The organism is Geobacillus sp. E263, from assembly GCF_007197795.1.
Lineage (GTDB): Bacteria > Bacillota > Bacilli > Bacillales > Anoxybacillaceae > Parageobacillus_B > Parageobacillus_B toebii.
Window position 1 is genome coordinate 2,421,676 of sequence record NZ_CP041632.1, and the last position, 57,055, is coordinate 2,478,730.

The 57,055-nt window shown below is 41.1% G+C and carries 60 protein-coding genes and 8 pseudogenes (2 of these 68 running past the window's edge); 16 read left to right on the top strand and 52 right to left on the bottom strand.

Features of this window, described 5'->3' with window-relative positions; translation table 11 throughout:
* The 3 genes from pyc to FNL97_RS12390 all read right to left on the bottom strand — a co-directional run.
* A protein-coding gene (pyc, locus tag FNL97_RS12380; protein ID WP_015863318.1) for a pyruvate carboxylase crosses the window boundary here: on the bottom strand, positions 1-1,317 show its 5' portion. The gene continues 2,127 nt to the left of window position 1, outside the view; only the first 1,317 of its 3,444 coding nucleotides appear in the window; the start codon lies at positions 1,315-1,317; the stop codon falls past the left edge of the window.
* A gap of 63 nt (positions 1,318-1,380) precedes the next feature.
* Entirely contained in the window at positions 1,381-2,592 is a 1,212-nt protein-coding gene (locus FNL97_RS12385) for an FtsW/RodA/SpoVE family cell cycle protein (RefSeq protein ID WP_143416331.1), read from the bottom strand.
* 151 nt (positions 2,593-2,743) lie between these two features.
* Entirely contained in the window at positions 2,744-3,037 is a 294-nt protein-coding gene (locus tag FNL97_RS12390; RefSeq protein WP_015863316.1) for an Fpa/YlaN family protein, read from the bottom strand.
* A 240-nt stretch (positions 3,038-3,277) separates the two neighbouring features.
* On the opposite strand from FNL97_RS12390, the gene FNL97_RS12395 reads away from it, so the two are divergent.
* On the top strand, positions 3,278-3,790 hold the full coding sequence (locus FNL97_RS12395) for a hypothetical protein (RefSeq protein WP_062678294.1): 513 nt from the start codon (positions 3,278-3,280) through the stop codon (positions 3,788-3,790).
* A 38-nt stretch (positions 3,791-3,828) separates the two neighbouring features.
* Here FNL97_RS12395 and FNL97_RS12400 read toward each other — a convergent pair whose 3' ends face one another.
* A complete protein-coding gene (locus FNL97_RS12400) occupies positions 3,829-5,160 on the bottom strand; it encodes a PhoH family protein (RefSeq protein ID WP_062678295.1) in 1,332 nt (443 codons plus the stop codon).
* A gap of 134 nt (positions 5,161-5,294) precedes the next feature.
* On the opposite strand from FNL97_RS12400, the gene FNL97_RS12405 reads away from it, so the two are divergent.
* Positions 5,295-5,894: a YhcN/YlaJ family sporulation lipoprotein gene (locus tag FNL97_RS12405; RefSeq protein ID WP_015863314.1), complete on the top strand. Its 600-nt coding sequence runs from the start codon at positions 5,295-5,297 to the stop codon at positions 5,892-5,894.
* Positions 5,895-5,930: 36 nt separating this feature from the next.
* Here FNL97_RS12405 and FNL97_RS12410 read toward each other — a convergent pair whose 3' ends face one another.
* The gene (locus FNL97_RS12410; protein ID WP_015863313.1) at positions 5,931-6,386 is read right to left on the bottom strand and encodes a pyridoxamine 5'-phosphate oxidase family protein; all 456 of its coding nucleotides are present in this window, start codon (positions 6,384-6,386) and stop codon (positions 5,931-5,933) included.
* Positions 6,387-6,502: 116 nt separating this feature from the next.
* On the opposite strand from FNL97_RS12410, the gene FNL97_RS12415 reads away from it, so the two are divergent.
* A complete protein-coding gene (locus FNL97_RS12415; RefSeq protein WP_015863312.1) occupies positions 6,503-6,703 on the top strand; it encodes a YlaI family protein in 201 nt (66 codons plus the stop codon).
* Between the two features lie 51 nt (positions 6,704-6,754).
* On the opposite strand, the gene FNL97_RS12420 is transcribed toward FNL97_RS12415, so the two are convergent.
* From FNL97_RS12420 to typA, 3 genes are read right to left on the bottom strand one after another with little or no spacing between them, the layout of a single operon-like run.
* Positions 6,755-7,039 (bottom strand): hypothetical protein, encoded by a 285-nt coding sequence (locus tag FNL97_RS12420; protein WP_143415880.1) that lies wholly within the window; start codon positions 7,037-7,039, stop codon positions 6,755-6,757.
* A 12-nt stretch (positions 7,040-7,051) separates the two neighbouring features.
* Positions 7,052-7,369 (bottom strand): YlaH-like family protein, encoded by a 318-nt coding sequence (locus FNL97_RS12425; RefSeq protein ID WP_041269843.1) that lies wholly within the window; start codon positions 7,367-7,369, stop codon positions 7,052-7,054.
* Positions 7,370-7,380: 11 nt separating this feature from the next.
* Positions 7,381-9,222, bottom strand: coding sequence for a translational GTPase TypA (typA, locus tag FNL97_RS12430; protein WP_015863309.1), 1,842 nt, complete (start codon positions 9,220-9,222; stop codon positions 7,381-7,383).
* A 119-nt stretch (positions 9,223-9,341) separates the two neighbouring features.
* Between typA and FNL97_RS12435 the strand changes: the two genes are divergently transcribed.
* The gene (locus tag FNL97_RS12435; RefSeq protein WP_015863308.1) at positions 9,342-9,527 is read left to right on the top strand and encodes a DUF5325 family protein; all 186 of its coding nucleotides are present in this window, start codon (positions 9,342-9,344) and stop codon (positions 9,525-9,527) included.
* Positions 9,528-9,558: 31 nt separating this feature from the next.
* Here the strand turns inward: FNL97_RS12435 and FNL97_RS12440 are convergent, their stop codons facing one another.
* The 4 genes from FNL97_RS12440 to FNL97_RS12455 all read right to left on the bottom strand — a co-directional run bounded on the left by FNL97_RS12440 (position 9,559) and on the right by FNL97_RS12455 (position 12,071).
* Positions 9,559-10,353, bottom strand: a complete 795-nt coding sequence (locus FNL97_RS12440) for an inositol monophosphatase family protein (protein ID WP_015863307.1) — start codon at positions 10,351-10,353, stop codon at positions 9,559-9,561.
* 132 nt (positions 10,354-10,485) lie between these two features.
* On the bottom strand, positions 10,486-10,674 hold the full coding sequence (locus FNL97_RS12445; RefSeq protein ID WP_062678296.1) for a YkzI domain-containing protein: 189 nt from the start codon (positions 10,672-10,674) through the stop codon (positions 10,486-10,488).
* A gap of 147 nt (positions 10,675-10,821) precedes the next feature.
* Positions 10,822-11,094, bottom strand: a complete 273-nt coding sequence (locus FNL97_RS12450) for a UPF0223 family protein (RefSeq protein ID WP_015863305.1) — start codon at positions 11,092-11,094, stop codon at positions 10,822-10,824.
* A gap of 17 nt (positions 11,095-11,111) precedes the next feature.
* Positions 11,112-12,071: an NAD(P)H-dependent flavin oxidoreductase gene (locus FNL97_RS12455; RefSeq protein ID WP_143415881.1), complete on the bottom strand. Its 960-nt coding sequence runs from the start codon at positions 12,069-12,071 to the stop codon at positions 11,112-11,114.
* Between the two features lie 189 nt (positions 12,072-12,260).
* Between FNL97_RS12455 and FNL97_RS12460 the strand changes: the two genes are divergently transcribed.
* A complete protein-coding gene (locus FNL97_RS12460) occupies positions 12,261-13,733 on the top strand; it encodes an aminotransferase class I/II-fold pyridoxal phosphate-dependent enzyme (protein ID WP_062678297.1) in 1,473 nt (490 codons plus the stop codon).
* 146 nt (positions 13,734-13,879) lie between these two features.
* Here FNL97_RS12460 and FNL97_RS12465 read toward each other — a convergent pair whose 3' ends face one another.
* Both FNL97_RS12465 and FNL97_RS12470 read right to left on the bottom strand, forming a co-directional pair.
* Positions 13,880-14,005: a GapA-binding peptide SR1P gene (locus tag FNL97_RS12465; protein ID WP_062753540.1), complete on the bottom strand. Its 126-nt coding sequence runs from the start codon at positions 14,003-14,005 to the stop codon at positions 13,880-13,882.
* 135 nt (positions 14,006-14,140) lie between these two features.
* Entirely contained in the window at positions 14,141-14,443 is a 303-nt protein-coding gene (locus tag FNL97_RS12470; RefSeq protein ID WP_015863301.1) for a DUF3055 domain-containing protein, read from the bottom strand.
* Between the two features lie 126 nt (positions 14,444-14,569).
* On the opposite strand from FNL97_RS12470, the gene FNL97_RS12475 reads away from it, so the two are divergent.
* Positions 14,570-14,995 (top strand): DUF1885 family protein, encoded by a 426-nt coding sequence (locus tag FNL97_RS12475; RefSeq protein ID WP_062678299.1) that lies wholly within the window; start codon positions 14,570-14,572, stop codon positions 14,993-14,995.
* 145 nt (positions 14,996-15,140) lie between these two features.
* Here the strand turns inward: FNL97_RS12475 and FNL97_RS12480 are convergent, their stop codons facing one another.
* The 3 genes and pseudogenes from FNL97_RS12480 to FNL97_RS18025 all read right to left on the bottom strand — a co-directional run bounded on the left by FNL97_RS12480 (position 15,141) and on the right by FNL97_RS18025 (position 15,929).
* A complete protein-coding gene (locus tag FNL97_RS12480) occupies positions 15,141-15,383 on the bottom strand; it encodes a hypothetical protein (protein WP_015863299.1) in 243 nt (80 codons plus the stop codon).
* A 97-nt stretch (positions 15,384-15,480) separates the two neighbouring features.
* A pseudogene (locus FNL97_RS12485) lies at positions 15,481-15,705 on the bottom strand (transposase); the annotation flags it as partial.
* A gap of 50 nt (positions 15,706-15,755) precedes the next feature.
* Complete coding sequence (locus FNL97_RS18025; protein WP_015863298.1) at positions 15,756-15,929, bottom strand: hypothetical protein; 174 nt, start codon at positions 15,927-15,929, stop codon at positions 15,756-15,758.
* A gap of 143 nt (positions 15,930-16,072) precedes the next feature.
* Between FNL97_RS18025 and FNL97_RS12490 the strand changes: the two genes are divergently transcribed.
* On the top strand, positions 16,073-16,672 hold the full coding sequence (locus FNL97_RS12490; RefSeq protein ID WP_143415882.1) for a hypothetical protein: 600 nt from the start codon (positions 16,073-16,075) through the stop codon (positions 16,670-16,672).
* Between the two features lie 47 nt (positions 16,673-16,719).
* On the opposite strand, the gene lpdA is transcribed toward FNL97_RS12490, so the two are convergent.
* The 5 genes from lpdA to FNL97_RS12515 form a co-directional block, all read right to left on the bottom strand.
* Positions 16,720-18,132, bottom strand: coding sequence for a dihydrolipoyl dehydrogenase (gene lpdA, locus FNL97_RS12495; RefSeq protein ID WP_143415883.1), 1,413 nt, complete (start codon positions 18,130-18,132; stop codon positions 16,720-16,722).
* 5 nt (positions 18,133-18,137) lie between these two features.
* The gene (locus FNL97_RS12500) at positions 18,138-19,451 is read right to left on the bottom strand and encodes a dihydrolipoamide acetyltransferase family protein (RefSeq protein WP_062678301.1); all 1,314 of its coding nucleotides are present in this window, start codon (positions 19,449-19,451) and stop codon (positions 18,138-18,140) included.
* An 82-nt stretch (positions 19,452-19,533) separates the two neighbouring features.
* Positions 19,534-20,511: a pyruvate dehydrogenase complex E1 component subunit beta gene (pdhB, locus tag FNL97_RS12505; protein WP_015863295.1), complete on the bottom strand. Its 978-nt coding sequence runs from the start codon at positions 20,509-20,511 to the stop codon at positions 19,534-19,536.
* A 3-nt stretch (positions 20,512-20,514) separates the two neighbouring features.
* Positions 20,515-21,630, bottom strand: a complete 1,116-nt coding sequence (gene pdhA / locus FNL97_RS12510) for a pyruvate dehydrogenase (acetyl-transferring) E1 component subunit alpha (protein ID WP_015863294.1) — start codon at positions 21,628-21,630, stop codon at positions 20,515-20,517.
* 401 nt (positions 21,631-22,031) lie between these two features.
* Positions 22,032-22,667: a YkyA family protein gene (locus FNL97_RS12515; protein WP_015863293.1), complete on the bottom strand. Its 636-nt coding sequence runs from the start codon at positions 22,665-22,667 to the stop codon at positions 22,032-22,034.
* A 110-nt stretch (positions 22,668-22,777) separates the two neighbouring features.
* On the opposite strand from FNL97_RS12515, the gene def reads away from it, so the two are divergent.
* The gene (def, locus tag FNL97_RS12520; RefSeq protein WP_015863292.1) at positions 22,778-23,332 is read left to right on the top strand and encodes a peptide deformylase; all 555 of its coding nucleotides are present in this window, start codon (positions 22,778-22,780) and stop codon (positions 23,330-23,332) included.
* Positions 23,333-23,371: 39 nt separating this feature from the next.
* On the opposite strand, the gene FNL97_RS12525 is transcribed toward def, so the two are convergent.
* Entirely contained in the window at positions 23,372-24,148 is a 777-nt protein-coding gene (locus FNL97_RS12525) for a Cof-type HAD-IIB family hydrolase (protein WP_062678303.1), read from the bottom strand.
* Between the two features lie 492 nt (positions 24,149-24,640).
* Between FNL97_RS12525 and FNL97_RS12530 the strand changes: the two genes are divergently transcribed.
* Together FNL97_RS12530 and rnjA are read left to right on the top strand one after the other, a co-directional pair.
* Positions 24,641-24,850 carry a DNA-dependent RNA polymerase subunit epsilon gene (locus FNL97_RS12530; RefSeq protein ID WP_015863290.1) on the top strand — a complete coding sequence of 70 codons (210 nt, stop codon included), beginning with the start codon at positions 24,641-24,643 and terminating at the stop codon, positions 24,848-24,850.
* Positions 24,851-24,852: 2 nt separating this feature from the next.
* Positions 24,853-26,520, top strand: coding sequence for a ribonuclease J1 (gene rnjA, locus FNL97_RS12535; protein WP_062678304.1), 1,668 nt, complete (start codon positions 24,853-24,855; stop codon positions 26,518-26,520).
* A 90-nt stretch (positions 26,521-26,610) separates the two neighbouring features.
* Here the strand turns inward: rnjA and FNL97_RS18905 are convergent.
* From FNL97_RS18905 to fadH, 10 genes and pseudogenes are all read right to left on the bottom strand, one after another.
* A pseudogene (locus FNL97_RS18905) lies at positions 26,611-26,760 on the bottom strand (TlpA family protein disulfide reductase); the annotation flags it as partial.
* A gap of 73 nt (positions 26,761-26,833) precedes the next feature.
* Positions 26,834-26,932 (bottom strand): annotated as a pseudogene (locus FNL97_RS18910) (TlpA family protein disulfide reductase); the annotation flags it as partial.
* A 73-nt stretch (positions 26,933-27,005) separates the two neighbouring features.
* A complete protein-coding gene (locus FNL97_RS12545; protein WP_062753549.1) occupies positions 27,006-27,248 on the bottom strand; it encodes a YkuS family protein in 243 nt (80 codons plus the stop codon).
* A gap of 59 nt (positions 27,249-27,307) precedes the next feature.
* Entirely contained in the window at positions 27,308-28,438 is a 1,131-nt protein-coding gene (locus FNL97_RS12550; RefSeq protein ID WP_015863287.1) for an N-acetyldiaminopimelate deacetylase, read from the bottom strand.
* 65 nt (positions 28,439-28,503) lie between these two features.
* Entirely contained in the window at positions 28,504-29,214 is a 711-nt protein-coding gene (gene dapD, locus FNL97_RS12555; protein WP_143415884.1) for a 2,3,4,5-tetrahydropyridine-2,6-dicarboxylate N-acetyltransferase, read from the bottom strand.
* Positions 29,215-29,592: 378 nt separating this feature from the next.
* Entirely contained in the window at positions 29,593-30,057 is a 465-nt protein-coding gene (gene cbpB, locus FNL97_RS12560) for a cyclic-di-AMP-binding protein CbpB (RefSeq protein WP_015863285.1), read from the bottom strand.
* 109 nt (positions 30,058-30,166) lie between these two features.
* A complete protein-coding gene (gene abbA, locus FNL97_RS12565; RefSeq protein WP_143415885.1) occupies positions 30,167-30,373 on the bottom strand; it encodes an antirepressor AbbA in 207 nt (68 codons plus the stop codon).
* Positions 30,374-30,637: 264 nt separating this feature from the next.
* Entirely contained in the window at positions 30,638-30,871 is a 234-nt protein-coding gene (locus tag FNL97_RS12570; RefSeq protein ID WP_143415886.1) for a hypothetical protein, read from the bottom strand.
* Between the two features lie 53 nt (positions 30,872-30,924).
* Entirely contained in the window at positions 30,925-32,142 is a 1,218-nt protein-coding gene (locus FNL97_RS12575; RefSeq protein WP_015863282.1) for an EAL domain-containing protein, read from the bottom strand.
* A 314-nt stretch (positions 32,143-32,456) separates the two neighbouring features.
* Positions 32,457-33,221, bottom strand: a complete 765-nt coding sequence (fadH, locus tag FNL97_RS12580; protein ID WP_015863281.1) for a 2,4-dienoyl-CoA reductase — start codon at positions 33,219-33,221, stop codon at positions 32,457-32,459.
* A 147-nt stretch (positions 33,222-33,368) separates the two neighbouring features.
* Here fadH and FNL97_RS12585 point away from each other — a divergent pair, with 147 nt between their 5' ends.
* Together FNL97_RS12585 and FNL97_RS12590 are read left to right on the top strand one after the other, a co-directional pair.
* Complete coding sequence (locus FNL97_RS12585; RefSeq protein WP_143415887.1) at positions 33,369-34,253, top strand: metallophosphoesterase; 885 nt, start codon at positions 33,369-33,371, stop codon at positions 34,251-34,253.
* Positions 34,254-34,398: 145 nt separating this feature from the next.
* A complete protein-coding gene (locus FNL97_RS12590) occupies positions 34,399-34,833 on the top strand; it encodes a YkyB family protein (RefSeq protein WP_015863279.1) in 435 nt (144 codons plus the stop codon).
* 164 nt (positions 34,834-34,997) lie between these two features.
* On the opposite strand, the gene FNL97_RS12595 is transcribed toward FNL97_RS12590, so the two are convergent.
* The 4 genes from FNL97_RS12595 to corA all read right to left on the bottom strand — a co-directional run bounded on the left by FNL97_RS12595 (position 34,998) and on the right by corA (position 38,375).
* A complete protein-coding gene (locus FNL97_RS12595; RefSeq protein ID WP_143415888.1) occupies positions 34,998-35,903 on the bottom strand; it encodes a chemotaxis protein in 906 nt (301 codons plus the stop codon).
* 137 nt (positions 35,904-36,040) lie between these two features.
* Positions 36,041-36,691, bottom strand: coding sequence for a glycoside hydrolase domain-containing protein (locus FNL97_RS12600; RefSeq protein ID WP_143415889.1), 651 nt, complete (start codon positions 36,689-36,691; stop codon positions 36,041-36,043).
* 79 nt (positions 36,692-36,770) lie between these two features.
* Positions 36,771-37,325, bottom strand: coding sequence for a TIGR00725 family protein (locus FNL97_RS12605; protein ID WP_015863276.1), 555 nt, complete (start codon positions 37,323-37,325; stop codon positions 36,771-36,773).
* A 72-nt stretch (positions 37,326-37,397) separates the two neighbouring features.
* Positions 37,398-38,375, bottom strand: coding sequence for a magnesium/cobalt transporter CorA (gene corA / locus FNL97_RS12610; RefSeq protein WP_062678312.1), 978 nt, complete (start codon positions 38,373-38,375; stop codon positions 37,398-37,400).
* Between the two features lie 201 nt (positions 38,376-38,576).
* Here corA and FNL97_RS12615 point away from each other — a divergent pair, with 201 nt between their 5' ends.
* Both FNL97_RS12615 and FNL97_RS12620 read left to right on the top strand, forming a co-directional pair.
* A complete protein-coding gene (locus FNL97_RS12615) occupies positions 38,577-38,804 on the top strand; it encodes an IDEAL domain-containing protein (RefSeq protein ID WP_015863274.1) in 228 nt (75 codons plus the stop codon).
* A gap of 186 nt (positions 38,805-38,990) precedes the next feature.
* The gene (locus FNL97_RS12620; RefSeq protein ID WP_143415890.1) at positions 38,991-40,139 is read left to right on the top strand and encodes an aminotransferase A; all 1,149 of its coding nucleotides are present in this window, start codon (positions 38,991-38,993) and stop codon (positions 40,137-40,139) included.
* 36 nt (positions 40,140-40,175) lie between these two features.
* Here the strand turns inward: FNL97_RS12620 and FNL97_RS12625 are convergent, their stop codons facing one another.
* The 10 genes and pseudogenes from FNL97_RS12625 to FNL97_RS12670 all read right to left on the bottom strand — a co-directional run.
* The gene (locus tag FNL97_RS12625) at positions 40,176-41,150 is read right to left on the bottom strand and encodes a quinone oxidoreductase family protein (protein ID WP_015863272.1); all 975 of its coding nucleotides are present in this window, start codon (positions 41,148-41,150) and stop codon (positions 40,176-40,178) included.
* A gap of 42 nt (positions 41,151-41,192) precedes the next feature.
* Complete coding sequence (locus FNL97_RS12630; protein WP_286173370.1) at positions 41,193-41,381, bottom strand: 3-hydroxyacyl-CoA dehydrogenase NAD-binding domain-containing protein; 189 nt, start codon at positions 41,379-41,381, stop codon at positions 41,193-41,195.
* 118 nt (positions 41,382-41,499) lie between these two features.
* Positions 41,500-42,066 (bottom strand): TetR/AcrR family transcriptional regulator, encoded by a 567-nt coding sequence (locus tag FNL97_RS12635; protein WP_062678318.1) that lies wholly within the window; start codon positions 42,064-42,066, stop codon positions 41,500-41,502.
* A 111-nt stretch (positions 42,067-42,177) separates the two neighbouring features.
* Positions 42,178-42,597 (bottom strand): annotated as a pseudogene (locus tag FNL97_RS12640) (AMP-binding enzyme); the annotation flags it as partial.
* 18 nt (positions 42,598-42,615) lie between these two features.
* Positions 42,616-43,395 carry an SDR family oxidoreductase gene (locus FNL97_RS12645; RefSeq protein WP_062678320.1) on the bottom strand — a complete coding sequence of 260 codons (780 nt, stop codon included), beginning with the start codon at positions 43,393-43,395 and terminating at the stop codon, positions 42,616-42,618.
* 18 nt (positions 43,396-43,413) lie between these two features.
* Positions 43,414-43,629, bottom strand: a pseudogene (locus tag FNL97_RS18915) (acyl-CoA dehydrogenase family protein); the annotation flags it as partial.
* A gap of 291 nt (positions 43,630-43,920) precedes the next feature.
* Complete coding sequence (locus FNL97_RS12655) at positions 43,921-44,787, bottom strand: NAD(P)-dependent oxidoreductase (protein WP_015863266.1); 867 nt, start codon at positions 44,785-44,787, stop codon at positions 43,921-43,923.
* 136 nt (positions 44,788-44,923) lie between these two features.
* Positions 44,924-45,709, bottom strand: coding sequence for an SDR family oxidoreductase (locus tag FNL97_RS12660; protein ID WP_143415892.1), 786 nt, complete (start codon positions 45,707-45,709; stop codon positions 44,924-44,926).
* 518 nt (positions 45,710-46,227) lie between these two features.
* On the bottom strand, positions 46,228-47,337 hold the full coding sequence (locus FNL97_RS12665; protein WP_012748945.1) for an RNA-guided endonuclease InsQ/TnpB family protein: 1,110 nt from the start codon (positions 47,335-47,337) through the stop codon (positions 46,228-46,230).
* A gap of 12 nt (positions 47,338-47,349) precedes the next feature.
* Positions 47,350-47,454: pseudogene (locus FNL97_RS12670) on the bottom strand (transposase); the annotation flags it as partial.
* 100 nt (positions 47,455-47,554) lie between these two features.
* Here FNL97_RS12670 and FNL97_RS12675 point away from each other — a divergent pair.
* A complete protein-coding gene (locus FNL97_RS12675; protein ID WP_143415144.1) occupies positions 47,555-48,433 on the top strand; it encodes an IS982 family transposase in 879 nt (292 codons plus the stop codon).
* 20 nt (positions 48,434-48,453) lie between these two features.
* Here FNL97_RS12675 and tnpA read toward each other — a convergent pair.
* Positions 48,454-48,759: pseudogene (tnpA, locus tag FNL97_RS12680) on the bottom strand (IS200/IS605 family transposase); the annotation flags it as partial.
* A 272-nt stretch (positions 48,760-49,031) separates the two neighbouring features.
* Entirely contained in the window at positions 49,032-49,592 is a 561-nt protein-coding gene (locus tag FNL97_RS12685; protein ID WP_015863264.1) for a cupin domain-containing protein, read from the bottom strand.
* A 303-nt stretch (positions 49,593-49,895) separates the two neighbouring features.
* Here FNL97_RS12685 and FNL97_RS18745 point away from each other — a divergent pair.
* Positions 49,896-50,605 (top strand): annotated as a pseudogene (locus FNL97_RS18745) (RNA-guided endonuclease TnpB family protein).
* 115 nt (positions 50,606-50,720) lie between these two features.
* On the opposite strand, the gene odhB reads toward FNL97_RS18745, so the two are convergent.
* The 3 genes from odhB to FNL97_RS12705 form a co-directional block, all read right to left on the bottom strand.
* The gene (gene odhB, locus FNL97_RS12695; protein ID WP_143415893.1) at positions 50,721-51,980 is read right to left on the bottom strand and encodes a 2-oxoglutarate dehydrogenase complex dihydrolipoyllysine-residue succinyltransferase; all 1,260 of its coding nucleotides are present in this window, start codon (positions 51,978-51,980) and stop codon (positions 50,721-50,723) included.
* Between the two features lie 25 nt (positions 51,981-52,005).
* A complete protein-coding gene (locus tag FNL97_RS12700) occupies positions 52,006-54,864 on the bottom strand; it encodes a 2-oxoglutarate dehydrogenase E1 component (protein ID WP_143415894.1) in 2,859 nt (952 codons plus the stop codon).
* 300 nt (positions 54,865-55,164) lie between these two features.
* Positions 55,165-57,055: the 3' portion of a methyl-accepting chemotaxis protein gene (locus tag FNL97_RS12705; RefSeq protein WP_062677456.1), read on the bottom strand. It continues 83 nt past the right edge of the window; the window shows 1,891 of its 1,974 coding nt (coding positions 84-1,974); its start codon lies beyond the right edge, outside the window; the stop codon is at positions 55,165-55,167.

Consider the following 57,055-nt stretch of genomic DNA (forward strand, 5'->3'; position numbering starts at 1 on the left):
ATGTTGCACGACATTTTCTAAAAATGGAATATTTGTTTTAATTCCACGGATTCGGAACTCCCGCAAATTTCGCAACATTTTCCTCGCGGCTTGTTCAAACGTCAGCGCCCATGTAGACACTTTCACAAGCAATGAGTCGTAATACGGAGTGATGACTGCTCCTTGGAATCCGTTGCCTGCGTCTAGGCGCACGCCAAACCCGCCGCCGGAACGATATGCCATAATCTTTCCTGTATCTGGCATGAAATTGTTAAGCGGATCTTCCGTTGTTACACGAGATTGAATCGCATACCCGTTAATGCGAATATCTTCTTGTTTCGGAATGCCGACTTCTTTGCTATGAAGCGAATAGCCATCGGCGATCAAAATTTGCGATTGAACAATATCGATTCCGGTGATCATTTCCGTAATCGTATGTTCCACTTGAATGCGCGGATTGACTTCGATGAAATAAAAATCGTTGCCAGACACGAGAAACTCTACCGTTCCCGCGTTCACATACCCTACATTTTTCATGAGTTTGACCGCAGCTTCACATATTCTCTGCCGCAATTCATCCGATAGCGAGACGCTCGGCGCCACTTCCACCACTTTTTGATGACGGCGCTGTACAGAGCAGTCACGTTCATAAAGATGGACAATATTCCCTTCATAATCGCCTAAAATTTGCACTTCAATATGTTTTGGTCTTTCAATTAGTTTTTCCACATACACGTCATCGCTGCCAAATGCGGCTTTCGCTTCCGATTTTGCTCGTTCGTACGCTTCTTTCACTTCCGATTTAGAGCGAACGATGCGCATTCCGCGTCCGCCGCCTCCTAGGGCAGCTTTAATAATAATCGGGTAACCATATGTTTCTGCAAAACGCACCACTTCTTCTAAACTATGCACCGGTCCATCGCTTCCCGGAATGACTGGAATTCCTGCTAATTCCGCTTGATGGCGTGCTTTCACTTTATCGCCAAACATATCTAAATGCTCTTCATTCGGACCGATAAAAATAATTCCTTCTTCTCTGCATCGTTTGGCAAATTGAATATTCTCCGAAAGAAAACCATATCCCGGATGAATCGCATCGACATCGTGAGCTTTGGCAATTTCAATAATCCCTTCGATATCTAAATACGCTTCAATCGGTTTTTTTCCTTCGCCGACTAAATATGCTTCATCCGCTTTATAGCGATGATAAGAGCCAGTGTCTTCCTTCGAGTAAATAGCAACGGTGCGAATGCCTAGCTCTGTGCAGGCACGGAAGACACGAATGGCGATTTCTCCACGGTTTGCGACAAGTACTTTGTTAATTCGACGCGTTTTCATAGTCTATCTTCTCCTCCTTTCTAATAAAACTATAATGGTTTTCCCTTTTTGTAAATATCTTTTCTAAAAAGTCAGACCTCTTTCTTGCAATTTTTTCACGTTTTTTCCCTTTCGTTTATAACTTTGTTCGTATTTCGTAAACATCGATACATTGACAAGCACTCCAAGGGAGGTCATAAATAGCATGAGCGAGGAACCTCCATAACTAACAAGCGGCAATGGAACTCCAGTAATTGGTATCACTCCTGTCACACCACCAACATTAATAAACGTTTGAATGCCAATCATGGCAGAAATTCCGATCGCAAGAAGGCTGCCAAACGCGTCATTGCATTTTCTCGCAATCCATAACCCTCTTAACACAATAAAAGCTAAAAGGCCTAATGTAAATGTTACCCCAAAAAGCCCTAGTTCTTCGGCAATAATGGACATAATAAAATCGGTGTGCGACTCAGGTAAATAGCCATATTTTTGAATGCTTTTTCCCAGCCCTAATCCTTTTATTCCTCCTAATCCAATTGCCAAATAGGAATTAACAAGCTGAAAACCTTCGTCATTGGCATATTTAAACGGATCTAAAAAACTATAAATCCGTGACATTCGCTCTTCTGAAAAAATTTTATCACCGAAAAGAGGAAAAATAATTGGAGACGCCAATGCAATAACAAGGATAAAAAATAACAACTGCTTAAACAATAAGCGAAGTCTCAATCCTGACGAAAAAATTAAACAAGCAGCGATCGCCATTACAATCATCGCCGTACCAAAATCAGGCTGAATGGCGATTAAAAAACAAATAAATAACGTATAGTAAATTGGAAATAAATTACTTTTAACAGGCTCCGCCAGTCTTTTTTGTTTGTTCGCAAATACCGCTGCCAAGTAAACAATTAATCCCAGTTTCACAAGCTCCGCCGGTTGCAAGCTTAACGCCCCGATTCGAAACCAGCTTGTTGCGTTATTTGCGGTATGGCCTAGAAAAGCAACTGCTGTTAGCATCAGCGGCGATCCAAAAAAGATCACTTTTACCATTTTTTCATTCGCCCATACTTTATACGGGACAATAAGCGTAACGAAAAAACAAATAAATGATACAATGAGCCATAACTTTTGCCGCTGATAAAAATAGTCGCTTGGCACTTCAAAGCGGATAACGGCGGAAATCATGCTTGAACTATATACCATAATCAATCCAAATAGCGAAAGCATAACGACTGCAATAATAAGCGGATAATCGTAACATTTCATAATCTTTTTGATTAATTCCTTATCCATCATTCCTCTTCCTTATTCGCTAGTATAGATGTTTAATCATGATGAATAGTTATTATATTAAAATGATTCGTATTCAAACATTGTTTTCCTTCTAAAAAACAGAAAAACTCAAACGATTGCACCTTTCAACCGTTTGAGTTAGCATTTATTTTTATCGTACGCGCTTTTTTGTCACAGCCTCATGAAGCGCCGAAAGTTCCCGCTCTAATCGGTCAAGCAGCGCCTTCCCTTCCTTCTCATCCACAAGCCCGAGACGGACCGCAAAATCAATCTCCCGCGATAAACCAAACATTTGTGTATCAAGTACTTCTTCATAGAGTGGACATTTTGGCATTGTCAAGTTATCCATTTGTACTTGAATGAGTTTTACAATTTTATCCGCGTCTGCTTGAAGAAGCGCGTACGCTTTTTCACGATAGTTAATGGCATCATCTGTCACATCCATCCCTCCGTTCTCCCCTAATCCTTCTTTAAATCTTAACGTGAAATACACAATTTTGCAAGTTGAAACACTTGTCAGCGCTTATAACAAACAAATACGATATACGCTAAGTAAAGCCGCATTTATGCAATGACCACCAGGCTTTGGCGAAAAAAGAGACATATCCAGACACCTGACGCATGACAAACTATCCATTAACCATTATACTAAAAACAGCAGCTGATGTAGAGGAGAGGATGGAAAATGAGCGATATTATTCTGATAACAGGGAATGTAAAATTTACGATCACACTCGATCCAGGGGTATGGATTTTTGATGACCGCAAAATAGATTTGAACACATATTTCTTGAAACCATCTCATGAACAACTTCAAAACGAGCAACAGGAAGAAGAAGAGGAAATCAAAAAACTATCTGCTTTTTGGGATCGGGAAATTCAAGAAGGTGCCGTTTTTCCACCGACATTGAAGACAGAAAAACGTTACTTAAAAGAAAAAATTATTACAGGAACATTTGCAATGCCGCTTGCTCCATTTTTGCAAAATGCCGAACCGCTCCCGGATGCAAAGGAACTAACCATTGTGACTGAACATAATGAAGTAACCGTTCCGCTCGAACAAGCTTATAAGGCCATTCTCGGCTTTTCCAAAGATGGAAAACCGTTAAGAGAAGATGGGCCAGTTCATTTTTATTTTGGCGACGGTTCCAATCGCAAAACACCAATTACTCATATACGCCGCTTCATTGTCCGTTAACGCTGGATGTCCCAACTGATGGGACATCCAGCTTTTTTTTACAATATATCAGCAGCAAGCTGCGCTAATGCGGAACGCTCTCCTTTTACAAGACGGACATGCCCGGCAATTTTTTGATCTTTAAATTTTTCAACGACGTATGTTAATCCATTATTATATTCGTCCAAATACGGATGATCAATCTGTTCCGGATCTCCCATTAAAATGATTTTACTTTTCTCACCAGCTCGCGTTAAAATTGTTTTTACTTCATGTTTCGTTAAATTTTGCGCCTCATCAATGATGATAAACTGCTCCGGCAGGCTGCGTCCGCGTATATATGTGAGCGCTTCTACTTCAATCGAGCTCATTCCTGCTAAAATCGCATCCAACTCCCCCGTTTTTTTTGTATTAAACAAATACTCCAAATTATCAAAAATAGGTTGCATCCATGGGCGCAATTTTTCTTCTTTTTCCCCAGGCAAAAAACCAATATCTTTTCCCATTGGAACGATTGGCCTCGCAATGAGCAGCTTTTTATACGTACGCAAATCTTCCGTCTGCATCAATCCTGCGGCAAGAGCAAGAAGTGTTTTTCCTGTGCCTGCTTTGCCAATCAATGTCACAAGCTGTATATCATCACGCATAAGCAGTTCAAACGCCATCGTCTGTTGTACGTTGCGCGGGCGAATTCCCCATATATGTTCATAGTGAAACGAAAGTTTTTGGACTTTTTTGCCGCTATGGTCGACAATACCGAGTGCGGAAGCGGAGCCGCCAAAAGCATCTTTCATAATAATAAATTGATTTGGGTAAAATGGATGATTGGCAATATCCGCTAAAACGAGTTCCCTCTTTTCATAAAACCGCTGCAAATGCTCGGTTCCTATGTATAGCTCGAGAAACCCAGTGTAAATATGATCAATATCGACGACACGGTCGCTTAAAAAGTCTTCTGCTTGCAGCCCAATTGCATCTGCCTTCACTCGGACAAGTGCATCCTTGCTTACTAAAATAACGGAACGGCCGTTTTCCTTTGCTTGTTCCTCGAGAGATAAGTTTTTGGCAACTGCTAAAATGCGATTATCATTCGTCTTTTCTACGAAAATTTCTTGAAGCTGATGAAATGAACGATGATTTAATTCAATGCGCAACACTCCGCCGTTTTCAAGTGGGATTTTTTCATGTAGTTTTCCATTTTCACGAAGACGATCGATAAGCTTGGATACTTGCCGCGCGTTTCTCCCTACTTCATCCATATATCGCTTTTTCGAATCGACTTCTTCTAACACAACCGCTGGAATGACAACTTCATTATCTTCAAACGAGAAGATGGAATACGGATCTTGTAATAGGACATTCGTATCTAACACATATATTTTTTCTCCCAAAATTCCGCGCCCCCCTATTTTACATTTTTTTATATTTGGACGGGATCGTTGTTATATAAGATATGAGGAAATGTATAAAGATAGAAGAATGATGACAAAATAAAATAAAAAATTAAGATAGAGGTGTAAAAGGAATGAACTGGAGACGATATTTGCTTATAGCGATATGTATTGGTTTATTAGGTGGGTGCAATATAGGAAATGACGAAGCGGGGCGCGATGCGGATCGCTCGCTTGTCCGTGTACGAAATACGGTTGATGAAAAAGTAACGAATAAATCCGGACAAGAAATTGCCCATCGTCTAGCGAATTTAGCTAAGCGCGTTCCAAACGTAAACGATGCTACCGCTCTTGTTGTCGGAAAATACGCGATCGTTGGTATCGATATTGATGCAAATATCGACGCTTCACGTGTCGGCACAATTAAATATTCTGTCGCAGAAACGTTGCAAAAAGATCCGTATGGAGCAAATTCAATCATCATTGCCGACCCCGATTTATACACTCGGTTAAAAAATATTGTCAATCAAGTTGATAATGGGCGGCCTGTTCAAGCATTTATGAACGAAATCGCGGATATCGTCGGACGCGTCATGCCGGAAGTTCCGAGCGATTTGTTTGAAACAACGCCACCGGAACCAACCGAACAAAATGATTCGCAATTAAATAAGCGTGAGGAAGAGCAGCTTAATAACCATCAAGAAAAACAGTCCAACGAATATTTAAATAAATAAGTAAGGAGCTTAGCCGTAATTAGCTAAGCTCCTTATTTATGCATTGCGAAGAGCGGTCATTACTTGATTGTCCAGTTTAGCTGCCGCTTGCGCATCGTACGTTTTTTCATATTTTGGTTCTTCTACAATTTTGGAACCGTAAAACATAACATCACGCACTTCACTAATAGTAATATCCACTAATGCCAACTTAAGTGGAACGCCCTCTATTTTCTCTGCTTTAATATGCGCTTTCCCGCTAATCGAGTAGGTTGATTCGTTAGCGATAATATTCACAACAATAGACGGATTATTACGAATGTTTTGGATAATCCGGGAACGATTGTCGACAGCAAAATAAATATGCTCTTCGTTAGGGGCGTAAATCCATGAAATCGCGCTGACATTTGGCCCTCCCGTTTCATGGTCGATAGTCGCTATAGTTACAAAACGTTCTTTTTGTAATGCTTGAAATAACGGTTCCGTTAATGCAGGTTCAACTTTATTTGGCATGATCATCCCTCCTAAGACTATTCTCCGTTTATCATACATTAAAACGGAAAAGTAAAAAACCTTTCAGATTCATGATATAATAAAAAAAAAGATTGAATAAAGCGACGAGGTGTACAATGAGAGTCAAATGTGTTCTTTGCGACCGAATTGATACGATCGACGATGAATCATTGCTTGCGAAACGGCTGCGCAACCGTCCTATTCACACATACATGTGCGAGGAATGTTATCATCGGATTGCCGAAAAAACAAAGGCGCGCCTAGCAACCGGAAAATTTCGTATATATCGCTCGAAACTGCCAAACGATGAATGGTAAAAACTTTGCGTAAATCGATAAAAAACGCCGGGGGTAATCACCCGGCGTTTTTTAGGAAGGATAATTGCGATATTTTTCAGGCGCTTCTTCTATTTGCCTAAGCATCGCCTCAATCAATTCCATTGGAAAACGAGCTGATTTTTGCTCTCCGTCTCTCTCATACGCGACGATATACATATCTTCTTTTTTTACTTCCACCTTTGTTATGTTAAAATCGTGCTTTAATATTTCCCTAAAAAAGTCAACGGTTTCTTGCGCTGCTATATCATCTGGACGTGCTTCGGCCACGACATAAATAGTTAACCAATTATAAAGAGCCTCTTGCAGCGACTTCATGGTTCCACCGCCTTATTTTTGTTCATTTACCTCATGCTTTTTCGATTGATATAGACGAATTTTATAAATCACTAATACGAGAGCCGCAACGACCAACCCTTCCGCGACAGGTAAAAATACCGCAAAAAACGTTAAAATCGTGCAGCCTAATGCTAACAGCACATAAATAATGACATTTTTCAACAATGGCAATTTTTTCGCAAAACCAAGGCGATAAACAATAACCGATAAAATCAATATGGTAATATAAAGAAGCCACATTCCTTGTTCTGGATTTGTATGCACTTTATATAACGAAGCAAAAAAGGTAAGGCGCTCTATAACGTTCACCATCTTCCCCCCTATTTCGCCTGCTTAGCGGCTTTCTTTTTCTTTTCCATTTTTTCTCGCTCGCTTTTGTTCAATATTTTTTTGCGCAGGCGAATCGACTTTGGTGTTACTTCACAATACTCATCATCATTTAAGTATTCCAACGCTTCTTCGAGCGTCATCAAACGCGGCTTTTTCATCGTAACGGTTTGCTCTTTTGTCGAAGAACGGATGTTTGTTACATGTTTTTCTTTACAAATGTTGACGACTAAATCGTTTTCGCGCGTATGCTCGCCAACAATCATTCCTTCGTACACTTCGGTTCCAGGCTCCACAAAAATGGTACCGCGGTCTTCCACTTGCATAATTCCATATGCCGTCGCTTTTCCTGTCTCCATGGAAATTAATACCCCTTGGCGGCGGCCGCCTACCTGTCCGCTTTGTGCCGGCGCATAATGGTCAAATGAATGGTTTAAAATTCCGTATCCGCGTGTCAATGACATAAATTCTGTTCGATAGCCAATTAAACCGCGCGAAGGCACCATAAAGATGAGACGAACTTGTCCGTTTTCGTTATGGATCATATCCACCAGCTCGCCTTTGCGCATACCGATCGATTCCATGATCGCCCCGGTATATTCTTCAGGAATATCAATGATTACCCGTTCGACCGGCTCACAAAGCACTCCGCCGATTTCTTTCATAATGACTTCCGGCTTAGATACTTGCAGTTCATAACCTTCCCGCCGCAAATTTTCAATTAAGATCGATAAATGAAGCTCTCCTCGTCCAGAAACAATCCACGCATCAGGAGAATCAGTGTTTTCCACCCGCAAGCTTACGTCCGTCTCCAATTGAGTGCGCAGGCGTTCTTCCAACTTTCTCGCCGTCACATATTTTCCTTCGCGTCCGGCAAATGGGCTATTATTGACTAAAAACGTCATTTTCAATGTTGGTTCATCAATGCGAAGCGGCGGCAACGCTTCCTGATGATCCAATGGACATACCGTTTCCCCGACGTTAATGTCTTCCATTCCCGCCACTGCAACAATATCTCCTGCTTCTGCTTCCGTGATTTCGATCCTCTTTAAGCCGATAAACCCAAATAATTTTGTTACACGAAACGTTTTGACAGAACCATCTAGTTTCATCAGCGCTACTTGTTGTCCGACTTTCATCGTGCCGCGAAAGATACGGCCAATTCCGATGCGCCCAACGTACTCATTGTAATCAAGCAACGCCACTTGAAATTGCAACGGTTCTTCCCGATTATCAATCGGTGCAGGAATATGCTTAATAATCGTTTCGAACAATGCGGTCATATCCGCTTCTTGTTTGTGAGGGTCCAAACTTGCCGTACCGTTTAATGCTGACGTGTATACAACCGGAAACTCAAGCTGATCTTCCGACGCGCCTAATTCGATAAATAAATCGATGACTTCATCGACCACTTCCTCTGGTCGCGCAAACTCCCGGTCAATTTTATTGATAACGACAATGGGAGTAAGCTGTTGTTCGAGCGCCTTTTTCAGCACAAAACGCGTTTGCGGCATACACCCCTCATACGCGTCAACGACAAGCAAAACACCATCCACAAGCCGCATAATTCGTTCTACTTCCCCGCCGAAATCGGCATGTCCTGGCGTATCTAAAATATTAATGCGCATTCCTTTATAACGAATCGCTGTATTTTTGGCTAAAATGGTAATCCCGCGTTCTCTTTCTAAATCGTTTCGATCTAATGCGCGTTCCTCGACATGTTCATTGGCACGAAACGTTCCCGATTGACGCAGCAATTGATCGACTAACGTTGTTTTACCATGATCAACGTGAGCAATAATGGCAATATTACGAAGATCTTCTCTTCTTGTCAATGTTAGTCACTCCTATACGTAAATTGCTCGTTTATTATATCATAAAGAGGATAGAAAAGCGGTATGTTTTCGTGTAGACTAAAGAAAAACCGATAAACAATATGAAAGAGGGGATTGGGATGAAACAATTTCAGCCTGTATCGTTTCTATTGGCTATATTTGCAGTAATAGCAATCATGGCCATCGGCATTTTTATTGCGGAACAAAGTATGATTGGTATTATTATTTCAATTATCGCTTTATTCATAATTATCGGCATCGGATTTGCCCGAAAAAAACGAATGCGAGAAAAAGGAATGCTTTAAAAACGGGACAACCGAATGATTTGTCCCGTTTTCAGCGATGTATATATTTTTGCAAAATTTCTTCATGCAATCCTGGCTTTGAAACAAATACAGAGTTTTTTGTAAGCAAATTAAGCGGCTCGCCGTATAAATTTGTCACGATGCCACCGACTTCTTGAACAAGCACAAGTCCGCCGGCAAAATCCCACGGCGACAACCTCATTGTAATATATGCATCTAAACGTCCCGCTGCAACGTATGCCATTTCTAACGCAGCCGATCCGTACGAACGCGTTCCCCTCGCATCTTTTACAAGCGGAGCTAATACATTTGGATCAATTCGTTTATTTTCAGTTATCCACGTTGCATTTAAGGAAATAATGGCTTCGGAAACAGATACCGGCTCTAAACGCGCCAGCGGTTGATCATTAAGAAAAGCTCCTTCTCCTTTTCGTGCCGCATATAGTTCATCATGTACGACATCGTATACATACCCAAGAACTCCTACCCCATTTTCAAAAACCCCAATTGAAATGGCAAAGTTTCGTTTTTGATGAATAAAATTCATCGTACCATCAATCGGATCGATAATCCAAACAATCCCTTGAAGCGTTGCAATTTCATCACCGAATCCCTCTTCGCCTAACACGTGATGGTCGGGAAACGTTTTTCTTATTTTTTCAATAAAAAATTGCTCTACTTCGCGGTCCACATTCGTCACTAAATCATTTCGATGTGATTTTGTTTCGATCGTCAACTTTTTATCAAATGTAGCGAGAATTCTTGTTCCCGCTTCCTTTATCCATTGTCGGATACACTCATCTATTTCTTTCCATTTTTCCTGCATATTCATCCTCCTGATTTCTGCAGCGTATGTAATTAGCATATAATACATCGGAATCCCCCGTAAAGAAAAAGAGGTGCCTATATCGCTCAAGAAAAAAACGAACCGTTGGTGTGGTTCGCCTTGAATGTTCTGTTATACTTGAAGGCGCATTAACTCTTGACGTAACTTTTCTAATCTCCGTTTACACTCTTTTTTCTTTTCTTCATCGTTTTCCATCATCGCCTCATAAAGAGTCGCTAATTCATAATCTAATTCAAGACGTAATACCGCTATTCGCTTATCCCCGTCCGCACGCTTTACAGAATTCATTGTTCTTTTCATGAGCATGGGCACCCCTTTCCATATAATCCCCGAAAAACCGTCATATAAATACCCGAATTTTCTGATACTTATTTTGTTTTATATATATTATGTTAGAAAAGGGGGGTATGCAACAAATTTGTGTATTCGTCTACTTTTTTTACCATGTTATTCCATTCTAATCCAATCGCCGTTTTGTGCTTCTTTCGCTTTTTTCATGACGCGATAGGACGAATATCCGCTTGCTTGTTCAAATTCATCACATAGTTTTTTTTCTTCACTTTTACTCGGAACAATTTCTTTAAAGCGACGATAAATGTTCATAAGCTTTTCCCGTTCCATTCCTTTTTCGTAAACAGTTTCAATCGCTTCGAAAAATTTGATAACATCAATAATTTCTTGCGTTGACCAGTCATAAGAAAACGGGTATGAATAATTCATCACCGACACCTCCAGCATTAGTTTGCCCATCTGCGCCGGATTTGTTCCGCCTCGTTAATCATTCGCTCAAACAATTCTGCCACTGTTGGCACATCTTTAATTAATCCCATCACTTGTCCAGCCCATGCAAAACCTTCGTTTATTTTTCCTTCATAAATAAAACGGCGATTCGCTTCCCCACTAATATATTCTTTTAGTTGTTCATATGTCCCGCCTTGTTCTTCTATTTCTAAAATTTTTTTCGTCCATTCATTGGCAATGGCACGACCGGGTGCTCCTAAACTGCGTTTAATCACAACGGTATCATATTCAGAGCCGTTAACAAGCATCTCTTTATAGATCGGATGGGCATGAACACACTCTTTTGTAGCAATAAATCTCGTTCCCATTTCAATTCCTTCTGCGCCAAGCGCTAATGCCGCCATCAACCCGCGGCCGTCTCCGATGCCTCCCGAAGCAATAACAGGGATAGAAACGGATTCCACTACTTTCGGGACAAGAACAAATGTTCCTATATCGTATTTTCCTAAATGACCACCGCCTTCTTGACCCACTACCATGACAGCGTCCGCGCCAAGTTCCTCCGCTTTTACGGCTTGGCGAACAGCGGCAACCAGCACCAGTTTTTTCACGTTTGTTCCTTTTAGCTGTTCAAAAAACGGGGCCGGATTCCCACCTGTGACGGAAACGACTGGCACTCCTTCTTCCAATGCGGCTTCGAGCATATGTTGAAAAGGGCGGTCATGTTGTCCAATCGCAAAGTTCACTCCGAAAGGACGGTCTGTTTTTTCTTTTACTTTGCGAATTTCCTCGCGCAATCGCTCCGGGCTTTCCAGCGACATCGCCGTAATTTGTCCTAAGCCTCCGGCGTTAGAAACCGCGGCTGCTAAATCAGAGTAAGCTAAATAAGCAAGTCCTCCTTGAATAATCGGATATGTAATTCCAAGCAATTCCGTTACTCTTGTTTTCCAAATCATTTTTGTCCCTCCTTTTAATCTAGTATACTATGTTTCTTGTTGACATGCCTATTTTCCTTTTTTATTCTCAATTTATGTGTAGTAAAAAATTTCACATTCATTAATGATTAAATAATGCTTTGCAAATAAAAAAATAAATGCTATAATGCATTTGTTTTATTTTTATGCAAAAAGAGGTGTGAAAAAACATTGTCACAGTTTGAAACACCATTGTTCACTGGTCTATTAGAGCATATTAAGAAAAACCCTATTCAATTTCATATTCCTGGCCATAAAAAAGGCGCAGGGATGGACCATGAGTTTCGTGATTTTATTGGAGAAAATGCGCTATCGATGGATTTGATTAATATCGGTCCTCTTGATGATCTTCACCACCCAAAAGGCATTATCAAGCGCGCTCAAGAGTTAGCCGCTGAGGCATTTGGGGCTGATTATACATTTTTTTCTGTCCAAGGAACAAGCGGTGCCATTATGGCAATGGTGATGTCGGTAGTTGGGCCTGGCGACAAAATCATCGTTCCGCGTAACGTGCATAAATCGATCATGTCTGCCATTGTCTTTTCTGGTGCAATACCGATTTTCATTCATCCGGAAATCGATAAGGAACTCGGGATTTCACACGGAATTACACCGGAATCAGTAGAAAAAGCACTTAAGCAACATCCCGATGCAAAAGGTGTTCTCGTTATTAATCCAACATATTTTGGTATCTCTGGCGATTTAAAGAAAATTGTTGAAATCGCTCATTCTTACCACGTTCCTGTTCTCGTTGATGAGGCGCATGGTGTCCATATTCATTTTCATGAAGATCTTCCGCTTTCCGCCATGCAGGCCGGAGCGGATATGGCTGCAACAAGCGTCCATAAACTAGGTGGCTCTTTGACGCAAAGCTCTATTTTAAACGTGCGTGAAGGGCTCGTATCCGCAAAACACGTACAAGCTATTTTAAGCATGCTAACGACAACATCTACTTCTTATTTGTTGTTAGCCTCTTTAGATGTTGCACGCAAATGGCTTGCTACACAAGGACGGGAACATTTTGAAAAAACTATTCAGCTTGCCGAAAAGACTCGGCAACAAATAAACGAAATCCCTTATCTTTATTGTGTCGGAAGAGAAATTCTAGGAACGGAAGCAACATATGATTACGATCCAACCAAGCTTACCATCTCTGTCAAAGAACTAGGCTTAACGGGATATGACGTCGAGAAATGGCTGCGCGAAATGTACAACATTGAAGTAGAATTATCCGATTTATACAACATTTTATGCATTATTACACCTGGCGACACAGAGCGGGAAACGAACGCGCTTGTTAATGCCCTTCGCCATTTATCTGAACAATTTCGCCATCAGGCGGCGAAAGGAGTAAAACCAAAAGTATTATTGCCAGACATCCCTACTCTCGCATTAACTCCGCGTGATGCATTCTACGCGGAAACGGAAATTGTCCCATTTGAAGAATCAGCAGGACGGATTATTGCTGAATTTATTATGGTTTATCCGCCAGGAATTCCGATTTTTATTCCTGGAGAAATTATTACCGAAGAAAATTTAAACTATATCAAAAAGAACTTAGAAGTCGGTCTGCCGGTGCAAGGGCCAGAGGACGATACGTTACAAACATTGCGTGTCATTAAAGAACATAAGCCAATCCGTTGAACTTCTCCCACCTTTAAGAGCAGGGAAAGTTAAAAAAGCGTAAGCAAGTTAGCTTACGCTTTTTTTATCCAAAAAATAAATGCGCGCATGTGCCCCTTTCACATGCGCGCTATGTCCAAACCTTCCCCCATCGTTTGACCTTTTCTTTATTCTCCTTCTTCTTCAGCCTCGTCGCAATCGCATCCGCAGCATTTTCCGTAAAGCGTTGTCACTTTTTCATCTTCAAAATGTGCAATCGTCGCACCACATGTTTGACATACAATTGTGCCCATCCCCAAAACTCCTTTATGATGATATATTTATTAGCTAATTCAATAATAATATATCACATTTATGCTGTCAACACTTAATCTGTATGTCACATTTAATTTTTACTCATCAAAAAAGCGAGTAACCATACTCGCTTATTAATACTCATATTCAGGATGAACCGATGAGAATGGAAGGACAACTGAGAAGAACTCCGCTAAATCAGCAGCTTGCTCTTTCGTATCGATGCGGAAAATTTTTTGCAAATACTCGTGGTTTTCTACATCTTTTGGATCGAGGAGAGTGGAGCGGCCTGTTTGCATGCAAATAACAAGAGGTTTGCCAAAAAACATATTCGTATACACAATCCCAAAATCATAGCGAATATCCTTTGACGTAAATCCAACAAACCGAACTTTTACTTTCTCATACTCATCATATAGCCTTTCAAATAAATTCATAAAATCCCCCCTTATAAATATACTGAATATTATTATAATTCTAAAATATGTTAAAATCAATAGCATCTCTTACGTAAAAATGATACAATAGAAAAAAATGGGATGTTAACAATAGAGGTGATGGCATTGGCAGCACATGCATACATAAAGCTTGTCCCAGCATCCAAACAGAAAGCGGTCACATTAGAAGAAGTAAAACAATTGTTTCAATATTATCAAGATATGATGAAAAAAACAGGTGAACAGCTTGGATGGGCGTATCAACAAGCTGCATTTCCTTATCAGCTTATAGAAACAGATGAAGGAAAAGGAAAGTGGTTTTATTTAAAAGGTGACGGGCACCGTTATCGGACGATTATCGTCGGTGTTGGATCAAATAATGAAACAAATAATGGTGAAACTGAAGAATCATTTATTCAAATTACATTGCCAAATGGGGCAACACACGGAGATAAAGGGAAAGCAAACGAATTTTGTAAGTTTCTAGCGAAAAAATTGGAAGGGGAACTTCACCTATTCAACGGCAGAATTATGTATTATTACAAACGGTAGCACTAGGCTATCGTTTTTTAAAACGGTAGCACTAAGCTATCGTTTTTTAAAACGGTGGCACTAAGCTATCGTTTTTTTAAACGTTGGCACCTAGCTAACGTTTTTAAAAAACGGTGGTACACAGCTGTCGTTTTTTATTTCCCCCCTATTGAAGCGCCTCCCACACAAAATGTTGACAAGTAAAATACATTGCTGCTGTCAACGTCGTTGTCCACAATGCTTTTCGGGTGCGTAAACCGATTTTTCGGGCCAATAAAAACGCGATATATAAAAATACACAAAGCATCATCCCTTTAAAAAACGGTCGGTCGCGTCCTGATAGCCATTCAATAAGCGAAAAGCTGCTCCAAATGATCATTTGCAACAAAAACGTGACATATTCTTTCATCCGTCATCCCCCGCATCTTCTTTACCATAACAATATGAGCCACCAAAGGAAAATATTATCCATTCATTGGACAAGAAGACGAGTTTATAAAAAATAGATCTTCCGTGGACAGCCGTTTCCGGATTTCTTGCCGTTGTTGTTGATTTTTCAAGGAAACGCGGATGGTTTTCGTGTCTTTGCCTTTGGCACATGCTGCTTGAAACGGGCATCCGGCACATGCTGTACAACGATACGTCCGTTTGACGATGACGTACCCGTTGCCGATCGTTTCCTTCCGTTTATACACAAACACCAGCCGTTCCCCTTTAGCGCAAATCCACTGCAATGGTCTGACAGTAAAATTTTTCTATTCAGAAAACACCAATAACCTTCTTAATTTTCTTTAGCGTAATACTTTATAAAACTTACAAATGAAATCAAAACTATTGCAATGACATTAGCCGTAACAGTAACCCGTTCATTCTCAACAAACACGTTAAACAACCAAACAAGAAAGAAAATGACCAACAAAATATCTTTATATTTTTGTTTAATTGTTTTTTTCATCCCACTCTTCCTTTCTTTTTTAATTTATTATATCAATTAGAAAAATTTTGAAAATATTAATTAAAAATGTTGAAAAAAATTGATAAATTCTGATATTAAATATATATAATTACTTTTTAACCAAATAAAGGGAGGTGATTTCAATGAACAAAACAAAAAGTTATTTATCGTTCCTCTTATCCTTTGTATTAGTTCTATCCACTTTGGGTGGTGCAGGAATTGCCCAAGCGCAAGCAGAAGAAAATTACGTGGAAGAGTGGATTGAAGAAGAATTGCCGGGATTAGATGATCACCAACAAACATTATCCATCATTGAGCAAATTCCTGAATCAGTTGTTTTAGAAGGAACTGATGCCATTATTAACTGGTACAAAGAAACTATTGATGACCCGGCTGTCTTGTCAGCAATAGAATATCAATACAACCAAACAAACCAAGGAGAATTCCGTATACAGGGAGTCATCGGATGTATTTCTGCTGTAGGAGTTGCGCTTGTCTCGTTAGCTTGGGCACCATCCAAAATTCTAAAAGTTAAGTCAGCATTAAAAGCTCTTGGAGGAACAGCAAAATTTGTCTCTACCGCTATCAATTACTATCAAAACTACAGAAAACTAAAGTATTCTCGGACTGTTGCTTGGGAACGAGCAGTGAATGCCGCCGCTTCTAATGTTGCCCCAGATTTAAAAGATGCTTTATTGAGTTTCTTTGGAATTGCTTCCATTGTTTCTGCTTGTACTGAATAGTTTACTAAAAGAGGATGTCTAAATTAGACATCCTCTTTTTTGCCATTTTATTTACTAATAATATGGATTGGAGTGCCGAGGGCAACTTCCGCAGCTTCCATCGCTATTTCACCCAATGTTGGGTGAGCATGAATCGTCAAAGCGATATCTTCCGCAGTCATTCCTGCTTCAATCGCAAGACCAAGCTCTGCGATCATGTCAGAAGCGTTTGGACCAACGATTTGCGCTCCGATCACAACGCCATCTTCTTTGCGAACGACAAGTTTCATAAAGCCGTCTGTGTCATTCAACGAAAGGGCACGACCGTTAGCCGCAAATGGGAATTTCGCCGTTACTACATCGATGCCTTCATCTTTCGCCTGTTGCTCAAAATAACCGACAGATGCGCATTCAGGCTCGGAGAAGACCACTGCCGGAATAGCTAAATAATCGATTTCAGACGGTTTTCCGGCAATCGCTTCGGCGGCGATTTTTCCTTCATATGATGCTTTATGGGCAAGCGGTGGACCTTGGACGATATCACCGATGGCATAAATGTTTGGAACGCTTGTCCGGCATTGTTTGTCAATTTCAATTAAGCCGCGGTCTGTCAATTTAATGCCGATTTGTTCTAAGCCAAGCTCATCCGTGTTCGGACGGCGTCCGACCGTCACAAGCACATAGTCTGCATCAATTGTTTTCGTTTCGCCTTTTACTTCAAAGGTTACTGTCACACCGTCTTCGCGCTCTTCGACTCCCTTAGCAAGAGCGTTAGTAAAGATTTCTACCCCTTTTTTCTCTAAGCGGCGTTTAACAATTGCCGTCATTTGTTTTTCGAAACCAGATAAAATTTCATCTGCTCCTTCAATGATGGTTACTTTTGTTCCAAAGTTAGCATACGCTGTTCCTAATTCTGTTCCGATATAACCGCCGCCAATAACGACAAGCGATTTTGGAACTTCCTGCAGACTGAGCGCGCCTGTGGAATCAAGCACGCGATTGGAAAATTTAAAGCCAGGAAGTTCAATCGGACGAGAGCCTGTTGCAATAATTGCGTTTTTAAACGTATATGTTTGCGCGCTATCACCATTGATAACACGCACCGTATTCGCATCAACAAAATACGCTTCTCCGCGTACGATTTCGACTTTGTTTCCTTTTAGCAATCCTTCCACGCCGCTCGTTAATTTTTTCACGACGCTTGCTTTCCATTGTTGCACTTTAGAAAAATCAACGGTTACGTTTTCTGCTTTAATTCCGATGTCTTCTGAATATTTCGCTTCAATATAGCGATGGCTTGCGGAGATGAGCGCTTTAGATGGAATACATCCGACATTTAAGCATACTCCGCCAAGATTTCCTTTTTCAACAATCGTTACTTTTTGCCCTAACTGTGCAGCACGAATAGCTGCTACATAACCACCAGGACCCGCTCCAACGACAAGCGTATCCGTTTCAATTGCAAAATCGCCAACTACCATCGTTTTTACGCCTCCATTAATAATAATTCTGGGTCATTTAATAGACGTTTAATGTGATTTAATGCTTTTTGCGCTGTTGCACCGTCAATCATGCGGTGGTCAAAGCTTAATGATAATGCTAATACTGGAGCAACAACTATTTCACCGTCGCGGACAATTGGTTTTTCGGAAATGCGTCCAATGCCAAGAATAGCTACTTCTGGATGATTAATGACCGGAGTAAACCATTGGCCGCCGGCAGAACCGATATTCGTAATCGTGCAAGAAGCACCTTTCATTTCATGTGGAGCCAATTTTCCTTCACGTGCTTTTGCTGCAAGCTCATTAATCTCTTTGGCAAGGGCAAAGATCGGCTTGCGGTCCGCATGTTTAATAACAGGAACGAGCAATCCTCTGTCTGTATCAGCAGCAATACCAATGTTGTAGTAATGTTTATGAATCACTTCTTCCGTTTCATCATCAATCGATGTATTTAAAACTGGAAACTCACGCAACGCCGATGTTAAAGCTTTTACAACATACGGTAAGAAAGTAAGCTTGATTCCTTTTTCCGCTGCGATTTCTTTGAACTTTTTGCGATGCGCTACCAGTTTTGTCACATCTACTTCGTCCATTAATGTAACGTGTGGTGCTGTATGTTTCGAATTGACCATCGCTTTGGCAATCGCGCGACGGATACCGCTCATTTTCTCGCGAGTTTCCGGGAATTCTCCTTCAAGCACAACTGGTTGTTGTGCCGCAGTAGCTGCCGCTGCTTTTTCTTCTGCTTTCGCTGCAGGTGCTTCTTCTTTTTGCTCGACTGCCGTGCCACCAGCAAGGAACGCATCGATATCGCTCTTTAGGACGCGGCCATTTTTTCCTGTACCTTGAACAAGACGGATATCGACCCCTTTTTCACGGGCATATTTGCGCACGGAAGGCATTGCGATCACGCGACGGTTTGGATCCACTTCCTGCTGCTTAGCCGGTTCTGCTTGTTTAGCTGCCGCTTCGCTCTTTTCTTCTTTCGACACTTCTTGCGGTTTTTCCTGCTGTTTTGGCTCATCTTGTTCTTGGCCTTTAAACGCCATATTCTCATATCCAGGCGCATCTAATGTGATTAACGTTTGGCCAACCGTTGCAACCGTTCCTTCTTCTACTAAAATTTCTAATACTTTACCTTTCACAGGGGATGGGATTTCTACAACCGCTTTATCGTTTTGCACTTCACACAATACATCATCTTCATTTACTTCATCGCCAGGTTTGACAAACCATTTGACGATTTCCCCTTCATGAATACCTTCACCGATATCCGGCAACTTAAATTCAAATGCCACTGTTTGTCGACCTCCTATTGTCTTTTCAAAAAAGTATGGGAAAAGAGGAAGAAGGCAATTTCCCCTTCCTCTCACCTAATGTTTAGAAGTTAATGACTTTTTTCGCTGTTTCAATGACATCTTTGAAGTTAGGCAACCATACCGACTCCGCTTGTGAGAACGGATATACCGTATCCGGAGCAGCAACGCGCAATACAGGAGCTTCTAAGCTTAAAATCGCACGTTCATTAATTTCTGCTACAACGTTTGCAGCAATTCCTGCTTGTCTTTGTGCTTCTTGTACAACGATCGCACGTCCTGTTTTTTCTACAGAACCAATGATTGTTTCAATATCTAATGGTTGAACAGTCCGCAGGTCAACCACTTCTGCGGAGATGCCTTCTTTTTCTAATTCAGCAGCTGCTTTTAACGATTCGTGCACCATTGCACCATAAGCGATAATCGTGATATCTTTTCCTTCGCGTTTAATATCTGCTTTACCGATTGGAATCGTATATTCTCCTTCTGGTACTTCTTGGCGGAACGAACGATACAGCTTCAGGTGCTCTAAGAAAATAACTGGATCGTTGTCACGGATCGCAGAAATAAGCAATCCCTTCGCATCATAAGGAGTAGAAGGAATGACTACTTTTAACCCAGGTTGTTGCGCAACTAAGCCTTCTAAGCTATCAGAGTGCAATTCCGGTGTATGCACGCCGCCGCCAAATGGTGAGCGAATCGTAATCGGGACATTATAACGACCGCCAGTGCGGTAGCGGATACGCGCCATTTGACCGCAAATGGCATCCATTACTTCATATACAAAACCAAAGAATTGAATTTCTGGAACAGGACGGAATCCTTGCAACGCCAACCCGATGGCAAGACCGCCAATTCCCGATTCGGCAAGAGGTGTATCGAAAACGCGGTCTTCCCCAAACTCAGCTTGCAATCCTTCTGTTGCCCGGAATACGCCGCCGTTTACTCCAACGTCTTCCCCAAATATTAATACATTTGGATCATTTTTTAGTTCGATGCGCAACGCATCCGTGATTGCTTGAATCATTGTCATTTGCGCCATGGCTTACTTCGACTCCTTCTCTTTGTAAATTTCATACTGTTCTTTCAAGTTAAATGGCAACTCTTCATACATGATGCTAATCAAATCGGTTACTTTTTGTTTTGGTGTTTCGTCCGCTTTTTTAATCGCCTCTTTAATTTCTTCTTTTGCTTGTTCAATCACTTTGTTTTCTTCTTCTTCACTCCATAAGCCTTTGTTTTCTAAAAACTTACGGAAACGAACAAGCGGGTCTTTTTTCTCCCATTCATTTTCCAATTCTTTCGTGCGATAACGAGTAGGATCGTCTCCTGACATCGTATGCGGACCGTAACGGAAACATAAAGTTTCAATAAGCGTTGGACCTTCGCCGTTAATCGCACGCTCGCGAGCAGCACGTACAGCTACATATACAGCTAATGGGTCCATACCGTCAACTTGAATGCCAGGAATTCCAGCCGCCACCGCTTTTTGAGCAAGTGTTTTCGCTACTGTTTGTTTTTCAACAGGAGTAGAAATAGCAAAGCGGTTGTTTTGGACAACGAAAATCGCCGGTGCTTTAAATGCTCCAGCAAAGTTGATTCCTTCGTAGAAATCTCCTTGCGATGTACCGCCGTCACCTGTGTATGTAATTGCTACTGCCTTTTTGCCGCGTTTTTTCAATCCTAAAGCAACACCTGCTGCTTGAATGTATTGGGCACCGATAATAATTTGTGGCGGCAATGCGTTTACCCCTTCCGGAATTTGGTTGCCGTGGAAGTGCCCACGTGAGAATAAAAACGCTTGATAAAGCGGAAGTCCGTGCCAAATAAGTTGCGGAACATCACGGTATCCAGGCAAAATGAAATCTTCTTTCTCTAACGCAAAATGGCTCGCAATTTGGCTCGCTTCTTGCCCTGCCGTTGGTGCGTAAAAGCCTAAACGCCCTTGGCGGTTTAATGAAATAGAACGTTGGTCAAGAACGCGTGTGTATACCATGCGGCGCATCAATTCTTTTAGTTGATCATCGCTTAAGTCCGGCATTGCCGCTTCGTTTACTACTTCCCCTTCTTCATTTAAAATTTGAAATGTCGGAAATTGTTCCTCAATTTTTTCAAGCTGTTCCTTAAAATTAAACTTAAATTGGGATTTTTTTGCACCCATTTGATCCACCTCTACCTTTCATAATTTAAAAAATAAAGTCAACTCATAACATTGGTCCATACAGCATTAATTTACCCAAAATCATGAATAAATAAAAAGCGGTAACCTTTGTTCCACGGCATAAACGGAAAAAATGTCGTTAGAATACCTGTATTAATCACTTGATCATTTTTATTAGTACAATTCCATCTACATGTTTAAGTTTACACCTTCTTTACCTAGACGTCAATCACTTTGATTTAGCGGTATTTTTTCAATGACAAATGGATATTTTTAGTATAAAAAACAACTGCACAAATCCTGTTATATTACAACATTTTAATCTGTATTATATCTGTTTTATATTTTTTTCATAAAATAAAAAAGGCTATGAAAATATAGCCTCCTATCGCAACAAACATTTATTTCCACACGTTATATAATCGCTTCTTTTCTTTATTATATTTTTCCGTATATTCATTAAACTGATCGTTTATACTAACCAATTCTTTATATTGTTCATTTATACGATTAATTTGTTGTTGTAACTGTTCCGGTGTCACATATTTATTTTGTAATAAAGTATAAAGCTCTTTTTCCAATGAAAGCAATTCTTTATAATGAAGATACAAATTTCCATATGTTTCATAACGTTTCTCCGCAATGTTTACTAAACGGTTTACTTGTCTTCTTATATTTTCATCACGAAGTTGGTCAATATTTTTCTTGATCGTATTTATTTGTTGTTTTGCTGATTGAATCGCTTTATATTCTTTTTCAATATGTTTGTCCCGTTCTTCTATTAGCTCCAATGATTCTTTCGATAATTGCACCACCTTTGTAAACCGCTTTATCCCATACGACATAATACGATCATACAACTGGTTTTGTTTTTGTTCTAATCCGCTCAGTTTTTCTTGTTGCTCGACTACACTGTTTTCATACTTGCCTATCTTTTGAAAAGCTGATAAAACTTCCTCGTTGGCAAGTTCATTGCAGCTAGTAAACAAAAATAACACCACGATTAACCAAATACACCGCTTTATTGCTTTGAACAACGTTTCTCCTTCCTTTCGAGCACATCCATTTTCATTTTTGTTTACGTTCAAAATGAATTTTTGTTAGACTTAATTTTAGACATCAATGTCATGCGAGGAGTGAAAACACGATGATTACCATGAAAGATATTATTAAAGAAGGGCATCCAACGCTACGAAAAGTGGCTGAACCTGTTTCTCTTCCTCCATCAGAAGAAGACAAACAAGTTTTACAAAGCCTTCTTGATTATGTAAAAATGAGCCAAAACCCTGAGCTTGCTGAAAAATATGGATTACGCCCGGGAATTGGGCTGGCAGCTCCACAAATTAATGTATCAAAACGAATGATTGCCGTCCATGTAACGGATGAAAAAGGTACTTTATATAGCTATGCGTTATTTAATCCAAAAATTGTGAGCCATTCTGTTCAGCAATGTTATTTAACGAGCGGAGAAGGATGTTTATCTGTCGATCGGAACGTTCCAGGATATGTGCCGCGCTATGCCCGCATTACCGTAACAGGGACAACGCTTGAAGGTAAAGAAGTAACACTTCGGTTAAAAGGGTTGCCTGCCATTGTATTTCAACACGAAATCGACCACTTAAACGGCATCATGTTTTATGATCATATTGATCCAAAAAATCCGTTTAAAGTACCTGACAACGCGATCCCTATCGAACGATAAATGAAAAGAAGGGCTATATCCCGCACCGGGATATGCCCCTTATTTAATTAATTCAAGCTGCTTTAATCCGTATAATATTCCTTCCTCTCCGACCGATTTCGTAACGAAGTCGGCCACTTTTTTTGCTTCTTCGTGCGCATTGCCCATCGCAACACCAGTTCCAACAAACTTCAACATTTCTATATCGTTCAACCCATCTCCAAACGCGTATACATCTTCTTTCGCAATGTCGAGTTTCTCGATCATTCGCCGAATTCCTTCAGCTTTCGACCCTCCTACTGGCAGCACATCAGTTGACACATTATGCCAACGGACAAAACGAAATTCCGGATATGCTTTTACATACATTTGTTCTTCTTCCGCTTTGCAAAATAAGAGCGCTTGATAAATGTCCTCATTTTCGTAATAAATCGGATCAAACGGAGGATGAGGAAATTTCAAGCTCCCCATACTGTCGTGAATATATGGATGATCTTCCATGCTTGCTTTCATTTCATTCACATTCATAAAAACGAGCGGATGACCATTTCTATGCGCTTCTTCCTTTAGCTCATGCAATTTTTGCCGATGAAGTGGATGTTTATAAATGACATTCCCTTCAAATACTACGTATTGGCCGTTAAAACTGACAAAAGAATCAATTCCTAGCTGCTTTCGCAAATTGGCAAACATAAATGGCGCTCTTCCCGTGGCAATCGCTACATAAACACCAGCTTTTTTCAACTCTTGAACCGCTCTTACTGTCGAAACAGGAAGATTTTTTTGTTCATCAAGTAGCGTTCCATCAATATCAAAAAATACTATTTTCTTTTTCACAGTCTCTTCCCCTTAATGCAAATATCTTGTTTTTCTTCATCCTTTACCGTACTGAAAAAAACCGAAAATGTCAAATTACTTCTCGGCTCCATTCCACTTTTATCCACGAAAAACAAGCCTTTGTTAACATATAATATAATATAGGAAGAACATTTACTTTCACCAAGAAATGAGTACAATAAGAAGTAAGGAGTGATGAAAATGTTGAAAAAGCTGAAAAAAAAGCTTCTTCAACAATGGAAAGATCTACTCCGGAAAAAATCGATTGCCTAACCGTTTACGATAAGAGCCCTTCCTTCATGAAGGGCTTCTTTCTAAAAAAACAAGCGAATGAAAAGGTTGAAATTCGTCAAAGATAGTAAAAGCCAATGCTTTCCTCTATACTTTTCCCGCTTTATTTTATGTTATGAATGAAAAAACATGAAAACTGCCCTTATTTTATATATAATAAAAAAGTTAAAGAAATAATCGTTCATAAGGAGAGGTTTTAGAATGATTTTTAAAGTGTTTTACCAAGAAAATCCCGATGAAGTGCCTGTGAGAGAAAAAACAAAAACGCTATATATTGAAGCGGAATCGGAACGGGAAGTACGCCAAAAATTGCAAGGACACACCATGAATATTGAGTATATTCAGCCGTTAGAGGGCGCTCATTTAGAATATGAAAAGAAAAATCCAGATTTTAAAGTATTGGAGATTTGAGTATGAAATTTTTAAATGATCATCAAGTTGGCGTATTTGCCCTTGGCGGATTAGGTGAAATCGGGAAAAATACATATGGTGTACAATTTCAAGATGAAATTATTGTTATCGACGCAGGAATTAAATTTCCTGAAGATGAGCTGCTCGGAATTGATTATGTCATTCCCGATTACACGTATTTAGTAAAAAACGCAGAGAAAGTAAAAGGACTGTTTATTACTCACGGGCATGAGGATCATATTGGCGGAATTCCATACTTGCTAAAGCAAGTAAATATTCCAATCTACGGCGGAAAATTAGCGTTGGGGTTAATCCGCAACAAGCTTGAAGAACATGGACTTCTTCGCCAAGCAAAACTTATTGAAATTCGCGAAGACGATGTCATTCGCTTTCAAAAAACAGCGGTGACATTCTTTCGAACAACTCACAGCATTCCTGACAGTTATGGAATTGTTGTCAAAACTCCTGTCGGGCAAATTGTTCACACAGGAGATTTTAAGTTCGACTTCACTCCGGTTGGCGAGCCTGCAAACTTAACAAAAATGGCGGAAATCGGCAAAAAAGGGGTCCTTTGTCTACTTTCCGACAGCACGAATAGTGAAATTCCACACTTCACCATGTCTGAACGTCGCGTTGGGGAAAGCATACATGATATTTTCCGGAAAGTGCAAGGACGGATTATTTTTGCGACATTTGCCTCCAACATTCATCGGCTGCAGCAAGTAACGGAAGCAGCCGTGATGAACAACCGAAAAATTGCTGTATTCGGAAGAAGCATGGAGGCGGCGATTGAAATCGGACAAGAGCTCGGTTACATTAAATGCCCTAAAGATACTTTTGTGGATGCAAACGAAATTAACCGCCTTCCTGCCAATCGCGTGACAATTTTATGTACCGGCAGCCAAGGTGAGCCAATGGCAGCATTATCGCGCATCGCCAATGGCACCCATCGGCAGATTCAAATTATTCCTGGCGATACGGTCGTATTTTCTTCTTCCCCAATTCCGGGCAATACGGTAAGTGTAAATCGAACGATTAATATGCTTTATCGCGCTGGCGCCGAAGTCATTCATGGTCCGCTAAACGATATTCACACATCTGGACACGGTGGACAAGAAGAACAAAAATTAATGATTCGCTTGATGAAACCGAAATATTTCATGCCGATTCACGGAGAATACCGCATGCAAAAAATGCATGCAAAGCTAGCGATCGATTGTGGAGTGCCAGAAGAAAATTGCTTTATCATGGATAATGGTGAAGTGCTTGGACTAAGTGAAAAGGACGCTCGCATCGTTGGCAAAATTCCGTCCGGTTCTGTTTATATTGATGGCAGCGGCGTCGGCGACATCGGCAACATCGTCTTGCGTGACCGCCGCATTTTGTCAGAAGAAGGTCTTGTCATCGTTGTTGTAAGCATTAATATGAAAGATTTTAAAATCGCGGCTGGTCCAGATATTATTTCGCGTGGATTTGTCTACATGCGTGAATCTAGTGATTTAATCAACGATGCACAAACGCTCATTACGAAACATCTTGAAAAAGTGCTCGAGCGCAAAACCAATCAATGGTCGGAAATTAAAAATGAAATTTCGGATACACTTGCTCCGTTCTTATACGAAAAAACAAAACGAAGACCGATGATTTTGCCAATCATTATGGAAATATAATTAAAACAGCTGTTCCCTTATTCCGGAACAGCTGTTTTAATGCAATAAAAAAAGGAACGAAATCATCGTGCTTTCGTTCCTCTTTCTCCATTATTGTTGTGCTTTTTCTTTTTCTTCTAATACACGGTTCACACGCTTTTCTAACAATTTCATGCCGCTTCCGCCAGCTTGGAAATGGCGAAGTTTTCCTTCGGCATCAAATACATAATAAGCTGGAACATATTGATTTTCAAATGCATCTCTGAACCTCCCGATGGCTAAAGCCACGGGGTTCTTGTGTACTATAGAGCTTCTTCCATACCTTCACATGGACAGTAATGCCGTGTTCTTCCGCTACTTTTTTGACAAGTTCTATGTCTAAATCATTTTCCGAACGTGGCATATGAACCGAAACAACATTGAGTTTATCTTTGCTCGAACCAGTTGCTATCTTTTCATTCTCATCGACAAAAAACGGGCTGTTGGTACGGACAGCCCGTCAGCCATTAGCGTAATTTTTCTTCAACCTTTTGACAAATTTCTTCTGCAGTTAGACCACTCGCTTCGATCACAGGGCCAGCTGTAACCGTATTTTGAATGCCCATGACATTAGCATCTTGGCCAGTAATTACGCAGCAATCACAGCCCTTTGCATCATTTTCCCCTCGAAGCGGGATGACTTCGTATCCTTTCGCTTTTAATGCTTCTTGTACGCTTGTTAACGAATGTTCTACACCAATTTTCGGCATAGCAATCCACCTCCTCATACACATAATGTGCCTTAAGGAAGGTGGAACTATACAATAAATTAATTGTTTCCTTTCCACGTAATGTACGATATTAAAAACGAAATCCCCTGATCAATTGCCGCTTCGTTTGGAGTCAACTTCGCATGATGCAACCCATAGGGAGAATCGACGCCAAGCCAAAACATAAATCCTGGGATTTCTGCAAGCATATACCCAAAGTCTTCTCCGGTCATCGCTTCTTTGCAGCGAATGAATCGAATCCCCTGATAATTTTCAGCAAACTGTATAAATTCCGTCGTTAACTCCGGATCATTATAAACTTGATGGTACATGGAACCGTAGTCAATTTCCGCCTCGCATTGATACGCCATTTTTATTCCACTGACCATCGCTTCAATCCGCTCTTTCACTTTTTTCATCGAATCCACCGACAATGTGCGAATCGTTCCTTCCAAGCGCGCATGCTCTGCAATCACATTTTGTACTGTACCGCCTGAAATTTTTCCAATTGTAATAACAGCACTGTCAAGCGGATCGACATTACGCGCAACGATAGACTGAAGCTGCGTAACAAGCGAGCAGGCAGCAACAACCATATCGTTCGCCAAGTGCGGAAATGCGGCATGCCCGCCTTTTCCTTTCAAATCAATAAACAGTTCCGACGTATTGGCAAACAGCAATCCTTCTTTCGTCGCAATCGTGCCAACCGGATATTCCGGGGCGATATGTAAAGCAAGTATCATATCCGGCTTCCATACTTTCATAATCTCACTTTCAAGCATTGGTTTCGCACCGCCTGGCCCTTCCTCTGCCGGCTGGAAAATAAATAGTAAGTCATCTTGGATAGGATGCTCGGCAAAATGCGTAAGCAGCCCAAGCGCGATGCTCATATGTACATCGTGCCCGCACGCATGCATGTTTCCTTCATGCTCCGAGCTGTATGGCAATCCCGTTTCCTCTTTAATCGGCAGGCCGTCGATATCAGTGCGGTAGCCGATCATTTTTCGCGGAGCTGTTCCTTTTACTTTTACAAAAATCCCGGTTTTCCACGTTTGGATTTCCAGCCGTTCTTGCGGCAACGCATGAATGTAACGCAATAAATATTGCTGCGTCTTAAATTCTTGGAACCCTAACTCGGGAATTTTATGCAAATCGCGGCGAATCGCCACAAACGGACTGATTGATGACATCTCTATCTCCTCCATTGAAAAAAGAGCTGGCCCAAAGATGGGACAGCTTTTGTGTTTGGCTATGTTTATAACTGGCGAAGTTCTTGTTTAATTTCTGTTTTTGCTCTTGTTTTTTCATCAATTTGCTTAATCACGCGCGCCGGCACACCAGCAACAACCGTATACGGCGGCACATCTTCAACGACAATAGCGCCAGCGGCCACGACCGCGCCTTTGCCGACCGTAACGCCTTCTAAAATAACGGCATTTGCGCCAATCACTACATCGTCTTCAACGATCACTGGTTTAGCGGAAGGCGGCTCAATCACACCTGCTAAAACAGCGCCAGCGCCAACATGGCAATTCTTTCCGACCGTTGCGCGGCCGCCGAGCACTGCGTTCATATCAATCATCGTTCCTTCACCGACGACGGCACCGATATTAATGACAGCACCCATCATAATAACCGCATTATCGCCAATTTCGACTTGATCACGAATAATGGCGCCTGGCTCAATGCGCGCTTTTACTCCTTTCAAATCAAGAAGCGGAATCGCGGAATTGCGGCGATCATTTTCAATGACATAGTCCTCAATTTTTTCTTTATTGGCTTCCAACGCCGCTTGAATTTCTTGCCATTCCCCAAAAACAACACCAGTATTTCCAGTAATAAACGTTTTCGCGCTTGGACCAAAATCGATTCCTTCAAGGTTTCCCTTTATGTATACTTTAACAGGTGTTGACTTTTTGCTGTTTTGAATAAAAGAAATAATTTCATTCGCATCCATCATTTTCATGACATCATCCTCCTTTTGTGCTCTTATTTTCTTACTTTAGCAAAACAAAGATGATGGTGACAAGCATAAATTCATAAAATGAAATCTTGCAGCACTTTTTATATAAATGCAACTTGATATTTGGTTCTTTGCGCTTTTTATCAAGAGATTTTTCGACTGACGAAGGCAAGTCATTGACTTGCCTTCGTCACGCATAAGTGCAGTCGAAAAAATGGATCACAAGAAGTAGAATTTTCAAGTTTAACTTATTTATATAGAGGGCTTGTATTTGCGGAAGCTGCCAGCTTTACGAGCTTATAGCAAGAGCCGCGCAAAAAAATAAAGCGAAAGCAACTGCTAATTTATTGCATGCCATTACGGTCCTTCTTCTTGCGCAGCTTATTTTTCATATGATTTATGGTAATCATTAAGTTGCCGCAGCTGTTTATTTAATCGCTTTAATACTTCTCGTCTTGTAAAAATTCCTTCAAAATACCCATCTTTATTTTCAACGCAAACAAACGGGTGATTCACAATAACTTCAATTCCTTTCAAAACATCATCATCCAATAAAAGGCGAGGAATATCTTTATTCATCACTTCCTCCACTTTCATCGTTTCCAACCGTTCAAATTCAATGCGCTCCAACCCTAAAATCGCGTCCATAATCATTGTCATACTAATTAATCCATGAAGTTTATATGAAGTATCCAATACAGGAATAGCGGAATAACCGGTTTTCGTCAATACTAATAATGCATGGTCTAAATAGTTTCCGAGTTGAACGTGCGCTACTTTATCCGAAGGGATCAGAAATTGCGCAACTGTCATATGTGCCAATCCATTGTTCCCCAAACTTGTCATACCTATTTCCGCCTTTCTCTTTTTAGCGTTTTCCCTTCTTCAGTTTATCATATTTTAATGTAGTCTTCTTACTTAAAAAATAACTATCGCTTATTTTGAAGCGATAGTACTACGTAAAGTCATATGTTTCTTGAAGAAGCCGATCGTATAAACGTAAAAGTTGTTGATACTGTTTTTCGTCCACTTGCTTTTCTCCATTTTCTATATCAGCAAGTTCACAACTAACAAGATCCAATGCGTATTGTTGCGTAAACAAAATATCTAGGAGCAGTATTTGCTCTTCATATGATAATGTTTTCAGTAATTGTTTTCCCATTTTCCATCCTCCCTTTGGCAACTCAATGAGATATATATTCAGCGAAAACGGAAAAAAGTCTTATTATATTAAGAAAAAAGCCTTCTCAAACCGTGAAGACTTTCTTCATATTACGCGACGTATATGGATACATAACAAAGCACGTTTTGATGTTGACCACTCTTTTTTAATATCTCCTTACTGCCTGGGTAAAACCAATCAGCCAGCATCATAAACATAAAAAAAAAGAGAGCACTCCCCAATAGGACTGCCCATTTTGACTCATCAATAATAACGTAATGCTAAATAAACAATCACAACCACAGCTAATAAGCCAGGCAAAACATATGCCAAAAAAACCGGGTTAAACAAATATGGATGTTCTTGCACCTTCTCCGGGACAGGAGCATCTAATTCTTCCTGCCATTTTTGCTGTCGACCAAGACGATATGTGTATACGCCCGCAATAACAGCAATTAAAATAACAATGATCGATAATGCAAACGTCAACTGTGCCATTGTTTCTTCACCTCATGCTTACTTTGCCACGAGGAAAAGAATTTTATACCATTTTAATAATGAGCATCATGCTCAAATAAATAGCTATATGATAAATCGATAAATAAATAGTGCCGATCGTCAATTGGATACGAATACGTACGAATCGTTTCCCCTGTTTCGATATCTGCATATAAATCGGAAAGAATCCCGCGTTTACGTGAACGCATCCGAATAATATTCTCTAAAAAGTATGGCCGCCAACTCCAATTTTTCATGTAATATTGCGGCTGCAATTCCCAGCAGTCATTGCGCTTAAACATATTCGCCGACTGTTGAAATCCGTCTTCATCACAAACATAAATGCGGAAACAAACATCGTTTAGCTCATTAGCTAGAAGCGAAATAAGTTCATTAAAATTAGATACTTTCTTATATTTTGCTAAAAGTGTTGTCAATCGCTGCTGAAACTGTTCAGAAATATGATAGAGCGTTTCTAATTTTTTCTTTTCTTGTTGAATAAAATGATGACATTCTTGACGCAGACGCTCTTTCAACATATCACGCGGCACTAGCTCGGCAGATGGTTTCGCCAAATAATACCCTTGGTAATAACGCCCTCCGTTTCGCCACGCATATTGCAATTGAAACGACGTTTCAATATCTTCATATAAAAGCGTTGCCCCAATTTTACGAGCGAGCAGCGAAATGGAATAAATCACATCTTGATACGCTTGATACATGGAAGTTGTCCGCAATTGGCGCAAATCAATTTTCAAAATATCAGGCGACAATAACCCGATTCTCTCTAAATTGCTGCTATGTTCGCCGATATTGTCTACCGCCACTTTAATTCCATATGTACGAATATATGTTAATAAATGGCTTAATTGTTGCAAATCTCCTTTATAATGATGCTCATTAATTTCCAGCACAATGCGCTCTAATGACAATCCTCGTGTTTCATATTGAAGAAGAAGCTGCAAAAATGACTCAGCACGGTCAAGCATTAATAAATTTGCATCACGATTTAAAAAAATCAGCGGTGTATAGTCGTCGAGGGAAAGAAAATAATCAAGCGCTTTTTTTGTCACTACTTCATCTACTTCTAAACGGAACTCTTCCGGTATTGTTTCATCGTGAAAAAATGGGCCGAGACTTATAACTCCTGTTTCCGATTGGTATCTTCCCAGCACTTCATATCCAATCACACAATGTTCATCTGCACTAAAAATCGCTTGATAGTATGGAAAGACACGCTGCAAATTCGCCATTACATCTAATGCATCCATCTTGCTCACCTCTTTTATACACACACCATCTTTGTCATATTATATCATACGTGCTCCCTTCGATATCTTTTTTTAACATTTTTCTTCCCCCTCGAAATGAAGCAAAGAGGAAGAAGAATTGGGAGTTTTTTTATAAAGATAAAAAACTCCGCCTTAAATGGAATGTAGGTGAGAGAGGTTCATATTGAAAAACTTCCATGGTAGATAGGTTTTTCATCGGTTTGGAAAGATGGCGTCGAATGAAATGGCACCGATCTGATAAAAACATGAGCGGTTTCCTAATATTAGGAAACCGCTCATACATATTACGTTTTTTAAAATGGATGCTGGTTGAGCCATTGTCCGCCATCCATTGTAATACATTCTCCATTAATGTAAGCGGCATCATCAGAAAGAAGAAATGCGGCAAGGGCAGCAATTTCTTCCGGTGTACCGAGACGTCCTAATGGAACACTTTCAATGGTTCTTCTTTCCGCTTCTTCTGATTCCCAAAGCCGTTCCGCACCTCCTGTCCGCTCAATTGGCCCAGGTGCGATCGCATTGACGCGGAACCCGTATTTTCGTCCCCATTCTACCGCAAGCGTCCTCGTCATCGCCAACACTCCCGCTTTCGCACACGCGGAATGGATAACACCTGCACCAGCTCTCCAAGCATATGTAGCGACTATATTGATAATGGAACCTTTTTGACCGTTATTAATCCAATAATTTCCGACCTCACGGCTACAGTAAAATGTACCGTTTAATACGATATTAATCACACTATTCCAACCATTAATCGATAGCTTCTCCGCCGGACAAATAAAATTGCCAGCAGCATTGTTAATGAGTGCATCAATTTTGCCAAATTCCGCATCCGTGCGTTTTACCATTTCAGCGACTAATTCGGGATCACGTACATCCATTTGAATCGGAAGAACTTTTCCATTTGGAGATTCGATTTCTTTTTTCGCTTCTTCTAATGCTTCAAGCCGTCTTCCCGTAATAACGACATTCGCACCTTCTGCCACAAACCGTTTTGCCATATATTTTCCCATCCCGCTCGAACCACCAGTAATAATGATTACTTTGCCGTTCATATTTCTCCCCCTTTGTAAAAATGACTGATTACTCATTCATTTCCATCTTACTATAAATATACTAAATTTTCTAACATTATTTTTGCCCTATTGTCCTCTTTTTCTTTTTTCCATTATAATAAAGCTATTGTGAAAGGACGGCACATTATGAAACGGATGAATCGGCGAACATTTTTAAAAAAATTGATGATCACCGGCATTGGGGGAATTTTGGCAACATCATTCAGTTATGGTTACGCTCGTTTTATTGAACCAGCAAAATTAACGGTTACCCATCATATTATTTCTCACCCGCTTATTCCGAAAGAGTTTACTGGAACGAAACTTTTGCAGTTTAGCGACGTTCATTTAGGTCATTATTACGGGTTAAATCGCTTTCGTTATACAATCGAAAAAATTAACGAATTGCAGCCAGATATCGTGTTGTTTACAGGAGATTTATTAGATAAGCCAAACAAATACCCACACATTGATGCAGTTGCCAACGAGCTTTCTCGCATTCGTGCTCCACTTGGAAAATTTAGTATTTACGGAAACCACGATCACGGTGGGTATGGAACAGATATATACCGCCATATTATGGAAAAGTCGGGATTTCAAATGCTTGTCAATGAACATGTTCTCATTAAGCGACAAAACGAAAGTTTCATCGCCATTGCCGGCGTAGATGATATGATGCTCGGTAAACCAAATTTTTCTGAAATGGTAAAATCCATTCCTGATTCGACTTATACCATCGCGTTGCTGCATGAACCGGATGGTGCCATGCAAATGAGCCGTCATCCAGTTCATCTACAGCTATCAGGACATAGTCATGGCGGGCAAGTCCAGCTTCCTTTCATCGGACCGCTTATCACTCCGCCGCTTTCAGAAACATATTATGAAGGATTTTATCAAATTCATCATTTAACACTATATGTAAACCGTGGACTTGGAACAACAAGAATACCACTCCGATTTCTTTCACCGCCCGAATTGACTGTCTTTACATTGCAACACCAAGCATTAGAAAAACAACAGGACGGTTTATAAAGAAAGCCGCCAAAAATAGTTATTGCGGCGTATTCCAACCGTCCTTTTCTATCATAAAAAACAAAGCAAGCAAAAAAGCTGTTTTGCAAACATATGTTCATGTTGTATAATTAAACTAAATCAATAATGAAAAGGAGACGTGCTAATGGAACCGTTAGAACCGACAATAGATAACATAGCAAAAGCGATTTTTACAGTAAACCGCCACGCAAAAACTGCGTTAAACCCATCTTTCCTATACCTTCTTAAGAAAAAAGCAATTGAAAAATTGCTGCAAGAAGGAAAAGCGAAAAAAGTTGGCTTACACTTTTCTCGCAATCCGAAATATAGCCAGCAGCAGTCTGATGTACTTGTCGCTGTCGGCGATTATTATTTTCATATTCCTCCAACAAAAGAAGACTTCGCAACCCTTCCGCATCTTGGAGCACTTAATGACTCTTACCGCAATCCTGCAACGAGAATGCCGTTGTCCAAAGCTAAAGCACTGTTACAAACATATACAGGCATCAAACCAATTCCACCAAAACAAAAAAAATCGTATCAAAAACCAGTATTTAAACGCCTTGGAGAAAGCTATTGATGGAATCTCTCCCACCTTTACATCTAGAGGTGGGAGCTGTGTCATCTCCATCGAAGAGGCTTCTGCGCATTGAATTGGCTGTTTATTATTTTAGAGACTTTGTGAAACGATCATGCACGATAATCCACTTTATATATAAATGAAAAATTCCCTGTCTCATTGATTCATAAGATATGTGCATCAATCATGTTGACGAGTTTACCAATTTCTGGTTTACTTACTTGCGCTGTTGCTCCAACTTTCTCTCCTTTGTGACGAAGATCATCGGTAATAAGAGAAGAAAAAATAATGACAGGAAGTTTCTTTAACTTATCGTCTTCGCGAATACGCTTTGTTAAATGATGCCCATCCATTTGTGGCATTTCAATATCTGTAATAACAAGCTGCACTTCATCCGCAATATCTTTTCCTGTATCAGCAATCGATTGTAAATAGTGAAGAGCATCCTCCCCATTTTCGAAAAACTCCACCGATACGTATCCTGCCTCCGCTAACGTATCTTGCAGCAATTTCCTTAATAATGGTGAATCTTCTGCCACGATGATCTTTTTTTGTGAACGTTCTCGGTTCCCTAGATTTTTTATTTTCTGTGTGTTTATTCCTAAGTCTGGGTTAATGTCGGCAATAATTTTTTCAAAGTCCAACAACAAAATCATTTGCCCCTCTAATTTCACCACACCGATAATTTGTGCTTCTAGCCCTTGATACATTTGTGACGGTTTTTCAATCTGTTTCCACGAAATCCGATGGATACGTGTCACATCATGTACATGAAAAACAACTTTTAGTTGGTTAAACTCAGCGACAATAAATTTATCGTGCTCAGGGTTTTCGGAAGGTGGAAAATGAAGCACTTTTGCTAAATCGACAACCGGAAGCACCTCTCCGCGCAATTCAATAATCCCTTCAATATGCGTATGGGAGTGTGGAATTTTTGTGATTGGAGCAGGCTTAACAATTTCGCGTACTTTCATAACATTGATGGCAAAACGATTAGTTGCAATCAAAAATTCCACTATTTCTAGTTCGTTCGTACCACTTTCCAATAAAATGCTTGATCTTTCTTCCATTTGCCGCTATGTCCTTCCTATTTAATATGGTCTATATTTTATTATATTGTTGAATGCATAAAGAACCAATATTTTTTATATTTGTTTTGCAATTTATAAAAAATGGTTGCAGTCTTTTCTACTGCAACCTTAAAACTTTAATATAAAAAATCAAGCAATCTGCGATCGGCTAAATTCGTATCAACCGGAAATGATGCTGCATCACGGCCGTACTGCCAAACCCAAACGTTCGCTTTACAATTCGGGGCTGCCGGCTGATATTTCGGCGCTTTTTGTTCTTTTGTCGTCCCTGGTCTTGGCGCCGAACTCCAAATGATGGTTTGTACAGCGACTTGGTTATTTGCCTGGATCGCCTCACAATAAGCACTAGCAAAATCGCCTTTTGTCGGGTCAGCATACACCCCTGGACGATAACCTGTCGGATGCATCGTCTCCACCCATGCTACAATCCATGAGGCATCGACCGAAAAAAAATCTTCGATGTTTGCAAATAATACTTTATTTGTTGGAATGCCGAGACGCCGCGCATGGAATACTGCATTGCGTGCCGCCACTTGTCCGTTTGCATATCCTACAGCCTCACGAAACGCATTATAAACAGGCATTACTTTAATCCCGTAATTTCTTAAACGTGTAATTTCCTCTTTGGTTAAACCGTCGGAAACATTCGGAACATTGATTAAATACCGCCCCCAAAATTTTGGGTAGCCAAGTTCATTTTTCACACATTGAAACAATTTTTCCGTTACTGCTTGCGCAGAATCGACACCCCAAACACCTTTTGCCATCAGCTTCCCCCTTTCCATAATGTTCTCTCTGCCATATATATGAAGCTTACTGCCTGTTTCATACAATCGTTCACATCGATTAATCGCCTATTCGTCCTGTATTTCTTGTTATATCGATCGGCGCTTCGATTCGTTGAAAAGCAAGTTCTACCGCTTCCTTGGCCGAATGGCAAAACGCGATTTCCACCGTACGCCGTTCATCTAAATAGCCGCCTTCATAAGCAACTTCTTTTATTTTCGTTGCCCAACCGCCAGTCGTTTCGATAATAATAACCGGCTTTTTATTCATATATGCCGCGGATAACTCGCCCAATGTTCCGTTTCCGCCACGAATCATAATCAGCGCATCAGAGGAATGAACAAGAATAAGACTGCGGAAATCAAAATGAAGACCTGTTGTAATGGGGATATCGATATAATCATTTGCAACATCAATACGATCTCCAGCTAAGATGCCAATAACAAGTCCTCCCGCTTCTTTCGCTCCTTTCGATGCCGCTTCCATCACACCGCTTCCCCCGCCTGTTAATAAAACGGCATTTCGCTTCGCAATTTCCGCCCCTACTTCCTCCGCAACATGTCGTACCTCATCGGGGATTTCTCCTGACTGCCCAATAACAGCAATTCGCTTCATTTTATCTCTCCTTCGCATACTTTGTCCTTAATTCCATTTATACGCAGTGTAAGATTCAATCAGACGTTTCCATCATTCCTTATCTTTATAATTATTTTTAAGAAATCGGAACCAACCGTTCCGTTTAAACCAAAAAAACATCAAAATCGTAATGACCGCCATCACACCAAGAACCATAAAATAACCGTATTTCCAATGCAATTCCGGCATATTATCAAAGTTCATTCCATAAATACCGGCAATGAACGTTAATGGCATAAAAATCGTCGTAATTACTGTTAATGTCATCATAATCGTATTCATCTGGTTCGAGGTAAGCGACAAATAACTATCACGTATATCAGACGTAATTTCGCGATTTGTTTCAATCATTTCCGCCAGTTTCAGCAGATGGTCGTAAATATCGTGAAAATATAATTGGCGCTCCTTCATACGCTGAAAACGGTCGGAATGAATAATTCGGTATAGCAAATCGCGCATCGGTACAATCGTTCTTCTTAGCTTCGATAAGTCACTGCGAATATCAAATACTTTTTCGATAATGTCTTGAACCTCCTCATCGTTTGTGTTTTCCTCTAATTCATTCAATACATCTTCAATATGATAAATCGGAGGAAAATAGTCATCGACAAGCTTGTCTATAATACGGTACATCACATGGAACGGTCCTTGCTGGAAATCTTCATCGTTTTTGATTCGTGTCCATACTTCATTCACCGCATGAATCGATTGTTTATGAAAAGACACGACAAAATTTTGCCCAACAAATAAATCGACTTCCTCCGCTTCGAGCGAATTTCCATCAATGGCATGCAAAACAACAAATAAATACCGATCATAAAAATCAAGCTTTGGGCGTTGTACATATTCTAAACAGTCTTCAATCGCAAGAGGATGGAAGTGGAAAAAATCAGCCAACAACTTTGCTTCATTCTCAGTCGGTTCATGAAAATCAACCCAATACCATGAAACATCTGGACTATTTACAAATGAAAGCGGAACATCATAGATAACCTCAAATTCTTTTGTAATGACACATGTCCGAATCATACAAATCACCTTACTATCCATAATCTACTTTCCTTTACATATGATAACCAAAAATAGATTACATCCCAACAAAAAAGAGGATATGCATGGTGTAGAAAAATACCAAAGAATATTTATCAAAATTTTCTTTACTTTTTTATTAAAAATGAGGATAATATAAAAAAGGGAACTTATTTGTTCCCAGGTAGGGAGGAATCACATATGTACGAAAAACAATATCCTCACGAAGGTGCTATTTTACCTGGCCAAATGGAAGAAAAAAGTAATTATGGCCCGCTGGCGGAAAAAATATTACAACAAGCAATATTCCAGTTTCAAAAACAAAAACTGATGGAAAAGATTGACGAAGCGCTTATGACGCGAAATAAGCCACTCTTTTTAGAACTTTCCGCACAATATAATGAGCTTCTAAAAAAACATGGTGCTTAAGAGGAGAGAAAAATGTTCGAGTGTGAAACGTCTGAGTCATATGGTCAAATAATAAGGTGAGCCGCTTCTTCCAAAATTTATTAAAGAAAAATGGAGGCGGCTCACTTTTATTTTTCCCCATTCTCATCCAATCGTCAAACATGATAAAATGTGATCAAACGATGATAACGGAAGGATGAGCAATCGGTGGAACATCTTATACATTCACGTGTAAAAAATATTGAAATATCCGGTATTCGTAGATTTTTTAACATGGTTGCCAACCGTCCCGATTTGATTTCACTAACGATTGGGCAGCCGGATTTTCCCACTCCTGAACATATAAAAGAAGCAGGAAAAGAGGCAATTACAGATAATTTTACAACGTATACGCATAACGCTGGTTTTCTTGAACTGCGCCAAGCTGCATGTGATTTTATTCTTGAAAAATACGGGTTATATTACGATTCTGACGAAGTAATTGTCACCGTTGGAGCAAGCCAAGCGCTTGACATTACATTTCGCACCATTTTAGAAGAAGAAACAGAAGTAATTTTGCCAGGTCCTGTTTATCCAGGATACGAACCGCTGATCCGATTATGTGGAGCAAAACTGGTCTATGTCGATACACGGTCGAACGGATTTCGTCTATCTGCTGAATTAATTGCTCCTTACTTAAATGAACGGACTCGTTGTATCGTACTCCCATACCCTTCGAATCCTACCGGAGTCACTCTGTCCGAACAAGAACTTCAGAAAATCGCCGAGCTAGTAAAGGGGCGGCCAATTTGGATTGTCTCAGACGAAATTTATAGCGAACTCGTTTATAATGGCGAACACCATTCGATCGCAAAATGGTTGCGCGAACAAACAATCGTTATTAATGGATTGAGCAAATCCCACTCGATGACAGGATGGCGGATCGGATTCGTATTCGCTCCATCTTTCGTTACAAAACATATGATCAAAGTACACCAATACAGCGTCTCATGCACATCATCTGTGTCTCAAAAAGCTGCGCTTGCCGCCTTAACAGCAGGAAAAAATGACGCGGAAACGATGCGCTCCCAATACAAAGAACGAATGGAATATGCTTACCATCGTCTAATCAAAATGGGACTGGAAGTAGAAAAACCGAGCGGTGCCTTTTACTTATTTCCATCTATCGCCGCTTTCGGTCAATCGTCTTTCGATTTTGCGCTTGATGTTGTGAATAAAGCTGGTGTCGCGCTCGTTCCTGGCAGCGCCTTTTCCGAATATGGGGAAGGATATGTACGCCTTTCTTATGCTTATTCACTAGATACCCTTAAGAAAGGGCTAGATCGTCTAGAACGATATCTCAAAGAAAAACAGTGAGTACTTGTTGACCGTACTCACTGTTTTCTTCTTTCCCTATGGAACAAGGATGAGCTTTCCATGCGTTTTTCGTGATTGAAGAAGACGATGTACTTCAGCCGCTTGCTCGAGCGGATAAACACCGCCAATCGCCAATATCAGTTTTCCTGTTTGAACATAGGTCAATAATTCTTGCAAACTTTGTTGATACAACTCTGATTTTCTCATTATTTGCGGCAAAAAGAAGCCGATGACAGATAAATTTTTTCCCATCAGACGCGCTGGATTCATGCGTGTAAATTGACCGCTCGCCACACCATAAACGACAAGCCGTCCAAATGGAGCTAAACAATCGAGCGTCTGGTGAAAAATATCTCCTCCTGCCATCTCTAACGCCACATCTACTCCTTTTCCGTTCGTATATTCAAGAACCTCGTCCTTCCATCCTTCTTTGGTATAATCGATTGTTGCATCCGCTCCAAGCTGTTTAGCAAGTGCTCTTTTCTCTTTGGTGCTAGCCGTAGCGATAATGTTTCCGGCACGAAAAATTTTCGCAAGCTGAACAGCGAGCGTTCCAACTCCCCCTGCCGCAGCATGAATCAATACCGTCTCTCCTTCTTCTAAACGGCCCATCGTTTTTAAAATATGGTACGCGCTTAATCCTTGAACAGGAAGAGCAACTGCCTGCTGAAAATCAAGTTCATCGGGAATAGGAATCACTCCACGCTCATCTACGTTGACATATTCAGCATACCCACCTGATTCGATTAACGCAACGACACGCTGCCCGATATGAACAGAGGTAACATCTTCGCCGACTTCGCTCACGACTCCAGCCACTTCCGCTCCTGGTATAAACGGAAGCGGAGTCGGAACGACATAATGTCCTTCCCGACGTGCGGTGTCCGCATAGTTTACTCCAATCGCTTCCACTTTTATAAGCACGCGACGTCCGGTTGGAATCGGGCGTTCCATCTCAACCATTTGCAGTACTTCCGGACCGCCATATTCGGTAAATTGAACCACCTTCATCTCTCATTCTCCTTTCCATTAACATCATTAAGAGCGAATTATTTAGTGCATTTTGTTTTGCTCATCGGCAATGCGGCGGTTACGCATCTTCAGCATTTTTTCCTTTTTCGCCCATCTGTTCATCATATTCTCCAGTAATGCTTTTGCTCTTTGCAGCGCTTGTTCTTGAATATCGTGCAATGTTGTTTCATATCCTCCAAGCGCGCAAAGCATCGCGATTTGATGTCCCATTGAACCGCCCGACTACAGCGATACGTTGAATCTTCATCCTTTATCCCTCGTTTTTACTGACCGGTTAGTATGTTTAAAGTAAGCTACTTGGCATGCAAACACCAAGCAGCCGCACTCTTTACTTTTTCTCTATTCCTTCCAGTAAAATCGAAACCATATGTTTCGCCACTTCGAAATCGCTCAATTTCCCATCCGGCTGAAACCATTGGTAGCTCCAGTTTGCCGCTCCTAAAACGGTCAACGTTGCAATGGAAGGCGGCAAATCGTCACGGAACTCGCCGTTTCTCATCCCTTCTTCTATTAACAATTGCAGATTGTAACGAAACAAATCCCGCTTTTCTACAATTTTCTTTAAATGATCTTCATTTAAATGTTTCATTTCCCGGAAAAAAATACGTGCCTGTCTTCCTTGTTTTTCAATGTTATGAATAAGCATATAGACGATTTCAAACACTTTTTCCTTTATTGTTTTTGTAGAATCCTCTATAATTCTCTTTTGATTTTCAAGCAGTGCTTCAATATAGCGAAGATGGATATCCATTAATAATTCTTCTTTGCTTTTAAAATAGTAGTAAAATGTTCCTTTTGTCACGCCGAGCATATCCACAATATCTTGAATGGAAGTTTCGCTAAATCCTTTTTGTTCAAATAGCGTAATGCCTGCCGCCATAATTTTTTCCTTCACGCTCTTCCACCTTTCTTGTCATGTTTATTCCTGCCATTATCATAAAACGGTCAAGCCAATAAGACAACAAGCATGTAACTTGACCGCTTTTGGAAGAACGCACTTCTTTCTTTATTTTGAACGGAGCGCCTCTTCGCGAAGAGCGCGGCGCAAAATTTTACCAACGTTTGTTTTTGGCAATTCGGCGCGAAACTCGACAATGTGAGGCACTTTGTAGGCGGCTAAATTTTTGCGGCAATGCGCGATAATTTCTTCTTCTGTTGCTTCTTTTCCATCTTTTAATACGATGATCGCTTTTACCGTTTCACCGCGGTACTTATCTGGCACGCCGATCGCCACCGCTTCTTTTACTGCCGGATGTTCGTAAAGCACCTCTTCAATTTCACGTGGATAAATATTGTAACCGCCGGCAATAATCATATCTTTTTTCCGATCGACGATCGTTACATATCCTTCTAATGTGATGTTGGGAATATCAAACTGAAACGATACATGCTCTGGATATAATGCCGCCGCTTTCTTTTCATTCATTTTCCCATTCCTCCTTTTTTAAGATCCTGAGGCGTGGCTTCCGCCATCGACAACGATTAACGATCCTGTCACAAAATCGGAGGCCGGAGACGCTAAAAATAATATCGCTCCTTTTAAATCATCTTCCCCGCCAAATCGTCCTAACGGCGTATTTTGCAGCACTTTCTGTCCCACTTGCTCAAGGACGGCTTTGGACATTTTCGTTGGGAAAAACCCCGGTGCGATTGCATTGACATGAATTCCGTATCTTCCCCATTTTACGGCCAAGTCTTTCGTAAACGTAATAACAGCCCCTTTGCTTGTGTTATAACCAATGGTATTTAATATTTCCGGATTCGTTCCGCCAAGCCCTGCGACAGAAGCGATATTGATGATTTTGCCGCTCCGCTGTTTGATCATTACTTTGCCGGCCGCCTGGCTCATGAGAAACGTTCCGGTCACATTGACATTGATGACTTTTTGCCATGCCTCAAGCGGCATTTCTTCTACCGGCGCCCCCCACGTCGCGCCGCTGTTATTGACTAAAATGTCAATTTGCCCAAATTCATCGACCGTCGCTTGCACGACGCGCTGTACATCCTCTGGATTCGTGACATCGCATTTTAATGCAAGCGCTTTTACGCCAAGCTGTTCTAGCTTTTCTTTCACTTGTTCACATGCTTCCAATTTTCTCGAACATATAACGACGTTTGCTCCTGCTTCCGCCAAGCCGATGGCGATCTGTTCGCCAAGCCCTCTCCCTCCTCCGGTAACGATCGCCGTTTTTCCAGATATTTTAAACAAATCTAGTACATGCATGCTATTTCTCTCCCTTTTTTATTGATATTGTCGTAATTCCAATTTGGCGATTTGCTCTTTATGCACTTCATCCGGCCCGTCGGCAAGACGCAATGTGCGCGCATTCGCCCATTGAGCGGCAAGCGGGAAGTCATCGCTGACTCCTGCGGCTCCAAATGCCTGGATGGCCCGGTCAATCACTTTTAAGGCAACGTTTGGCGCTACCACTTTAATCATCGCAATTTCTTTTTTCGCCTTTGCTTTTAATTCCTCCATAATCGGCGGAACAGACCATCTCGATTCTTGTGCGTTTAGTTGCTCCTTATACACCTTTTCATTTGGATAAATGTAACCTTCCATGAAAGCGCTTAACTTTTTAATCAGCTCTTTGACTTTCGGTGAATACGAAAAATCCATTTTTTCCCATCCCCTTCTATACTAACCGGTTAGTATGTAACCTTATCTTTACTATACCCTTATTTATAAAAATATTCAATATTTTTAGATAAATAACAAAAAAGACATCATCATAAAGATGATGTCTGCTTATTCTTGGATATATCGCTTATATAAAGCTTGCGTGCCGCTGTTTTCTTCCCCTGCCTTTGCCAGTTCTTCATACATCGATTTCGCAAGCGCAAGCCCTGGCAGTTGCAAATTCATTTTTTCTGCTTCCTCTAACGCAATTTTCATATCCTTAATAAAATGCTTCACATAAAAGCCTGGCTTGAAATCGCCGGAAAGCATGCGAGGGGCTAAATTGCTCAGCGACCAGCTTCCCGCCGCTCCCTGGGAGATGCTTTCTAGCACTTTAAACGGATCCAATCCTGAACGCTTCGCATAGGCAAGCGCCTCGCAAACGCCAATCATGTTCGATGCAATTGCGATTTGATTGCACATTTTTGTATGTTGGCCCGCACCTGCTTTTCCTTGATGAACAATGTTCGTTCCCAATCTTTCTAAAATCGGTTTACACGCGGAAAATACTTCTTCATCTCCGCCAACCATAATCGTTAATTTTCCTTCTTTTGCGCCAATATCTCCGCCTGAAACAGGAGCATCAAGCGCATAAACATTTCGTTCTTTCGCCGCCTGATAAATTTTTTCCGCAAGCGTCGGAGTAGATGTGGTCATATCAATCACATATGTACCTTCTTTTACGTTTGCCAGTATGCCTTCTTCTCCAAAATATACTTCCTCCACATCTTTTGGATATCCAACCATTGTGATGACAACATCCGCTTCTTTTGCAAGTTGAGCAACTGTTTCTTTCCAAACTGCTCCCTCTTCAATAAGATCGTTCGCTTTCTCTTTTGTTCGTGAGTAAACAAGAAGAGGATAACCTGCTTTTAGCAAATTGCGAGCCATGCTTTTTCCCATCACACCAAGACCGATAAAGCCGATTGTTTTCATTGTCTTCTTCCCCTCCCTGCATTTGAATGAATCATGTTTATCATAACATAAAAAAGTACCTTGGAAATGAACCAAGGCGCTATCTTTCTTTTTTCAAAAGCGGCTGTATTTTGATTGAATTCCTCATCGCACTATATTAAATCGCTTTTACCATCCCGCCGTCAACAATAAGAGACTGCCCTGTGATATATGTGTTTGCCTCTGAAAGAAGGAATGTAACGACATTGGCAAATTCCTCCGGTGTGCCGTAACGGCCAAGAGGAATCATACTTTTCATGCGCGCTTCCATTTCTTCTTTCGAAATTCCCAGTTTTTCCGCATTGATTTTGTCTAAAAATGCGACCCGCTCTGTTGCGATTCGTCCCGGTGCTACCGTATTAATTAAAATGTTGTACGGTGCGAATTCAAAAGCTAATGTTTTCGTCAAACCAACGATGCCAGTGCGGAATGTATTCGATAAAAGCAGCCCCGGAATCGGCTCTTTAATGGAGGAAGAAGCGATGTTGACAATTTTTCCTCCTTTTTTCTTTAAGTACGGAAGCGCTTCCCGAATCATGCGGATATAGCTAAGCAAATTCAATTCAAACGCATGATACCAATCTTCGTCGCTGATCGTTTCAAATGTTCCCGCAGGAGGCCCCCCGGCGTTGTTCACCAATAAATCGATGGTTCCATAAATGTCTACCGTTTTTTGCACAAGACGATGAATATCTTCTGCCTTCGTAATATCTGCTTGAAGGTGGGCGACTTGTCCTTTATGTAAATCACGTAATTCTTTTTCCACCTCTTGCAGCTTCTCTTCATTTCGGCTTGTAATCATGACATTTGCCCCTTCGAGCACAAGCTGACGGGCAATTGCTTTACCAAGACCTTGACTGGAAGCGACGACAAGTGCTGTTTTCCCCGACAAGCGCAACTCCATAGCTTTTCCTCCTCAGTTATACATGTTTTTATTTAAAGTTATTCGCTACATTTTAGTGATTTTCCTTCTTTCTTGTATAGATTAAAAAGGGGTTGTCCTTTCTTTGCACAAAAAATCCCCCCGGGTAGAATCCAACATCATACCAAATGTTCTTTTTTTTTCGCTGTATACCTGTAGGGGATAATGCCGTACAAATCTCTTGTTCTATCTAAAGAAGTGATACGCTGATATGCATCGCTTTTTTCAAAAAGGCTCTGTTAAATTCTAATGTTGATTTTTAAACCACAGAAAGAAGACCGAAATCAATCGGTCTTTTTTGTATGTCTTGTTCAACTATCGCCATCCGTTAGCCAACCATTCTGCATCTATGCGACACCAACAAATGATGAAGGGATCGTTTAAGTGACATACTCCCACCACCTACGCTTCGCTTAGAGGTGGGGGCTTCTCGGGTAATCCCATCTCATGATGGGAAGTTGACCGAGCGATCCCCGTGTGCCCCACGGTTCGAGGACAAATTAGACGATCGCCAATCGTTTCATGCCCTCATGTTTGATATTGATGGCCGCATTGACGTCCCTGTCGCTCTCGAATCCACATTCACAGCGGAATGTCCGTTCAGAAAGCGATAGAGACTCCTTGACTCGACCGCAGCACGAACACGTTTTGGACGAAGGGAACCATTTGTCGATTTTGATCAGCTTCTTCCCCTGTTCGGCCAGCTTGTACTGAAGGAAAGTGGTGAACATGCCCCAGCCGTTGTCATGAACGCCTTGACCGAAATGGAGGGCTTGTGACATCCCTTTCATGTTGAGGTCTTCGATGACCACGCAATCATACCGTTTCGCTAATTTGTGCGACTCCTTATGCAGAAAGTCCTTGCGCTGGTTGGCAATTTTCTCATGCAGCTTCGCTACTTTCAGACGCTGTTTGTGCCAACGATTCGAGCCTTTCTTTTTACGAGACAATTTACGCTGTTCTTTCGCTAATGTTTCCAATGCTTTGCGATAGAATCGAGGATAATTGGCTCTCTTACCCTCGCTATCGACATACAGCGTACTCATGGAAAAGTCAAGCCCAACAACCGTTTGTACTTCTTTTAGGGCAGGTTGATGTTCGTACTCTGTGAGAATAGAAATATAGTATTTTCCTGTTTTGGTTTTCGTGATCGTACAAGACTTGATGATATGGTGGGCAGGAATCTCCCGGTGTTGCTTGAACTTGATCCATTTCAGTTTGGGCAGCTTGATATAGCCATCTGAAAGCTTGATGTTGCCATTTACCATATTTGTGGTGTACGACTGTTTCGCCTTGCGGTTTTTGAACTTGGGAAATCCAGCGCGGCCAGAAAAGAAGTGTTGAAACGCTTTCTGCAAATTTAGTTGAGCATTTGCCAGCGCAAGGCTGTCCACTTCTTTTAGCCAAGGAAACTCCTTTTTGTACTTGGCAGGGGTCGGAAATGTTTGTTGTTTCAAGGATTCTTTATCGTCCTTGAACTTTTCAAACATTTGTATGCGTTCTTCAAGCATTTTGTTATACACAAAACGGACACAACCGAAGGTTTTGGCGAGCAATTCTTCTTGTTCTTTTGTTGGGTATAGACGGAACTGATAGGCTTTGTTTGCCATATCGACACCACATCACTTCATACCTTGATTTTCGATATATTTTTTGATTACTTCAATGGGCGCACCACCCGTTGTAAGCAGGCAAAAGCTTCTTGACCAAAAATATTCTTTCCATAACCCGTGGTGCTAGATAAACTCAAACAAGCATAAAAATAGCCCTTGCATGAGGATCCCCTTAAAATGAAAGTGCAACCAACCATTAAAAAGGAGGATCCCTATGCAAGAGCACTTTCATTTTACTACAGATCGGGCCAAGATTCAAAAGCAATATGCCGCCATTTTCGTTTTTGTTTCTGCTCAACTTTCATGCATTCAGGTGCATCTTCATCGTCGAAATCGCCATTTGGTCAAGCAAGAGGACGCTGTCATCATCGCCATTCATCTTTTAGGAAAGCTGCTCGGTTTTACTTCTGAACGGGCGTGGCATCGTTTTGTCACGGGAAATTTGTTCACAAACGGCTCGTTTCTCGAACGTTCCCGGTATAACCGCCGCTGCCGGGCGCTTGGCTTCGCTATCAAATGGATCCGCCATGAGCTGGCAAAACGTGGCCAACATCATGCCTATGCCGTCGTGGACAGCTTGCCGCTCCCATTGTGCCATACGGCAAGAATGCATCGCGTCAAACGGTTTCAAGAGATCGCCGACATCGGGTATTGCGCTTCCAAAAAGCAATGGTACTACGGGTTGAAGCTACACCTTCAAGTGACCGATCAAGGGCTGCCAATGGGGTATGTGGTGACGGAAGCATCTTGCCACGATCGAATCGCAGCCGAAAGCGTGATGACCCAAATTCCCCACCCGTATAACTTTGGGGACAAAGGATTCATTAGCCGTGACTTGCAAAAAAGGCTGTACGAAGAATACCAAATGGCGCTTTGGACTCCGTCTCGAAAAAACCAGAAACATCGTGCGTCCGAGGCATGGGAGAAATGGATCCAACAAAAACGCAAAGTGATCGAGACGGTGTTCTCGGTTCTGGTTGACCACTATCGCATCACGGGGATCCGAGCCAATTCGATTATCGGATTTGAAGTGGCACTAGACGGTATATTGTTAGCTTATTCCCTGGTTACACTTGGGCTAGTTGAGCGCTAAAGCTCAACTAGCACCACGGGTTCTTTCCATAGTTTTCTTTTCACTTGCGGAAAATGCTTTTTGATCAGTCGAGAACTTGCACTTTTATAGGCATTGATGAACTTGGATAATTCACTATTTGGATGTGCTTTGAACAAAATATGCACATGGTCCATATCGTGATTCCATTCGACCAAGGAAATATTGTAATTTTTACCCAATCTCACAAACATATCTTTTGCATAGTCAGATATGGTATCATCAATCACTTGTCTGCGATATTTTACAACCAGCACAAGATGATAATACAATAGGAACACTGAATGGTTATTATTGTCTAATTTCATTGATACAACAGCCTTTCATTTTTCTAAAACTGATTATATCATAACACACAAAAAAGAGACAATTTTAGGCTATACCTAACCGAAATTCATCTCCCACTTTCACTTCGTTTAGAAGTGGGAGACTTCTTTCGGAAAGATGTTAAAATAGCAAAGGCGATGCCCCTTATTAAGCATCGCTCTCATTAATTGAATAACAAACATACAAAATAGTTCCCTAATTCGCAAGACTAATAATAGCAACCACGTTCTTCTTTTTATTACTTACAGTAGTTTTATTCAGCTGCCATAGCATCGGCTTTTGTTACATGTACAGTACCACGTGGATGTTCTGGAGGTGCATATATCGAGTAAAGTTTTAGCGGGATATTACCTATATTGATTACATTGTGCCATGTTCCGGCAGGTATCATAATGGCAGAATCATCATAGACTTTTCTTTCAAAGTTTAAATTATCTTTACTCTTGCCCATTTGAACAATCCCTTGACCTTGTTCAATACGTAAGAATTGATCCACGTCAGGGTGAATTTCCAAACCGATATCTTCGCCAACATTGAGACTCATCAATGTAACTTGCAAATGATTTCCTGTCCATAAAGCGGTACGATACGTATTGTTTTGCTTCGCAGCCTCGTTGATATTAACTACAAACGGTTTTGGTCCATAATCTTTTAACTCAATTTTATCTCTTCCCTTTGATGATTGCAAAAAATCCAATCGTTTTGCATGCCCTATCTCATTAGGAATAGACCAGTAAACAGGCTGTCTTCCATAGTTATACATTGGTACGTTAATATAATAAGGATATGGATACATAAAAGGAACATAGTACATTTTTCTCACTCCTTCGCAGATTTATAAATTATCCTATGCACTATGTTCAAGGAATTTACTTAAATTCAGGGTTATTTATTTAAAGAAATCGTTATTGGTCCAAAACATGGTACTCAATTAAATGGCCCTTTAAAAAAGGGGAACACATATTAGTCATGTATATATGTGTTTTTTTCACGAGAACATCCGTCGGAAGCACACTGCTTTAGCTGTGGGAGGAAGGCGGGGTTTATATTTTCAGTATATATTGAATTTTTCGTTCAATATAAGTACACTGGATTTAGAAAGGTAGGTGAATCAAGAATGCTCTGCACTCTCAAGATTAAATTAATGCCAACTCTTGAACAGTTTCATGCGCTGCTGGAAACAATGAAACGGTTTAACCAAGCATGCAACTATATTAGCGAGATTGCTTTTCGCTCCAGAACCTTTTCCAAAACGAAAATCCAGCGGCTTTGCTACTATGACGTCAGGGAAAAATTTGGCCTCTCTGCCCAAATGACCGTTCGTGCCATCGGCAAAGTGTCGGAAAGCTATCGTTTGGATAAAAAAACCTTGCATAACTTTAAAGAAACCGGTGCCATCGTGTATGGCGTTCCAAGAAGGAAAAACTATTTGCCCGTGATGTGAACCACTGCATTAGCAAGAAGATTGTTGAAAAGGCAAAGGCACTCGGATGCGGCATTGCCCTTGAAGATTTAAAGGGCATCCGCCAACGCACCGAGAAAACGGTTAAAAAGCAACAGCGTCGTCAACACTCTTCTTGGTCTTTTTATCAGTTGAGAAAGTTTATTGAGTATAAAGCGGCGATCGCTGGCGTGCCGGTGGTATTGGTTCATCCAAAAAATACTTCCCGCACCTGTCCGGTTTGCGGACATGTGGCCAAAGAAAACAGACCGTCAAGGGATCAGTTTTGTTGTCGAGCTTGTGGGTACGCTGCCCCTGCCGACAACGTGGCTGCGGAAAACATCCGCAGGGCTGCTGTCAACCAGCCGAACGCGGCAGCCAATTAGGCTAGTTGCAAGCCCACGGCTTTAGCCGTTGGGTAGTTGACAGCTGCTCATTATTTCCCATGAACGAAAAAAGAGGCGGCTCCAAAAGCGTTTTTTGGAGCCTGCCTCCTTTTTATCAGCTTTCTAATAGAAGGTCTTCTGGATTTTCGATCAAGTCTTTTACCGTTTTTAAGAAGCCGACTGCTTCTTTTCCGTCAATAATTCGATGGTCATATGATAGCGCCACATACATCATTGGGCGGTTCTCGATTCGATCTTCGTCAATCGCAACCGGACGAAGCTTGATCGAATGCATGCCTAAAATACCAACTTGCGGTCCGTTAAGAAGCGGAGTAGAGAAGAGCGAACCGAATACCCCGCCGTTTGTAATGGTAAACGTTCCTCCTTGCAAATCGCTTAGCGATAGTTTATTGCTACGCGCTTTTGCCGCCAATTCAGCAATATCTCTTTCGATTTCGGCAAAATTTTTCCGATCGCAGTCCCGCACCACTGGAACGACTAAGCCTTCGTCCGTTGAAACAGCAACCCCAATATCATAGTATTTTTTCAAAATAATTTCGTCACCTTGAATTTCGGCATTCACATAAGGATATTTTTTCAATGCTGCCACAGCTGCCTTCACGAAGAAAGACATAAATCCAAGACGCACGTCGTGTTCTTCGAAAAATTTATCTTTTTTCCGTTTTCGTAATTCGATGACAGCTGACATATCAATTTCATTAAACGTTGTCAACATCGCCGTAGATTGTGTCACTTCTAATAAGCGTTTAGCAATTGTCTGGCGGCGGCGCGACATTTTTTCACGGATCACTGGCTTCCCATCATCTTGCTTCACTACTGATGAAGCCGGTTGTTGAACCGGTGTTGTTAGGGTTGCTTGTGGTCTTGATTGTTGTTGCGCAAATGACTCCACATCTTGTTTACGAACCCGTCCTAACGGGTCAACGGTAGGAACTTGCGCCAAGTCGATTCCTTTTTCTCTCGCGATTTTTCGCGCCGCCGGTGAAGCAATCGGACGCTGCGTCGGCTGACTAGCCGATAACGGCTGTTTTTCGATTTCCTCTGCTTGCACGTTTGTCGCTTGTAGGTTTTCTGGTGCTGCTTGTTTTGGTTCTTCTTGATTGCTAGGCGCAGCTTCCTGTCCTTCGCCGATCACTGCAATAGCCTGGCCTACTGCGACAGTGTCGCCTTCGTTTGCTAAAATTTGTTGCAATACTCCTGATTCCTCAGCCATGATTTCTACATTCACTTTATCTGTTTCCAATTCGCAAATCGATTCACCTTTTTCTACATGATCACCAGGTTTTTTCAACCATTGTGCAATGGTCCCTTCCGTAATAGATTCTGCTAATTCTGGAACTTTGACTTCAGCCACGTTGATGCCCTCCTCAAATCTTGCATTATTGCTCTTTTTTCGTTAATGCACATTGAATAATACGCTCTTGCTCTTTTCGATGAACGACAGGATCACCTTCTGCAGGGCTTGCCCGTCTGCGTCTGCCAATGTAGCTTACATCTACTCCTTCTGGAGCAATTTCACGCAATCTCGGTTCGACATAACACCAGCTTCCCATGTTTTGCGGTTCTTCCTGAACCCATACAATTTCCTTTACGTTTGGATAGCGAGCAAAAATTGCTTGGAGTTCTTCTTTCGGGAATGGGTACAATTCTTCTACGCGCACGACGTGAAGCCAGTCTAGCCCTTCCATTTTGTTGATTTGTTCTGCCAAATCAATCGTCAATTTTCCAGTGCTTAAAATAATTCTTTCTACTTTTTCACGGTTTTCGCCAAGTCCCTTTTGTTCAAGCACAGGATGGAATTGACCATTCGTAAACTCTTCCGCATCAGATGCCGCTAACGGATGGCGCAACAAGCTTTTTGGCGTCATCAGCACTAATGGGCGAACTTCCTCCCACCGTAAAATGCTGGCTTGTCGACGCAAAATATGGAAATATTGAGCAGCAGTTGATAAATTAGCGACCGTCCAGTTATTTTCCGCTGCTAGTTGTAAAAACCGTTCTAAACGACCGCTTGAATGTTCCGGACCTTGTCCTTCATACCCATGTGGAAGCAACATAACAAGACCAGATTTTTGCCCCCATTTTGCCCGTCCAGATGAAATAAACTGATCAAACATCACTTGCGCCATATTCGCGAAATCGCCAAATTGTGCTTCCCATAAAACGAGCGTTTCCGGCGCAAAGACGTTATACCCATATTCGTAACCAAGCACCGCCGCTTCTGTCAGTGGACTATTGTAAACAACGAATGAAGCGTTCGCATCGCTAATATGGTGAAGCGGAACAAATTCTTTACCTGTTTTCATATCATGCAACACAAGATGACGTTGGGCGAACGTACCGCGCTGTGAATCTTGACCAGTAAGACGGATTGGAACACCATCACGCAAAATCGTTGCAAAGGCAAGAATCTCCGCGTGCGCCCAGTCAATTTTCCCTTTGCCGTCAAACACGCCTTCACGGCGCTTTAAGATGCGTTCTAACTTATTAAATACATGGAAATCAGAAGGAAACTGCAACAGTTCTTTATTCAACCGGCGCAATACATCTTTTTCTACCGATGTTTTTACAAATGGCAATTTGCATGCTACCGGTTTCGGCGGATCCATGATAAAATCAAGCTTTGACTCGTCTTTTGGAACTTTTTCATACGCGATTTTCAATCGTTCCGCAACTTCTCGTTCCATCTCTTCTACAGCTTCTTTAGTAACAATTCCTTTTTCAATCAACTTTTGCGCATAAAGTTGACGAACGGTTGGATGTTGTTGAATAATGCTATACATTGTTGGGTTTGTCGCCATCGGTTCGTCCATTTCATTATGACCGAAACGGCGGTAGCCAATTAAATCGATAACAAAATCTTTTTTAAAACGCTTACGATAGGCAAACGCAAGGTTCGCCGCTGCTAAACATGCTTCCGGATCGTCGGCGTTCACATGCACAATCGGTATTTCAAAACCTTTTGCAATATCAGATGCATATTTCGTAGAACGAGAATCATGGCTTTCTGTTGTGAAACCGATCATATTATTCGCAATAATATGAATCGATCCGCCTGTCTGATATCCTTGCAAACGGCTTAAGTTTAGTGTTTCGGCTACAATGCCTTGCCCAGGAAATGCCGCGTCTCCGTGAATCATAATGGCAAACGACGAATCGGTATCTTGAGACGGCACGCCCGCGTTCGTGCGATCCTCTTGAGCAGCACGCGTAAACCCTAAAACAACAGGATTAACCACTTCTAGATGGCTTGGGTTGTTTGCCAATGTAATTCTCATCGTATGTTCATTTTTGTTTCGAAGACGGCGGGCTGCCCCTAAATGATATTTCACATCTCCCGTCCAGCCATATGTAATCGCTACCGATCCTTCCGACGGCATGAAATCTTTACTTTCCGCATGTTGGAACTCAGCAAAAATCATTTCATATGGCTTTCCAAGGACGTGAGCAAGCACGTTTAAGCGGCCGCGATGCGCCATGCCGATATTAACTGCTTTCACTTCTTCTTCAATGGAATGGCGGATAAGTTCGTCTAATAGTGGAACCATCGAATCTAATCCTTCGATCGAGAAACGTTTTTGGCCGACAAACGTACGATGAAGGAACTTTTCAAACCCTTCCACTTCCGTAAGGCGGCGGAGCAGCGCCACTTTTTCTTCGTTTGTCAGACTTGGGTAATATGCTCCTGATTCAATTTGGCTAATTAACCAATTTCTTTCTTCTAAGTTATGTACTTGTGAAAATTCGAAAGCGATTTTATCCGTGTAGATTTTCCGCAAATGGTTAATAGCATCCAATCCATTTTTCACATGCGCAGGCGCATGCGGACAAATAAATGCGACAGGAATTTGTTTTAAATCATCTTCCGTTAAATCAAATTCGCTTAATTCAAGACGGCGCGTATCTTTATTTTGGGTATTTAATGGGTTGATATCCGCTGCTAGATGGCCATAATGGCGAATTTTATCAGCTAGTTTTACAGCAGCAACAAGTTTGCTGAATATGGTTGGATTCTCAGGAAGCCGGAACGTTTGATAAGTTTTGGCGGCACTCTCGCTATGATCAAACCGTTCTGCTTCCGTTGTCGGTGCTCCCCACTCCTTAAACAATTGTTTCAATTCGGGATCTACGCTGTCCGGATCCTCTAGATACTGCTCATACATTTCCATCACGTATCCAAGGTTCGGGCCATAAAATTGACTCCATGGTTCTGCGTAGTTCATCGTCTGCTTTGTCATTATGAAAAACCTCCAACTATTTCATTCATTTGGGATGATTGCGAGCCGGCTTCGCACGCATAGCGTAAATACGAAGCGGAGATGATACCCGCTCGCATCCATTGTTCCCAAATAAACAAAGAAATAACGTTATAAACGTTTTCAATCTATATTTTAACATTATTATTCATTAAAATCGATGATTAAAAACTAAAAATCGTCACATAATACTTATTTTTTTTAATTGAGTTTAAAAACATAAGAAAAAAAGCGGCAACACATATGTATTGCCGCAGAATGACCAATGAAATAAAGCAAAGACTATAGTTTAAACTTTTCGACTAATTTTTGTAACTGTCTTCCCATGTCACTTAATTTTTCTGCCGATTCCGTCACTGTGCTCAATGCTTGCAGCTGATCATCAGCTGATGCTGCCACTTCCTCTGTAGCTGCTGCAGATTGCTGAGCGATGGCAGAAATATTTTGCATTGCTTCGATCACGACATCTTTGCTTTCGTTCATCCGGTTTGCTTCATCTGTAATATTAGCAACAGCCGCCGTTAATTCTTCCATCATTGCCGTAATTTTTACAAATGAATCCCCTGTTGTATGGACAGCTTGTTGCTGTTGTTCGTACATATCTTTAGAATAACTAACCGCTTGCATCGCTAGATCGACTTGTTGTTGAATCATAGCGATCGTTTGACGAATTAGCTCTGTTGCTTTTGCTGATTGTTCCGCTAACTTACGCACTTCTTCCGCTACAACGGCAAATCCTTTTCCATGTTCTCCTGCTCTTGCCGCTTCGATGCTGGCATTTAAAGCGAGTAAATTCGTTTGTTCAGAAATAGCGGTAATCGTTTGGATCACTTCATCAATTTGTTTCATTTTTTCTACTAAGTCGTTCATCACTTTTTCAACCGCCAATAGTTCTTTTTTCGCCTCATCCGATTTTAATTGCAGCACATTTAAATTTTCCAGCCCGTTATAACTAGCTTCTTTTGTTTCATTCGATAATGTTTGCATATTTGCCGCCGATTGCGTAACTGTTTCAATCTGCTTCGAAAGCGCTGTAGTTCGTTCATTGATCGTGTCTAAATCGCTTGCTTGCTCTGTCGTTCCTTTCGCAATATCGTTAATGGCGCTTGCAACTTGTTCGCTTGTCGCCATTGTTTCCTCAGAAACAGCGCTGAGATGATCAGCGGAAGCCGCTAGTTCTGCTACTGATTCATTGACTTGGTGGATCAGCGCCCGCATTTGTGAAATCATCTGATTAAAATGATTCGCTAATTGTCCGATTTCATCTTTTGATTTTACTTGGACGTGCACCGTTAAATCGCCTTCCGCCACTTTTTCCGCTTGGTGTTGAAGTGCAACTACCGGATTGACGATGGAGCGGGCGAGAAAATAAATAGCGATGATGCCAATAAGTACAGCCACAATCGTAATGATCATCATTTTTGTGGCAATCGACCGACTGACAGCAAATAAATCTTTCTCTTTATATACGGTACCAACTTTCCATCCTAGCTCAGGAATAGTCGTAAAATACATAAGGCGCTTTTCGTTTTCAAGCGTATATGTATATAAACCACTTTTATTTTTCAACATATGTTTGACAGCAGCGTTTTTCGACATATCTTTTCCTTTATATTGCGGGTGCACAACGGCAATTCCATTTTGATCAACTAATACTGGATATCCATGATAGCCAACATCAATATTATTTACAATTTTTGCAACTTCATCTAATGTCATATCAATTCCTAGTACAGCAACAACACGACCACCTTCTTTTACCGCCTTGGCCAATGTAATAATATTCTTTCCCGTTATTGCATCGACGTAAGGCTCTGTCCAAACTACTTTGTCCGGATTTTCTTCCGCTTTTTTATACCATGGACGCGATGTTGGATCATAACTGTCAGGCAACTCGGCTGCCGGCGTCGTATACATTTTTTTATCAGCCGTTCCAATATAAGCAAGTTGAACATTTTCGTGGATTTTTAAAAACGTGCGAAATTCTTGGTCAAGCGCTGGCCATGAATGGCGATCTTTGATCATTTTCGCTACAACAGGTGATTCACTAAATTGCAGCAAACTATTTTCCTCGCTTTGAAAACTGTCACGAACATCCCCAACCGCCCTTTTTATAATGGATTGCGCACGTTTTTCAGCATCTTGCTGGATCATTTTTTTCGTTTCAACGACC

Excerpts from the sequence above, each read along its gene's own strand:
- dapD (WP_143415884.1), bottom strand. The coding sequence starts at position 29,214 with ATGAAAATGATGGATGCGAATGAAATTATTTCTTTTATTCAAAACAGC.
- FNL97_RS12545 (WP_062753549.1), bottom strand. The coding sequence starts at position 27,248 with ATGCCGAAAATTGGTGTAGAACATTCGTTAACAAGCGTACAAGAAGCA.
- FNL97_RS12490 (WP_143415882.1), top strand. The coding sequence starts at position 16,073 with ATGAACAAAACAAAAAGTTATTTATCGTTCCTCTTATCCTTTGTATTA.
- FNL97_RS12385 (WP_143416331.1), bottom strand. The coding sequence starts at position 2,592 with ATGGATAAGGAATTAATCAAAAAGATTATGAAATGTTACGATTATCCG.
- FNL97_RS12700 (WP_143415894.1), bottom strand. The coding sequence starts at position 54,864 with ATGACAAAGCAGACGATGAACTACGCAGAACCATGGAGTCAATTTTAT.
- cbpB (WP_015863285.1), bottom strand. The coding sequence starts at position 30,057 with ATGACAAGTTTGGGGAACAATGGATTGGCACATATGACAGTTGCGCAA.
- FNL97_RS12685 (WP_015863264.1), bottom strand. The coding sequence starts at position 49,592 with ATGTACTATGTTCCTTTTATGTATCCATATCCTTATTATATTAACGTA.
- FNL97_RS12665 (WP_012748945.1), bottom strand. The coding sequence starts at position 47,337 with ATGGCAAACAAAGCCTATCAGTTCCGTCTATACCCAACAAAAGAACAA.
- def (WP_015863292.1), top strand. The coding sequence starts at position 22,778 with ATGATTACCATGAAAGATATTATTAAAGAAGGGCATCCAACGCTACGA.
- FNL97_RS12595 (WP_143415888.1), bottom strand. The coding sequence starts at position 35,903 with ATGGAAGAAAGATCAAGCATTTTATTGGAAAGTGGTACGAACGAACTA.
- FNL97_RS12415 (WP_015863312.1), top strand. The coding sequence starts at position 6,503 with ATGAGAGTCAAATGTGTTCTTTGCGACCGAATTGATACGATCGACGAT.
- FNL97_RS12450 (WP_015863305.1), bottom strand. The coding sequence starts at position 11,094 with ATGAATTATTCATACCCGTTTTCTTATGACTGGTCAACGCAAGAAATT.
- abbA (WP_143415885.1), bottom strand. The coding sequence starts at position 30,373 with ATGGGAAAACAATTACTGAAAACATTATCATATGAAGAGCAAATACTG.
- FNL97_RS12405 (WP_015863314.1), top strand. The coding sequence starts at position 5,295 with ATGAACTGGAGACGATATTTGCTTATAGCGATATGTATTGGTTTATTA.
- FNL97_RS12655 (WP_015863266.1), bottom strand. The coding sequence starts at position 44,787 with ATGAAAACAATCGGCTTTATCGGTCTTGGTGTGATGGGAAAAAGCATG.
- FNL97_RS12625 (WP_015863272.1), bottom strand. The coding sequence starts at position 41,150 with ATGAAGGTGGTTCAATTTACCGAATATGGCGGTCCGGAAGTACTGCAA.
- fadH (WP_015863281.1), bottom strand. The coding sequence starts at position 33,221 with ATGAACGGCAAAGTAATCATTATTACTGGTGGTTCGAGCGGGATGGGA.
- FNL97_RS12440 (WP_015863307.1), bottom strand. The coding sequence starts at position 10,353 with ATGCAGGAAAAATGGAAAGAAATAGATGAGTGTATCCGACAATGGATA.
- FNL97_RS12390 (WP_015863316.1), bottom strand. The coding sequence starts at position 3,037 with ATGGATGTGACAGATGATGCCATTAACTATCGTGAAAAAGCGTACGCG.
- lpdA (WP_143415883.1), bottom strand. The coding sequence starts at position 18,132 with ATGGTAGTTGGCGATTTTGCAATTGAAACGGATACGCTTGTCGTTGGA.
- FNL97_RS18025 (WP_015863298.1), bottom strand. The coding sequence starts at position 15,929 with ATGAAAAAAACAATTAAACAAAAATATAAAGATATTTTGTTGGTCATT.
- FNL97_RS12660 (WP_143415892.1), bottom strand. The coding sequence starts at position 45,709 with ATGGAGTTGCGCTTGTCGGGGAAAACAGCACTTGTCGTCGCTTCCAGT.
- FNL97_RS12455 (WP_143415881.1), bottom strand. The coding sequence starts at position 12,071 with ATGATTTGGAAAACAAGAGTAACGGAATTGCTTGGAATTACATATCCG.
- FNL97_RS12605 (WP_015863276.1), bottom strand. The coding sequence starts at position 37,325 with ATGAAGCGAATTGCTGTTATTGGGCAGTCAGGAGAAATCCCCGATGAG.
- FNL97_RS12445 (WP_062678296.1), bottom strand. The coding sequence starts at position 10,674 with ATGAAAAGAACAATGAATTCTGTAAAGCGTGCGGACGGGGATAAGCGA.
- FNL97_RS12530 (WP_015863290.1), top strand. The coding sequence starts at position 24,641 with ATGATTTTTAAAGTGTTTTACCAAGAAAATCCCGATGAAGTGCCTGTG.
- FNL97_RS12645 (WP_062678320.1), bottom strand. The coding sequence starts at position 43,395 with ATGCATGTACTAGATTTGTTTAAAATATCTGGAAAAACGGCGATCGTT.
- FNL97_RS12470 (WP_015863301.1), bottom strand. The coding sequence starts at position 14,443 with ATGAATTTATTTGAAAGGCTATATGATGAGTATGAGAAAGTAAAAGTT.
- FNL97_RS12550 (WP_015863287.1), bottom strand. The coding sequence starts at position 28,438 with ATGTCATCAATCAGTCCGTTTGTGGCGATTCGCCGCGATTTGCATAAA.
- FNL97_RS12435 (WP_015863308.1), top strand. The coding sequence starts at position 9,342 with ATGAAACAATTTCAGCCTGTATCGTTTCTATTGGCTATATTTGCAGTA.
- FNL97_RS12575 (WP_015863282.1), bottom strand. The coding sequence starts at position 32,142 with ATGGATGCATTAGATGTAATGGCGAATTTGCAGCGTGTCTTTCCATAC.
- FNL97_RS12465 (WP_062753540.1), bottom strand. The coding sequence starts at position 14,005 with ATGGGCACAATTGTATGTCAAACATGTGGTGCGACGATTGCACATTTT.
- rnjA (WP_062678304.1), top strand. The coding sequence starts at position 24,853 with ATGAAATTTTTAAATGATCATCAAGTTGGCGTATTTGCCCTTGGCGGA.
- pdhA (WP_015863294.1), bottom strand. The coding sequence starts at position 21,630 with ATGGGTGCAAAAAAATCCCAATTTAAGTTTAATTTTAAGGAACAGCTT.
- FNL97_RS12675 (WP_143415144.1), top strand. The coding sequence starts at position 47,555 with ATGCAAGAGCACTTTCATTTTACTACAGATCGGGCCAAGATTCAAAAG.
- FNL97_RS12570 (WP_143415886.1), bottom strand. The coding sequence starts at position 30,871 with ATGGCACAGTTGACGTTTGCATTATCGATCATTGTTATTTTAATTGCT.
- FNL97_RS12630 (WP_286173370.1), bottom strand. The coding sequence starts at position 41,381 with ATGGGACATCAAATCGCGATGCTTTGCGCGCTTGGAGGATATGAAACA.
- pdhB (WP_015863295.1), bottom strand. The coding sequence starts at position 20,511 with ATGGCGCAAATGACAATGATTCAAGCAATCACGGATGCGTTGCGCATC.
- FNL97_RS12585 (WP_143415887.1), top strand. The coding sequence starts at position 33,369 with ATGAAACGGATGAATCGGCGAACATTTTTAAAAAAATTGATGATCACC.
- FNL97_RS12600 (WP_143415889.1), bottom strand. The coding sequence starts at position 36,691 with ATGGCAAAAGGTGTTTGGGGTGTCGATTCTGCGCAAGCAGTAACGGAA.
- FNL97_RS12410 (WP_015863313.1), bottom strand. The coding sequence starts at position 6,386 with ATGCCAAATAAAGTTGAACCTGCATTAACGGAACCGTTATTTCAAGCA.
- FNL97_RS12480 (WP_015863299.1), bottom strand. The coding sequence starts at position 15,383 with ATGAAAGAATATGTCACGTTTTTGTTGCAAATGATCATTTGGAGCAGC.
- FNL97_RS12395 (WP_062678294.1), top strand. The coding sequence starts at position 3,278 with ATGAGCGATATTATTCTGATAACAGGGAATGTAAAATTTACGATCACA.
- FNL97_RS12590 (WP_015863279.1), top strand. The coding sequence starts at position 34,399 with ATGGAACCGTTAGAACCGACAATAGATAACATAGCAAAAGCGATTTTT.
- FNL97_RS12615 (WP_015863274.1), top strand. The coding sequence starts at position 38,577 with ATGTACGAAAAACAATATCCTCACGAAGGTGCTATTTTACCTGGCCAA.
- corA (WP_062678312.1), bottom strand. The coding sequence starts at position 38,375 with ATGATTCGGACATGTGTCATTACAAAAGAATTTGAGGTTATCTATGAT.
- FNL97_RS12420 (WP_143415880.1), bottom strand. The coding sequence starts at position 7,039 with ATGAAGTCGCTGCAAGAGGCTCTTTATAATTGGTTAACTATTTATGTC.